The sequence below is a fragment of the Synechococcus sp. CCY 0621 genome (assembly GCF_019038465.1).
GTDB lineage: Bacteria > Cyanobacteriota > Cyanobacteriia > PCC-6307 > Cyanobiaceae > Cyanobium.
Genome location: NZ_JAFKRH010000048.1, coordinates 1 through 53257 on the forward strand (window position 1 = coordinate 1; position 53257 = coordinate 53257).

General features: G+C 68.8%; 59 protein-coding genes and 2 tRNA genes (1 of these 61 cut by a window edge). 30 read left to right on the forward strand and 31 right to left on the reverse strand.

From position 1 onward, the window contains the following. Window positions 1–286 precede the first annotated feature (286 nt). Window positions 287–796, forward strand: coding sequence for a hypothetical protein (locus KUG43_RS15595; RefSeq protein ID WP_216910585.1), 510 nt, complete (start codon window positions 287–289; stop codon window positions 794–796). Window positions 797–828: 32 nt separating this feature from the next. Then, a complete protein-coding gene (locus KUG43_RS15600) occupies window positions 829–1278 on the forward strand; it encodes a hypothetical protein (RefSeq protein WP_216910587.1) in 450 nt (149 codons plus the stop codon). Between the two features lie 111 nt (window positions 1279–1389). Here KUG43_RS15600 and KUG43_RS15605 read toward each other — a convergent pair whose 3' ends face one another. After that, entirely contained in the window at window positions 1390–2049 is a 660-nt protein-coding gene (locus tag KUG43_RS15605) for an alpha/beta family hydrolase (protein WP_216910589.1), read from the reverse strand. Window positions 2050–2060: 11 nt separating this feature from the next. On the opposite strand from KUG43_RS15605, the gene KUG43_RS15610 reads away from it, so the two are divergent. The 5 genes from KUG43_RS15610 (at window position 2061) to KUG43_RS15630 (ending at window position 3843) form a co-directional block, all read left to right on the forward strand. Continuing rightward, window positions 2061–2222: a hypothetical protein gene (locus tag KUG43_RS15610; protein WP_216910591.1), complete on the forward strand. Its 162-nt coding sequence runs from the start codon at window positions 2061–2063 to the stop codon at window positions 2220–2222. A 144-nt stretch (window positions 2223–2366) separates the two neighbouring features. Continuing rightward, a complete protein-coding gene (locus KUG43_RS15615; RefSeq protein WP_216910593.1) occupies window positions 2367–2612 on the forward strand; it encodes a hypothetical protein in 246 nt (81 codons plus the stop codon). A 49-nt stretch (window positions 2613–2661) separates the two neighbouring features. Beyond that, window positions 2662–2922: a hypothetical protein gene (locus tag KUG43_RS15620; protein WP_216910595.1), complete on the forward strand. Its 261-nt coding sequence runs from the start codon at window positions 2662–2664 to the stop codon at window positions 2920–2922. 79 nt (window positions 2923–3001) lie between these two features. Continuing rightward, window positions 3002–3370 carry a UPF0175 family protein gene (locus KUG43_RS15625; protein ID WP_286194875.1) on the forward strand — a complete coding sequence of 123 codons (369 nt, stop codon included), beginning with the start codon at window positions 3002–3004 and terminating at the stop codon, window positions 3368–3370. Beyond that, window positions 3334–3843 (forward strand): PIN domain-containing protein, encoded by a 510-nt coding sequence (locus KUG43_RS15630; protein WP_216910597.1) that lies wholly within the window; start codon window positions 3334–3336, stop codon window positions 3841–3843. The genes KUG43_RS15625 and KUG43_RS15630 overlap by 37 nt, the downstream gene beginning before the upstream one ends. Before the next feature lie 4 nt (window positions 3844–3847). On the opposite strand, the gene KUG43_RS15635 is transcribed toward KUG43_RS15630, so the two are convergent. Both KUG43_RS15635 and KUG43_RS15640 read right to left on the reverse strand, forming a co-directional pair. After that, window positions 3848–4159, reverse strand: coding sequence for a chaperone modulator CbpM (locus KUG43_RS15635; protein ID WP_216910599.1), 312 nt, complete (start codon window positions 4157–4159; stop codon window positions 3848–3850). Continuing rightward, on the reverse strand, window positions 4152–5123 hold the full coding sequence (locus KUG43_RS15640) for a DnaJ C-terminal domain-containing protein (protein WP_216910601.1): 972 nt from the start codon (window positions 5121–5123) through the stop codon (window positions 4152–4154). Before KUG43_RS15640 ends, KUG43_RS15635 begins: the two co-directional genes overlap by 8 nt. Before the next feature lie 92 nt (window positions 5124–5215). Here KUG43_RS15640 and KUG43_RS15645 point away from each other — a divergent pair, with 92 nt between their 5' ends. Further along, window positions 5216–5869, forward strand: a complete 654-nt coding sequence (locus KUG43_RS15645) for a TSUP family transporter (protein WP_353618058.1) — start codon at window positions 5216–5218, stop codon at window positions 5867–5869. Window positions 5870–5913: 44 nt separating this feature from the next. On the opposite strand, the gene arsB is transcribed toward KUG43_RS15645, so the two are convergent. The 4 genes from arsB to KUG43_RS15665 all read right to left on the reverse strand — a co-directional run bounded on the left by arsB (window position 5914) and on the right by KUG43_RS15665 (window position 10085). After that, window positions 5914–6975 carry an ACR3 family arsenite efflux transporter gene (arsB, locus tag KUG43_RS15650; protein WP_286194876.1) on the reverse strand — a complete coding sequence of 354 codons (1062 nt, stop codon included), beginning with the start codon at window positions 6973–6975 and terminating at the stop codon, window positions 5914–5916. A 36-nt stretch (window positions 6976–7011) separates the two neighbouring features. Further along, on the reverse strand, window positions 7012–7806 hold the full coding sequence (locus KUG43_RS15655) for a hypothetical protein (RefSeq protein WP_216910603.1): 795 nt from the start codon (window positions 7804–7806) through the stop codon (window positions 7012–7014). A 48-nt stretch (window positions 7807–7854) separates the two neighbouring features. Continuing rightward, window positions 7855–8889 carry a phosphate ABC transporter substrate-binding protein PstS gene (gene pstS / locus KUG43_RS15660; protein WP_216910605.1) on the reverse strand — a complete coding sequence of 345 codons (1035 nt, stop codon included), beginning with the start codon at window positions 8887–8889 and terminating at the stop codon, window positions 7855–7857. Window positions 8890–8966: 77 nt separating this feature from the next. Beyond that, a complete protein-coding gene (locus KUG43_RS15665) occupies window positions 8967–10085 on the reverse strand; it encodes a DUF389 domain-containing protein (RefSeq protein ID WP_216910607.1) in 1119 nt (372 codons plus the stop codon). A gap of 86 nt (window positions 10086–10171) precedes the next feature. Between KUG43_RS15665 and KUG43_RS15670 the strand changes: the two genes are divergently transcribed. Continuing rightward, window positions 10172–10738, forward strand: coding sequence for a hypothetical protein (locus KUG43_RS15670; RefSeq protein ID WP_216910609.1), 567 nt, complete (start codon window positions 10172–10174; stop codon window positions 10736–10738). Here KUG43_RS15670 and KUG43_RS15675 read toward each other — a convergent pair. Continuing rightward, window positions 10705–11094, reverse strand: coding sequence for a DUF8680 family protein (locus KUG43_RS15675; RefSeq protein WP_216910611.1), 390 nt, complete (start codon window positions 11092–11094; stop codon window positions 10705–10707). The two genes, KUG43_RS15670 and KUG43_RS15675, sit on opposite strands and share 34 nt — an antisense overlap. Before the next feature lie 111 nt (window positions 11095–11205). Between KUG43_RS15675 and rimK the strand changes: the two genes are divergently transcribed. The 6 genes from rimK (at window position 11206) to KUG43_RS15705 (ending at window position 17725) form a co-directional block, all read left to right on the forward strand. After that, complete coding sequence (rimK, locus tag KUG43_RS15680) at window positions 11206–12633, forward strand: 30S ribosomal protein S6--L-glutamate ligase (protein WP_216910613.1); 1428 nt, start codon at window positions 11206–11208, stop codon at window positions 12631–12633. Between the two features lie 499 nt (window positions 12634–13132). Further along, a complete protein-coding gene (locus tag KUG43_RS15685; RefSeq protein WP_286194877.1) occupies window positions 13133–13465 on the forward strand; it encodes a hypothetical protein in 333 nt (110 codons plus the stop codon). Between the two features lie 27 nt (window positions 13466–13492). Further along, on the forward strand, window positions 13493–14287 hold the full coding sequence (locus tag KUG43_RS15690; RefSeq protein ID WP_216910615.1) for an ABC transporter ATP-binding protein: 795 nt from the start codon (window positions 13493–13495) through the stop codon (window positions 14285–14287). Window positions 14288–14323: 36 nt separating this feature from the next. Beyond that, window positions 14324–16507: a mechanosensitive ion channel family protein gene (locus KUG43_RS15695; protein WP_216910617.1), complete on the forward strand. Its 2184-nt coding sequence runs from the start codon at window positions 14324–14326 to the stop codon at window positions 16505–16507. Then, a complete protein-coding gene (locus KUG43_RS15700) occupies window positions 16500–17069 on the forward strand; it encodes a hypothetical protein (protein WP_216910619.1) in 570 nt (189 codons plus the stop codon). The genes KUG43_RS15695 and KUG43_RS15700 overlap by 8 nt, the downstream gene beginning before the upstream one ends. Before the next feature lie 23 nt (window positions 17070–17092). Further along, entirely contained in the window at window positions 17093–17725 is a 633-nt protein-coding gene (locus KUG43_RS15705) for a PCC domain-containing protein (protein WP_216910694.1), read from the forward strand. Window positions 17726–17739: 14 nt separating this feature from the next. On the opposite strand, the gene msrA is transcribed toward KUG43_RS15705, so the two are convergent. Then, the gene (gene msrA, locus KUG43_RS15710) at window positions 17740–18441 is read right to left on the reverse strand and encodes a peptide-methionine (S)-S-oxide reductase MsrA (RefSeq protein WP_216910620.1); all 702 of its coding nucleotides are present in this window, start codon (window positions 18439–18441) and stop codon (window positions 17740–17742) included. Between the two features lie 86 nt (window positions 18442–18527). Here msrA and KUG43_RS15715 point away from each other — a divergent pair, with 86 nt between their 5' ends. Together KUG43_RS15715 and KUG43_RS15720 are read left to right on the forward strand one after the other, a co-directional pair. Further along, window positions 18528–18809 (forward strand): hypothetical protein, encoded by a 282-nt coding sequence (locus KUG43_RS15715; RefSeq protein WP_216910622.1) that lies wholly within the window; start codon window positions 18528–18530, stop codon window positions 18807–18809. A gap of 791 nt (window positions 18810–19600) precedes the next feature. Next, window positions 19601–20536, forward strand: a complete 936-nt coding sequence (locus KUG43_RS15720) for a phycobilisome rod-core linker polypeptide (RefSeq protein WP_216910624.1) — start codon at window positions 19601–19603, stop codon at window positions 20534–20536. A gap of 16 nt (window positions 20537–20552) precedes the next feature. Here KUG43_RS15720 and crtD read toward each other — a convergent pair whose 3' ends face one another. Next, complete coding sequence (crtD, locus tag KUG43_RS15725) at window positions 20553–22115, reverse strand: C-3',4' desaturase CrtD (protein WP_286194878.1); 1563 nt, start codon at window positions 22113–22115, stop codon at window positions 20553–20555. Between the two features lie 1245 nt (window positions 22116–23360). Here crtD and KUG43_RS15730 point away from each other — a divergent pair. Further along, a complete protein-coding gene (locus tag KUG43_RS15730; protein WP_216910626.1) occupies window positions 23361–24302 on the forward strand; it encodes a fructosamine kinase family protein in 942 nt (313 codons plus the stop codon). Between the two features lie 13 nt (window positions 24303–24315). Here the strand turns inward: KUG43_RS15730 and KUG43_RS15735 are convergent, their stop codons facing one another. Continuing rightward, window positions 24316–24687 (reverse strand): CAAD domain-containing protein, encoded by a 372-nt coding sequence (locus KUG43_RS15735; protein WP_216910628.1) that lies wholly within the window; start codon window positions 24685–24687, stop codon window positions 24316–24318. A gap of 43 nt (window positions 24688–24730) precedes the next feature. On the opposite strand from KUG43_RS15735, the gene KUG43_RS15740 reads away from it, so the two are divergent. Genes KUG43_RS15740 through KUG43_RS15750 form a run of 3 tightly spaced genes read left to right on the forward strand, consistent with a single transcriptional unit; the run spans window position 24731 to window position 27162 of the window. Beyond that, a complete protein-coding gene (locus tag KUG43_RS15740) occupies window positions 24731–25177 on the forward strand; it encodes a M67 family metallopeptidase (protein ID WP_216910630.1) in 447 nt (148 codons plus the stop codon). Between the two features lie 22 nt (window positions 25178–25199). Next, window positions 25200–26369, forward strand: a complete 1170-nt coding sequence (moeB, locus tag KUG43_RS15745; RefSeq protein ID WP_216910632.1) for a molybdopterin-synthase adenylyltransferase MoeB — start codon at window positions 25200–25202, stop codon at window positions 26367–26369. Next, the gene (locus KUG43_RS15750; protein WP_216910634.1) at window positions 26326–27162 is read left to right on the forward strand and encodes an ion channel; all 837 of its coding nucleotides are present in this window, start codon (window positions 26326–26328) and stop codon (window positions 27160–27162) included. Before moeB ends, KUG43_RS15750 begins: the two co-directional genes overlap by 44 nt. 9 nt (window positions 27163–27171) lie before the next feature. Here KUG43_RS15750 and KUG43_RS15755 read toward each other — a convergent pair whose 3' ends face one another. After that, on the reverse strand, window positions 27172–28335 hold the full coding sequence (locus tag KUG43_RS15755; protein WP_216910636.1) for a cob(I)yrinic acid a,c-diamide adenosyltransferase: 1164 nt from the start codon (window positions 28333–28335) through the stop codon (window positions 27172–27174). A 51-nt stretch (window positions 28336–28386) separates the two neighbouring features. Between KUG43_RS15755 and larE the strand changes: the two genes are divergently transcribed. Further along, window positions 28387–29259: an ATP-dependent sacrificial sulfur transferase LarE gene (gene larE / locus KUG43_RS15760; protein ID WP_216910638.1), complete on the forward strand. Its 873-nt coding sequence runs from the start codon at window positions 28387–28389 to the stop codon at window positions 29257–29259. A gap of 31 nt (window positions 29260–29290) precedes the next feature. Here larE and speD read toward each other — a convergent pair whose 3' ends face one another. Next, window positions 29291–29785 carry an adenosylmethionine decarboxylase gene (gene speD / locus KUG43_RS15765; RefSeq protein WP_216910640.1) on the reverse strand — a complete coding sequence of 165 codons (495 nt, stop codon included), beginning with the start codon at window positions 29783–29785 and terminating at the stop codon, window positions 29291–29293. Window positions 29786–29874: 89 nt separating this feature from the next. Next, window positions 29875–30966 carry a DNA replication/repair protein RecF gene (gene recF / locus KUG43_RS15770; RefSeq protein ID WP_216910698.1) on the reverse strand — a complete coding sequence of 364 codons (1092 nt, stop codon included), beginning with the start codon at window positions 30964–30966 and terminating at the stop codon, window positions 29875–29877. Window positions 30967–31055: 89 nt separating this feature from the next. Between recF and KUG43_RS15775 the strand changes: the two genes are divergently transcribed. Next, window positions 31056–31129: transfer RNA gene (locus KUG43_RS15775), tRNA-Arg, on the forward strand. Between the two features lie 21 nt (window positions 31130–31150). Here the strand turns inward: KUG43_RS15775 and KUG43_RS15780 are convergent. The 8 genes from KUG43_RS15780 to KUG43_RS15815 all read right to left on the reverse strand — a co-directional run bounded on the left by KUG43_RS15780 (window position 31151) and on the right by KUG43_RS15815 (window position 41775). Continuing rightward, window positions 31151–31621, reverse strand: a complete 471-nt coding sequence (locus KUG43_RS15780) for a GNAT family N-acetyltransferase (protein WP_216910643.1) — start codon at window positions 31619–31621, stop codon at window positions 31151–31153. 16 nt (window positions 31622–31637) lie between these two features. Then, a complete protein-coding gene (gene ppc / locus KUG43_RS15785) occupies window positions 31638–34640 on the reverse strand; it encodes a phosphoenolpyruvate carboxylase (RefSeq protein WP_216910700.1) in 3003 nt (1000 codons plus the stop codon). 26 nt (window positions 34641–34666) lie between these two features. Further along, a complete protein-coding gene (gene gshA, locus KUG43_RS15790; protein ID WP_216910645.1) occupies window positions 34667–35830 on the reverse strand; it encodes a glutamate--cysteine ligase in 1164 nt (387 codons plus the stop codon). Then, window positions 35827–37392 (reverse strand): anthranilate synthase component I family protein, encoded by a 1566-nt coding sequence (locus KUG43_RS15795; protein ID WP_216910647.1) that lies wholly within the window; start codon window positions 37390–37392, stop codon window positions 35827–35829. The genes gshA and KUG43_RS15795 overlap by 4 nt, the downstream gene beginning before the upstream one ends. 68 nt (window positions 37393–37460) lie before the next feature. After that, window positions 37461–37892, reverse strand: a complete 432-nt coding sequence (locus KUG43_RS15800; protein ID WP_216910649.1) for a photosystem I reaction center subunit II PsaD — start codon at window positions 37890–37892, stop codon at window positions 37461–37463. Window positions 37893–38004: 112 nt separating this feature from the next. Next, a complete protein-coding gene (locus tag KUG43_RS15805; protein WP_216910651.1) occupies window positions 38005–39405 on the reverse strand; it encodes a sensor histidine kinase in 1401 nt (466 codons plus the stop codon). After that, on the reverse strand, window positions 39396–40664 hold the full coding sequence (gene rodA, locus KUG43_RS15810) for a rod shape-determining protein RodA (RefSeq protein ID WP_216910653.1): 1269 nt from the start codon (window positions 40662–40664) through the stop codon (window positions 39396–39398). Before rodA ends, KUG43_RS15805 begins: the two co-directional genes overlap by 10 nt. A gap of 4 nt (window positions 40665–40668) precedes the next feature. Further along, entirely contained in the window at window positions 40669–41775 is a 1107-nt protein-coding gene (locus KUG43_RS15815; RefSeq protein ID WP_216910655.1) for an Mrp/NBP35 family ATP-binding protein, read from the reverse strand. A 215-nt stretch (window positions 41776–41990) separates the two neighbouring features. Between KUG43_RS15815 and hemF the strand changes: the two genes are divergently transcribed. Next, the gene (hemF, locus tag KUG43_RS15820; protein WP_216910657.1) at window positions 41991–43016 is read left to right on the forward strand and encodes an oxygen-dependent coproporphyrinogen oxidase; all 1026 of its coding nucleotides are present in this window, start codon (window positions 41991–41993) and stop codon (window positions 43014–43016) included. Here hemF and KUG43_RS15825 read toward each other — a convergent pair. Further along, the gene (locus KUG43_RS15825) at window positions 42943–43827 is read right to left on the reverse strand and encodes a dehydrogenase (RefSeq protein ID WP_216910659.1); all 885 of its coding nucleotides are present in this window, start codon (window positions 43825–43827) and stop codon (window positions 42943–42945) included. The genes hemF and KUG43_RS15825 overlap by 74 nt on opposite strands. A gap of 4 nt (window positions 43828–43831) precedes the next feature. Beyond that, complete coding sequence (locus KUG43_RS15830; protein WP_216910661.1) at window positions 43832–44383, reverse strand: cofactor assembly of complex C subunit B; 552 nt, start codon at window positions 44381–44383, stop codon at window positions 43832–43834. A gap of 92 nt (window positions 44384–44475) precedes the next feature. Here KUG43_RS15830 and KUG43_RS15835 point away from each other — a divergent pair, with 92 nt between their 5' ends. Then, on the forward strand, window positions 44476–45141 hold the full coding sequence (locus tag KUG43_RS15835) for a ribonuclease D (RefSeq protein ID WP_216910663.1): 666 nt from the start codon (window positions 44476–44478) through the stop codon (window positions 45139–45141). A 33-nt stretch (window positions 45142–45174) separates the two neighbouring features. Here KUG43_RS15835 and KUG43_RS15840 read toward each other — a convergent pair whose 3' ends face one another. Then, window positions 45175–45432: a DUF8658 family protein gene (locus KUG43_RS15840; protein WP_216910665.1), complete on the reverse strand. Its 258-nt coding sequence runs from the start codon at window positions 45430–45432 to the stop codon at window positions 45175–45177. Window positions 45433–45472: 40 nt separating this feature from the next. Then, window positions 45473–46723 (reverse strand): lipid-A-disaccharide synthase-related protein, encoded by a 1251-nt coding sequence (locus KUG43_RS15845; protein WP_216910667.1) that lies wholly within the window; start codon window positions 46721–46723, stop codon window positions 45473–45475. Window positions 46724–46767: 44 nt separating this feature from the next. On the opposite strand from KUG43_RS15845, the gene KUG43_RS15850 reads away from it, so the two are divergent. Continuing rightward, window positions 46768–46838 (forward strand) — tRNA-Cys (locus KUG43_RS15850). A 53-nt stretch (window positions 46839–46891) separates the two neighbouring features. Next, complete coding sequence (locus KUG43_RS15855) at window positions 46892–47128, forward strand: hypothetical protein (RefSeq protein WP_216910668.1); 237 nt, start codon at window positions 46892–46894, stop codon at window positions 47126–47128. A 34-nt stretch (window positions 47129–47162) separates the two neighbouring features. Here the strand turns inward: KUG43_RS15855 and KUG43_RS15860 are convergent, their stop codons facing one another. The 3 genes from KUG43_RS15860 to KUG43_RS15870 all read right to left on the reverse strand — a co-directional run bounded on the left by KUG43_RS15860 (window position 47163) and on the right by KUG43_RS15870 (window position 48764). Then, a complete protein-coding gene (locus tag KUG43_RS15860; RefSeq protein ID WP_216910670.1) occupies window positions 47163–47801 on the reverse strand; it encodes a class I SAM-dependent methyltransferase in 639 nt (212 codons plus the stop codon). Window positions 47802–48051: 250 nt separating this feature from the next. Next, a complete protein-coding gene (locus KUG43_RS15865; protein ID WP_216910672.1) occupies window positions 48052–48543 on the reverse strand; it encodes a hypothetical protein in 492 nt (163 codons plus the stop codon). Between the two features lie 35 nt (window positions 48544–48578). Continuing rightward, a complete protein-coding gene (locus KUG43_RS15870) occupies window positions 48579–48764 on the reverse strand; it encodes a DUF8639 family protein (RefSeq protein WP_216910704.1) in 186 nt (61 codons plus the stop codon). A gap of 84 nt (window positions 48765–48848) precedes the next feature. Between KUG43_RS15870 and KUG43_RS15875 the strand changes: the two genes are divergently transcribed. Continuing rightward, entirely contained in the window at window positions 48849–49829 is a 981-nt protein-coding gene (locus tag KUG43_RS15875) for an aldo/keto reductase (RefSeq protein ID WP_353618059.1), read from the forward strand. A gap of 5 nt (window positions 49830–49834) precedes the next feature. On the opposite strand, the gene KUG43_RS15880 is transcribed toward KUG43_RS15875, so the two are convergent. Next, window positions 49835–50497: a DUF8655 family protein gene (locus tag KUG43_RS15880; protein WP_216910676.1), complete on the reverse strand. Its 663-nt coding sequence runs from the start codon at window positions 50495–50497 to the stop codon at window positions 49835–49837. A gap of 107 nt (window positions 50498–50604) precedes the next feature. Further along, entirely contained in the window at window positions 50605–51639 is a 1035-nt protein-coding gene (purM, locus tag KUG43_RS15885; protein WP_216910678.1) for a phosphoribosylformylglycinamidine cyclo-ligase, read from the reverse strand. A gap of 424 nt (window positions 51640–52063) precedes the next feature. Here purM and KUG43_RS15890 point away from each other — a divergent pair, with 424 nt between their 5' ends. Both KUG43_RS15890 and KUG43_RS15895 read left to right on the forward strand, forming a co-directional pair. Continuing rightward, window positions 52064–52558, forward strand: coding sequence for a septal ring lytic transglycosylase RlpA family protein (locus KUG43_RS15890; protein WP_216910680.1), 495 nt, complete (start codon window positions 52064–52066; stop codon window positions 52556–52558). Between the two features lie 79 nt (window positions 52559–52637). Then, window positions 52638–53257, forward strand: the 5' portion of a protein-coding gene (locus KUG43_RS15895; protein ID WP_216910682.1) for a bifunctional pantoate--beta-alanine ligase/(d)CMP kinase. The gene runs 943 nt beyond the window's last position; only the first 620 of its 1563 coding nucleotides appear in the window; the start codon lies at window positions 52638–52640; its stop codon lies off the right edge, out of view.

A 53257-nucleotide genomic window follows, 5' to 3' on the forward strand; every position in this document is an offset into this window, starting at 1 on the left:
AACGATTGGCTACCTCAGCCCGATCGACTACGAGCAGCAGTCCATCAACACCCGTACACTCTCACCCGTGGAGCCCTGACACTTGTCCACCGAATCGGGGTAACCCCAACCTGCGCCAAGGGAAGCTAGTAGGTGCAGCAGGTTATTGCCGTTACTCCCCAGACCAGATCTGGTCAGGAAGGCCGTCTCAGTTAGAGAAATGTGAGTCGAATCATGACCAGCTCATGGTCTGTACTGGCCATTCCCCGTCCTTCGATGCTCAGCTGGAGATCCCGTCTTTGATCCGATGGCCGACAGCGAGCAAGGGGAGTTGAGCCTCCTGGTGCCCGACCCTGAATCGATGCCGGTGGCTCCTGATCCCGCCCAGGCCCCTCTGGAGTGCAAGGGCATCCGCTCCACCAGGGATTTCCCAGCCGATCTCAGCGCCCTGAGCCGGGAGCAGATTGAGCACCACTACCAGGCGATGCGCAACAGCCACGCCTCCCTCACCCGTTCGAGGGCCCAGTTGCAGCGCCGTTCCAGGGAGCTCACGGTGGCTCGCGAGCGATTTCTGGAGACCTTGCGCAGCTACGAGGGCCGGTTGATGGCCCTGGGCCAGGAGAAGGCGGAAGCCCTCCGCATCGCCCAGGACATGCACCGGGAGCTGGAAGCCTTCGAAGACAAACAACAGGCCCTCGATGGGCTGTTGGAAGAGCTTGATGCCGCCAAGGATGAGGCTGGCTACTGGAGCATCTTCAGCATCACACGGCTGATCGAGCGCATGCGCCGCCTGCTTCGCGGAGGAAGAGAGGGCTGATGGGGGAACTGAGCGATCGCTTCGGCGAGCTGATGGCGCGCATGGCCAAGGGCGACGCCGATCTGTTCCGCACCGTGGGCGAACAGAACGCCGCGATCCGTCAGCTGGTGGATGAAGTGGCGCCGGCGGAGGCCATCGGTGCCTTGAGTGAGTCCCCCCAGCCCTTGCTGCCGAAGGACCAATGCCATCCGGCGGCCCTCAAGGCCCGCTTCCGCACGGCCGCAGCCGCCCATGCCCATCTGGAGGCCGCCCTGGGCCCAGCTCCCAACAAGAAGAAAACCTGGGACCATCTGAGCTCCGTGTTTGCGAATGGTGCCTGGCCCGCCCCTGCACGCTCGCTGTCGGTAGCGGGAGCTGGTCGTGGCGGAGTCAGCGAGGAAGCTCTGGCACAAACAGAAGCGCGGCTGTTGCGGCGTATCGATCAGCTGGAAGAACGCGTGATTGGTTTGATCGAAACGCTGCTGTCAGGTAAGTCCGGATAACACCGCAGACAGAGCCCAGTTCTCAACCACGACCACCAAGGCAAGCGATCCGGCAGGTCAGGATCTGCCGGACAAACTGAGACGCGAGGACGTTCTCCCTGGCCGAAAGGCTCACCCCACCACCACCTCCCTCAGAAACCCATCACTCCACGCCACCGCCGTCGCCCAGTTCTCCGCCTCGCTGAGGCCCGAGCCCTTGGTGGGCTTGAAGCTGTGGTCCCCACTGGGGATCCAGCCCAGCTGCACCGCCGGCGAGAGGCTGTAGGTCTCCACCTCCTCCCGCCTCCCGAACGTGTCCCGCTCCCCCTGCAGGATCAGGGTGGGCGCCTGTAGGGCGGCCAGGTGCTCGGTGCGCAGCTGCAGCGGCTTGCCGGGCGGATGGAAGGGATAGCCCAGGCACAGGCAGCCGCGCACCCCATCGCTGGCGGCCAGTTCATCCACCAGCAGGCTGGCCACCCGCCCGCCCATCGACTTGCCGCCGATGAACAGCGGCCGCTGCGGGCGCTCGCCCGTCTCCAGCCGCACCTGCTGGCGGAAGGCCTCCTGCAGCACCGGCATCCGCTCGGGCCCCTGGCGGCGGCTCGTCTCGCGCATCCGGGCCATGTAGCCGAACTCGAAGCGCACCACCCGCCAGCCCGCCGCGGCCAGGCCGCCGGCCATCGCCGCCATGAACGGGCTGTCCATCGGTGCCCCGGCCCCATGGGCCAGCAGCACGGTGGCCGGCGCGTCGTCGGGGCCGTCGATCAGGCGGGGCTCGGAGCTGGTGCCCATACACTCTGACCATGACACGCCTGGTCGGCCACACGCTGCTTCGCGCTGCACGGCTTGGGGCCATGGGGGCCCTCCTGCTGCTGGCGGCCGGATCGGCATGGGCCGATGGTCGCGGATCCAGCCCGGTGCTCCGCCTCGACGGGATCGGTCCGTTGCGTCTCGGCATGACCTGAGCCGAAGCCGTCGCGACCGGCTGGCTCTCCGATCCGGGCACCGGGTGTGAGCTCGGCGGGCCGCCGCTGCCTGTCGTCTACAGGCTCAAAGGGCCCAAGGCGCCGGCGGGAATCGTTGGTACGGCCCAGTTCAAACGGGGCACGTTGCGGGTCTTCGCCTTCTCGGCCGGCGTGCGGACGACGTTCGGCGTCGCCATTCCCGGCGGCACCGTGGGCGATCTGCTCAAGCGCGCCCGCGCCGCCGGCCTCTCCGCCACCTCAGTCTACGACGAGACCTTCGCCGGGCGATTCGTCACGGTGAACCGGGGCGGCAAGCAGGTGCTCGGTGCGTTTGCCAATTCGAGCGCGATCGCCACGCTCGCGGTGCCCTACGTGCCCGTCTGCGAATAGCCGCCCGCAGACCCCCAGGCACCAGAATCCACGGGCCTGCCTTCCAACCATGGGCGCGATCCTGCTCACCGTTCTGACCGTGCTGATGGGCTACGGCCTGGGCAAGGGCGTGCCCCGCCTGGTGCAGGGCTCGGGCCGCCTGGCGCGCCGCTCCCACTTCAGCCAGCTGGCCTTCGGGTGCCTGCTGCTGGTCCCCTGGCTGGTGGGGATCGTTCTGCTGGTTCAGATCCCCCTGAACCCCGGACTGCTGCTGCCGGCGATCGGCTATGCGGCCGGCATGGCCTTGGGGCGCCGCAAGGTGGGGCTGTAGCTGGGCGCAACAATCGTCCCCTGACTCAAGCCCCCGGCTAGAGGCCATAGGATGGTCCTATCTGTTCTTCCCTGCGGCGATGGCCATGCGTGCCGTGAGCGTCAGCGGCCTCAAGAACAATCCGTCTGAGGCCCTGCGCCAGGCAAAGACCGACATGGTCGTGGTGCTCAACCGCGACCATCCCGACGCGCTGCTGATGGGCCTCGACCAGGAAGGTCTCCTGCAGGCGCCGGGAGTCAGGCCAGCCCTTGCCACGGCCCTCTTTCGCGAAGGCGAGCTCTCCCTGGCCAGGGCCGCCCGCGTGGCCGACATGGACACCGCCACCTTCATCGTCCATCTCTCGCGACTCGGCATCGCGGCGATCCGCCTGACGGAAGCCGAAACCCGCGCAGATCTCGACACCCTGGAGCAGTGGCTGCAATCGTCATCAGCGACGCCAGCCCCCTGATCGGCTTGGCCCGAGTCAACGGGATCGGCGGGTTGCGGGAGCTGTTCGGAACCGTGCTCCTTCCCGCCACCGTGGCCGATGAGGTGCTCACCGGCAGGTTCACCGATCAGGAAGCCAGGATCACCGCAGCGATTCAGGCCGGCTGGCTGGAGGTCATAGCGGATCAGCCGCAGGGGCCGGAGTTACCTGACCTCGACGAAGGCGAAGCGGCCAGCATCCGCCTGGCCCTCTCCAGGCCAGGACCGGTGCTGCTGTTGATCGACGAACGGGCCGGCCGGGCGGTGGCCCAGGAACTTGGCCTGAAGGTTGCCGGCACCGCTGCAGTGATTGGCATAGCCCGTCTGCGTGGCCTGATCCCTTCAGCCCGGGCCGTGTTTGGGGAACTGCATCGCAGCGACTTCCGCATCGCTCCAGCCGTGATCACCACCGTTCTGAAGCGCTGTGGCGAGATCGACGACGACTCCGCCAGCTGAAACCTCACCGCGGCAACTGCGATTCCAGCTCCCGCAGCCGCCCTTCGAGGGCCTCAATCCGCTCCAGATACGTGAGGGCCAGGGCCATCCCGGACACGTTGAGGCCGAAGTCGTCGCGCAGGCGGGCGGCGCGGCGGGCCAGGCGCACTGTGCGGACGTGGAAGGTCCACACGGGCGCGTGCTGGGCGCAGCGGAACACCCCGAACTGCACCAGTTCGATCACTTCCTCGTGGCCCAGGCCCGAGGCGGCCAGCAACTCCTCGAGGGCGACGGTGCACCCCTCGTCGTCGTCGGGAATCAGCAGATCGTCAGCCATCGGTGGGTCCTTCGAGGTGGAGGCGGGGGCTAAAGGCGGAGGCTTCGGCGAGTTCGCGGTACAGCGCCTGCTCCCGTTCGCCGATCTTTTCGGGCAGCACGATCTGAATCACACCGTAGAGATCGCCCGCCCCGTCGCGCCGGTGGGGCAGGCCCTTGCCGGCCAGGCGCAGCTTCTGGCCGCTGCGCATCCCCGGCTTGAGGCTCACCGCCACCGGGCCGTCGAGGCTGGGGACTGTGATCTCGGCCCCCAGGGCCGCCTCCCAGGGGGCGATCGGCAGCTCCACATAAAGGTCGTGGCCCACGGCCTTGAAGCGGGGATGGGGCGCCAGCCGCACCTCCAGGTAGAGATCGCCGGGGGCACCGCCGGCGATGCCGTCGCCCCCCTTGCCCGGCACCCGCAGCCGCTCCCCCTCCACCACGCCGCGGGGCACCCGGATCCGGCCGCTGCGGCTCTGCTTCTCCACCCGGCCATCGGCCCCCAGCACCGGAACGCTGAGCGAGAACGCCACCTCCGTCCCGCGGGCGGCCTGCTCCAGGGTCAGCTCGGTGGCCACCTCCACGTCCTGGCCGCGGATCGGGAAGTCCGCCCCCGGCCGCCGGGCGCCGCCGGTGCCGCCACCGAAGCCGCCGAAGCCCCCGCCGCCGAAGCCCATCTGCTCGAACAGGTCGGCCAGGTCGACCTCCTGCGGGCCGCCGCGCGAGAAGCGGCTGTCCCATTCCGGCGAGGGGTTGAAGTCCTCGCCGGGGCGGTGGCGGCCGAGGTCGTCGTAGGCCTGGCGCTTCTCCGGATCGGAGAGGGTCTGGTAGGCCTCGCTGATCTCCTTGAACCGCTCCTCGGCCCCCGCCTCCTTGGCGACATCGGGGTGGTATTTCCGCGCCAGTTTTCGGTAGGCCTTCTTGATCTCCTCAGCGCTGGCGCTGCGCTCCACCTCCAGGGTGGCGTAGTAGTCCTTGAACTTCATCGCAGCATCTCCGCCCGGCCCCTGAGCTCGGCGGCCATCTTCCTATGCCCCTGCTGATCGCCCTGGCGGCGGTGGCCTTTCTCTAGGCCTCGGTGGGCCACGCCGGCGCCTCCGGCTACATCGCCGTCCTGGCCCTGGCGGGTGTGCCGAGGCCCGAGATCCGCGCGATCGCCCCGGTGCTCAACGTGCTCGTGGCCAGCGTCGGCACGCTGCAATTCATCGCCGCCGGCCACTTCCGCCGCGATGTCTTTGTGTCCCTGGCCCTGGCGTCGGTGCCTGCGGCCCTGGTCGGCGGGGCCATCGCCCTGCCGGCCGTTCTGCTGCGCCAACTTATCGGGGCGGTTTTGCTGTTCTCCGCCTGGCGACTGGTCGGCCACCTGCCCGCCGATCCCGGGGCGATGCGGCTGCCTCGCCGCCGGGTCATGGCCCTCACCGGCGCAACCCTGGGCCTGCTGGCGGGCCTCACCGGCACCGGCGGCGGCATCTTCCTGACGCCCTGGATGATCCTGCGCTCCTGGCTGCTGCCGAAGCAGGCGGCGGCCGTGTCGGTGGCCTTCATCCTGGTGAACTCGATCGCCGGCCTGGCCGGTCTGCTGCTGCGCCAGGGCCTTACCGCCCTGCCGGATCCTGGGGCCCTCGCGCCGCTGGCGGGGGTGGTGCTGGTCGGCGGCACGTTGGGGGCCTACGGCGGCAGCCGCCGCTTCCGTCGCCATGGATCCGCCGGCTGCTGGCGGTGGTGCTGGTGATCGCCGCCTGGAAACTGCTGGCCGGCTGAGCCGGAGGCGGCCGTTCAGCCGATCGGGCGGGGCTGGAAACGGCGCCGCAGCCACAGCGACACGTAGACCAGGGCCACCAGCACCGGCACCTCGATCAGGGGCCCGATCACCCCGGCCAGGGCCTGGCGGGAGCTGACCCCCCAGACGCTGATGCTGACGGCGATGGCCAGCTCGAAGTTGTTGCCGGCGGCCGTGAACGCCAGGGTGGCCGTTTTGGGGTAGCTGAACCCGTTGCGGCGGCCCACCGCGAACGCCACGCCCCACATGATCGCGAAGTAGAGCAGCAGGGGCACGGCCACGGCGGCCACCGTGAGCGGATCGGAGGTGATCGCCTGGCCCTGCAGGGCGAACATCACCACGATCGTGAACAGCAGGCCGTAGAGCGCGAACGGGCTGATGAACGGGATGAAGCGCTGCTCGTACCAACGGGGTCCCTTGAGCTGCAGGCCGATGCGGCGGCTGAGGTAACCGGCCAGCAGAGGGAGCCCCAGGAACACCAGCACCGCCGCGGCGATCTCCACCATCGAGAAGGCCACGTCCTGGGTGGCCAGCCCCAGCCACCCGGGCAGGATCTTGAGGTAGAAGCCGCCCAGCAGGGCATAGGCCAGCACCTGGATGATCGCGTTGATCGCCACCAGCAGGGCGGCCGCCTCCCGGTCGCCCCGGGCCAGATCGATCCAGATCAGCACCATGGCGATGCAGGGGGCCAGGCCGATCAGGATCAGGCCGGTGCGGAACTCCGGCTGGCCGGGCAGGAACAGCCAGGCCAGGGCGAACATCAGCGCCGGCCCCAGGCCCCAGACCAGCAGCAACGACAGCCGCAGCAACCGCCGATCCCGCGCCGCCTGGCCCAGATCCTCGTAGTGCACCTTGGCCAGCACCGGGTACATCATCAGCAGCAGCCCCAGGGCGATCGGCAGGGAGGTGTTGCCGATGCGCACGGCATCGAGCCAGCCCTGGATGGCCGGGAAGAAGCGGCCCAGCAGCAGGCCGCCGGCCATGGCCAGCAGGATCCAGAGGGGCAGGTAGCGGTCGAGCAGCGACAACCGGGCCAGCACGGCCCTGTCCTCGTCCATGCACGTGGCCCCGCTGATTCCATCAACACTAGTTGATTAGCTCGTTGAGTCTGGCTCCGCCACCCGCCGCAGCCGCTGCACCGCATCGGCGACGGGCAGCAGCGAGACGTTCTCCACCGACATCGCCTGGGAGGCCCCGAACGGGTTGTCGAGATCGGTGATCAGCAGCAGCAGTTTGATCAGCAGGAAGGAGATCACGCCGATGAAGAACAGGGATTCGGCGAAGGGCTCGATCCGGGAGAGCACCAGCCCGACGGTGAGAACCCCCGTGCCGATGTAGGCCATGCCATAGACGGAAGGGACGAACGTGGTGCTGCGAATCACGTCGATGCGCTGCACGCCCCGCCGGATGTTGGCCAGCTCCAGCAGCAGGCGCGCCTGCAGCGGTGCCGGATACAGGCAGCCCAGCTGCTCGATCGCCAGCTGCAGGTCGTTGAGCTGCTCCAGCAAGGCCAGGGTCGGCCCGGCCTTCTGCATCCATGCCAGGAGCGCTTCGCTGAAGCTCGCCAGCAGCGCCAGGCTCCCCGCCACCTCGGCGCTCGGCTGCAGCAACGGCAGGCCCTGCACCTCCAGAGCGATGCTCTCGAGGGCGCTAGCCAGTTCACCGGGCAGCTTCTCCCCTTCCTTGTAATCGGTCAGAACCCCATTCAGCAGGAAGCCCAGCAGGAACACCTCGGAGGCCACCAAGGCGGAGAAGAGGGGATTCGGAGTGAGCACCTCCCAGTGCTCCCGGTGCACCAGAACCCTGCAGGCTTCGATCCCCAGCAGCAGCAGGCTCACCCGGCCGAAGAACCAGACCCGCCGCAGCTGATCCATGGCACGGGTGTTCATCGTCTCCAGGCGAACCGTTGCCAGTCTCGGCGGCGACAGCGGCCTGGATCAGCCCTTGATCTTGGCCACCTCCTCCCGTGCCCGCTTCAGCACATCGCCGCTGAGGGGAACGAATCCCAGTTCTGCTGCCTGCTTCTGGCGCTCCTCCTCCAGCGCCCAGAGCAGGAACGTGCGCACGGCCTCCGCCTTCGGCTCCCCCTGTCCGCTCTGGTAGGCCAGGATCCAGGTGAAGGCCACGATCGGGTAGCTGTCAGCCCCCTCGGGGTTGCAGTCCTCCCCAGCCAGGCGTTCATCGAGCTTGATGTTGTTGAGGGCCGCCGCTCCGGAGCTGGCATCCGGCAGGACGAACGTGCCGGCCTTGTTCTGCAGCGCCGCCGGCTTCACAGCGCCGCGCAGGAACGCCTGGTTGACATAACCGATCGTTCCGGCGGTGTTCTGGATCACACCGGCCACGCCCTCATTGCCCCTGGCCGCCAGCCCGACGGGCCACTGCACCGCCTTGCCGGCACCCACCTTCTTCTTCCATTCCTCGGAGAAGCAGGCCAGCGCATTGGTGAAGTTGAAGGTGGTGCCGGAGCCATCGGAGCGGTGCACCACCGTCAGGGGCCTGGAGGGACAGCCCAGGGTGCTCCAGTTGGTGATCTTGCCCAGGAAGATGTCGACCAGCTGGGCCTGGGTGAGCTTGAGATCGGGGCAGTCGGGATTGTTGTAGGCCGGGCTGATCGTGCCGCCCAGCATGGGGATCTGCACGGCGCCGCGCTTGCCGGCCGTGCCGGCCTTGAAGTCCTCGTCGCTGAGCGCCTCGTCGGTGGCGCCGAAATCCACCGAGCCGGCCAGGAAGGATCTCACCCCCTGCCCGGAGCCCACCGATTGGTAGTTGACCAGGGACCCTTTGGCGGTCTTGTAGTCGGCGGCCCAGCGCTGGTAGGCCGGCGCCGGGAAGGAGGCCCCGGCCCCGTTCAGCGACGGCAGACCGCCGCCGCCGGAGCCGCAGGCGCTGATGGTGAGCGTCAGGGCGGCCAATCCTCCGGGCAGGCAGGCTCGGCGGAGCTGGGCAAGGGGCCGCTGCTGGGGAGGGGTCATGGCGGGGGAGTGGCGTCAGGCTCTCCCTTACATCTACTGCGACACGTCGCGTGCGATGACGTTGGGCGGTCCTGCGCTCAGGGGGTCGCCTCCAGCCCCTTCTCCTCCAGCTCCTCCGCCTCCGGTGCGCGCGGCAGGGGCGGCAGGGCCGGCGGCGGCAGCACCTCCAGATCGGCAGGATTCGGTGCGGTTTCCGGTCCGATCAGATCCACTGCGGTGCGTTGCATCACCAGCCGAAAACGCAGCGGTGCCTGGCTTTTGTTGATGAACTCCTGCACCGCGGCCACCTGCCCGGCCGTCGGCAGCTCCGGATCGGTGACGCGCACCCGGGCCCGGATCAGTGGCGGGTTCTGTTGCCAGTCGATGCTCAGGCCCACCATGTCGATGGCGGGATCGCCGCCGAGGGTGATCGTGCTGCTGCGCAACCGCTGCTCAATCGTCGCTTCCAGCTGCTGGGCCTTGGTCTCCTGCCTGGATTGGTTCACCAGCCGGAAGAAGCTGCTGCCCAGGGGTATCACCAGCAGAGCAGTGAGGGCCACGCTGGTGAGGCCCAGGCGGCTGTGGAACAGCCGGCGCCGGTACACCTTCTCCAGCGTCCCCAGGGCCGCCATGGCCCCCACCATGATCCCGAGCAGGTTGGTGGCGAACAGCAGCAGCGCCCCGTAGGCCTGCCACCAGAATGACGACGCCAGCAGGATCCCCACCACGCACATCGGCGGCACCAGGGCCACAGCGATGGCCAGGCCGGCCAGGGCCGAGATCGCGTCCTTGCGGAGCTTGGCGAACATCGCCACCGCTCCGGCCACCAGGGCCACCCCCAGATCCAGCAGGTTGGGGCTGGTGCGGTTCATCACCTCGCTGCCGAAGCTGGGGAAGGCCACCAGATGGCCCACCGCCATCGCCAGCAGCACGCAGATCACCACCCCCAGCAGCAGGGTGCGCAGCGCCCGCAGGAACATCGGCAGTCGCCCCCGCAGGATCTCGAAGGCCATCGCCTGCAGCGGCATGATCCAGGGGGCCACCACCATGGCGCCGATCACCACGCCGGGGCTGTTGGCCAGCAGGCCCAGGGTGGCGATCAGGGTGGCGCCCACCGTGAGCACCACGAACACCTGGTTGAAGCTGGCGTCGTGCTCAAACTCCTGCTGCAGCGCAGCCAGCCGACCGTCATCGGCCGGGGCGGTGGGGGCGTTCATGGCCGGGGTACTCGGGCGAATCGCCCCCCATCCTGCTGGTCCGGCCGGGTACCTTCGGAGGACATGAGCAGCCCTTTGCCTGTTCCATGACCCGGCCCCGTCCCGCCCGTAAGGGGCCCCATCCGGCGGTGGTGCTGCCTGCGGTCGTGCTGCTGGCGATCGTGGGGCTGACGGACCCGCTGACGCGGGCCGCCCGCGCGGACAACTGGTCGTACCAGCGGTTGGTGGAGGCCTTCGAGCAGCGCGGCTTCAGCGTGCTCGGCAGCCATCCCCGCTGCGCCGAGCGCGGTCTGTACGGGCTCTACCTGCGCGAGAGCCGGCGGATCGTGGTCTGCCCCCGCGGCCATCTCAACGACACCCTGCTGCACGAGGGCTGGCATGCGGTGCAGTCCCGCTGTCTGCGGGGAAGGCCCCATCTGGGTGAGGAGGAGCTGCGCCGGGGCCTGAGCCGACACGACCAGCGCGACCTGGCCAGGCTCTACGGCGAAGGCCGCTGGCAACGGGAAGCAGAAGCCCGGGTCATGGCCCGCCGGGATCCAGCCGCCTACTTCCGCCTCGTGGACGAGCTCTGCGTTGACCCTGTCCCCCCACCAGCTCCGGCACTGCCGCAGGGCGCGCCTCAGGGCCAGGCGGTGAAGCGCACCGGCTCGTAGCGGGCGATCGACACACGCCAGCCCCGGATCGCCAGGGCACCCAGCTCGGAATGGAAATCGGCCGTGGCGCCGCCGCCGACCCAGCGCGCCTTCAGCCGCGGCAGCTGCTCCTGCAGCGTCTCTAGCGGCAGCTCCACCAGCAGCAGGCTGCCGTCCCCGGCGGCCCGCCGCAGGGCCCCCTCCTCACTGCGCTGCCAGAGGCGCAGCAGCAGCTCCAGCACCAGGGTGCGGCCGTCGTCGCCGGGTTCCGCCGCTTCAGCCGCCGCCACGGTCAACGACTTGCCGTTCAGGGGCAGGGCCCGCTTCCCCTCCTGCTCCAGCAGGGCCAGCGCCACCAGATAGGGAGCTTCCGCCATGGCCATCGCCCGCACACAGCCCCCAGCCTGCTGGATCGGCGTCGACAACGTCAGAAAGCCCGGCGAGCATGGGGGTTCGTGGGCCCGTCCCACGCCACCCGCCCCGGATCCATGGACAGCTTCGACGGCAAGATCATCGTGGGCAGCGAGGAGTGGTGCAGCTTCCCGGACGTCGGGCTGCCGGCGATCAAGGCGCGCGTCGATTCCGGAGCGGCCACCTCCGCCCTCCATGCCACCAACATCGTTCCCTTCGACCGCGATGGCCAGCCCTGGGTGAGCTTCGAGGTGCACCCGCTCCAGGGCGATCGGGTCGTGGTGGTGCGCCACGAGGCTCCCGTGGTGGCCAAGCGCGAGGTGCGCAACACCACCGGCGTCCCGGAGAGCCGCTACGTGATCCGCGAGCGCCTGGTGCTCGGTGAGCAGAGCTGGGACGTGGAGCTGACCCTCGCCAACCGTGATGCCATGGGCTACCGGATGCTGCTCGGACGGCAGGCGATGGTGGGCCGGATCCTGGTGGACCCGGAGGGCAGCCATCACCTGCGCAGCCTCAGCGCCGAGGAGAGCCGGGCCCTCTATTCCCATGTCCGCAAGCGCGACGACGGCCTGCGGATCGTGCTGCTGGCCAGCAACCCCGATCTCTACAGCAACCGCCGCCTGATCGAGGCCGGGGAGGAACGCGGCCATCACATGCAGTTCCTCAACATCCGCCAGTGCTACATCCGCCTGGATCCCCGCAACCCCGAAGTCCACTACCGCGGCGGTGACGTGCTCGGCACGGTGGATGCGGTCATCCCGCGCATCCGCCCCAGCGTCACCTTCTACGGCTGCGCCGTGACACGGCAGTTCGAATCGATGGGGGTGCCGTCCCTCAACAGCGCCCACGCCATCACCGTCTCCCGCGACAAGCTCTTCGCCTCCCAGGAGTTCGTCCGCGCCGGGCTCAACACCCCCGTTACCGGTTTCGCCGATTCCCCCCTCGACACCGTGGACCTGATCCGCATGGTGGGCGGTGCCCCCCTGATCGTGAAGCTGCTGGAGGGTGCCCAGGGCAAGGGCGTCGTGCTCGCCGAGACCCAGAAGGCGGCCGAAAGCGTCATCAATGCGCTCCAGAGCCTCGACGCCAACCTGCTGGTGCAGGAGTTCATCAAGGAGGCCGGAGGCACGGATCTGCGCTGCTTCGTGGTCGGCGGCAAGGTGGTGGCCGCCATCGAACGCCGGGCCGCCGAGGGGGAGTTCCGGGCCAACCTGCACCAGGGGGGATCGGCCCGGACCGTGCAGCTCGACGCCCCTGAAAAGCAGATGGCCATCAAGGCCTGCAAGGCCCTGGGGCTCGATGTGGCTGGCGTCGACATCCTCCGCTCCCACCGTGGGCCCCTGTTGCTGGAGGTGAACTCCAGCCCCGGGCTCGAGGGGATCGAAGCGGCCACCGGCCTGGATCTGGCCGGAAAGATGATCCAGAAGCTGGAACGCAAGCTCGGCTGGGGCCGCCCCGCGGGCCAGGAGGCCGCTGCCGAAGCGTCAGCTCAGCTGCGGCACTGATCGAAGGCCTCTGCCCACGGCCCTGGCCATCGCGTTGCTCCAGGAGGCCCCCTGATCTCTGGCTCCACCACGGACACGGCAACTGGGGCAGGGTCACCAGGCGCTCTCCCGGCGGAAGCAGGCACGAGGAGGAGTTCCGTGCCCTTGGCACCTGGATCTGTCGTCATTCAGGCACATGTCGTGGCGGCGGCGATGCATAGCTCTTAAGTTCAATTCAATAAAGTTCTCCTTGCTGAGATCGGCGCGATCGACGTCTTTCTCGAACTGCTTTTTGCGCCATTAACTCATCCACCAGCTGATCCACTCACGGTTCCACTGTTGGACCATCTGATCGTCGTCCAGGCCATCACCAGTACACTCATCAGGGAGAAGGGAGATGCTGTCCTCCATCCAGGTTGAAGGGGCCGATCGCCTCGTTGATGCTCTCGCCGCCTTGAAGGGCGACCCCAGCGACGCCATTCCCTTTGTGGTGCGATTGCTGGAGAATCCCTCCAGCCCCGTGGCCTTGCCGGGCATGATCGATCTCTATCGCCATGATTGCCTGCACCTGTTGCTGGCAAGAGGCTTCTCGCTTCACGATGAGGCGTTCGTGGTGGGCTTCACGATGGGCAACGACCTGCGAACAAACGCCCTCCATCTGGCCATCTTCAAGTTCTGCTCGATGCTGTTTTATCCCCGGCCCTATCGTTTCGACTGCAGCCATCTGCCTTGTTTTGATGCAGGCGTGGCCCTGGGAAGAAAAGCCAGACTGCGCAACATCAATCAGCTTGACTTCCGCGCCCACGAACACCAGCCCCTGCGCATCCTGCGGGAGTGGATCGGGATCGGCTGAGGCGTCCCCCTCGCGATGATGGCCTCCATGCCCAACGCGACCCCTTACCTGGAGCTCCAGTCTGTCGAGGTCTGGCTGGGACCCCGGCGGGTGTTCGACGACCTCACCCTGCGCCTTCACCCGGGAGAGCACACCGTGGTGCTGGGCCCCAACGGTTCCGGCAAGAGCTCGCTGGTGAAGCTGCTCAGCCGTGAGCTCTATCCCGTGGTCAAGCCCGGCTCCCTGCTGCGGATCTTCGGCAGCGCAACGGTGAATCTCTGGGAGCTGCGCGGCCGCATCGGCCTGGTGTCCCAGGACCTGCAGGCCGCCTACGTCGGCCGGGTGCCTGCCGCCGACGTGGTGCTCTCCGGCTTCTTCGGCTCGGTGGGCATCGGCCGCAGCCAGGTGGCCACCGCCGCCCAGCACCGGCGGGTGGCGGAGCTGATGGAGCAGCTGGGCCTGGCCGATCTGGCGCAGCGTCCCTACGTTCAGCTCTCCGACGGCCAGCGGCGTCGCCTGCTGCTGGCCAGGGCCCTGGTGCACGGGCCCGAGGTGCTGGTGCTGGATGAACCCACCAACGGGCTCGACCTCAAGGCGAAACACCAGCTGCTGGCGATCCTGCGCGATCTGGCCCGTACCGGCACCACCCTGCTGTTGGTGACCCACCAGATCGAGGCGATCCTGCCCGAGATCAGCCGTTGCGTGCTGCTGCGTGAGGGGAAAGTGGTGGGCGACGGCCCCAGCGACGCCCTGCTGCAGGACGCCCCCCTCAGCGCCCTGTTCGCCACCCCCTTGCGGGTGTGCGAGGCGAACGGCTACCGCCAGGTGCTGCCGGCGGCTTGAGCCGCCATCATTCGGGACATGTGCCGTGGCTTCCGGGTGCCCCGTCTGATCCGTCTGCCCCGTCTGCTCCGACCGCTGCTGGCCTTCCTGCTCGCCTGCCTGCTGCCGCTGGCGGGCCTCGCCGGCCAGGTGTCCGACCCCCCCGCCCTGGGTCGGAACACCTACGTGCCCCTGGAGAGCCAACCGTTCCATGGCCAGCTGCTGGATCTGAAGCAGCAATGGACCGATGCGCCCCTCAACCAGGTGGTGGGGGACAGCCCGCGGGCCACCCTGCTCAACTTCTATGTGGTGATGGCACAGGTGAGCCGCGACATCGCCCGGATCGAAGCCAGGGCGGCGGCGACACCCGGGCTGTTCTGGTCGCGTGCGGTGCGGAATGAACTGGAGCTGATCGACAGCTACTTCGCCGAAGCGGTGAAGGCCCTCGATGTGTCAGAGATTCCCCAGAGCATCCGGGCGGATTTCGCCGATGAATATGCCCTCAAGCTCAAGGTGATTCTTGACTACGTCTTCACCCACAGCCGCAAGCCTTTCGAGATTCCTGATGCGGCTGGGATGAAGGCTCTGAACGAGGGACGGGTGAACCCCAGCGCCAGCTGGACCATCCCGGGCACCTCCATCACCCTGACTGATGAGGGGGCCGAAGGGGGCCGTGATCGCGGCTACCGGTTCTCCGCCTTCACTGTGGCCCAGATCCCCAGCCTCTACGAGGAGATCAGGGATCAGCGGGCGCCCTCCGCCGGCGCTTCCAGCCTGCTGACGCCGGCCATCTATGACGCCTTCAGCCTCAGGCCCGGCCATATCCTGCCGCCCAAGTGGTACCTGGGCATTCCAGGGGGCTTCCGCCGCAACGTGCTGGAGGCCCATCTCTGGGACCAGACCCTGTTCCAGGTCCTGCTGGGCCTGGTGTTGTTGGCGGCCTTCGCGTTCGTTCAGTTCCGGCTGGTGCTGACCCTGCTGGGCACCTATCGAATGACCAAACGGGCGGCCAGCCAACCACTCACCCCCATGGTGATCTGGCGCGTCGACAACATCGCCTGGCACCGGGTGCTGCTGGCGGGGGTCGCCCTGCCCATCACCCGGCTGGTGGAACTGCTGCTCGACCACTACGTCAACGTCACCGGCGTGCCCTTGCAGGTGCTGATGTACCTGCTCTACACGCTCTATTTCTGCTGGGCGGGGTTGTTCAGTTTCTTCCTGATGGAGGCCCTCGGCCGCAGCCTGGCCGAGTGGATCACGATTCTGCGCGGACGGCGCAACGCCCTGCAGCTGAGCCGCGTCAGCAATCTGGTGATGCCGGTCTGCCGGGTGCTGGGGGCCATCATCGGCGTCTCCCTGATGTACCGGCTGCTGATCCTGCTGGGCCTGCCGGGCTCCACCGTGCTGGCCTTTTCCGCCGTTCCCGGCCTGGCCATCGGCCTCGGGGCCTCGAAGTTGCTGGGCAACCTGTTTGCCGGTCTGTCGATCCAGACCGACCGTCCCCTGCGGGTGGGGGAGTTCTGCCGCATAGGCAGCAATCTGGGTTACGTCACCAAGATCGGCCTGCGCTCCCTGGAGCTGCAGACCCACGAGAGCCGCATCACCATCCCCAACTCGGTTGTCGACGAGGAGACCATCGTCAACTACTCCCTGCGTTCGGACCAGGCGGAGGATGCGGTGCTGCATGTGTTCGAGTTGCACCTTCCCCTGCCAGCCGATCTCACCCCCGATCAGCTGGACGACCTGGTGCATTACGGCCGCTTGTATCTCACCGAGCTTCCGGGTCTGTGCGCCGCCCAGGTGTTCCTCGACCAGGACGCGGGCGATGGGGAGTTACTGCTGCGCTGCTGCGGAGAGATCCAGGCCCCCAACTGGACCGACTACCTCACCTTGCGGGAAGCGGTCCTGTTGCGTCTGCGGCAGATCATGGATCAGGTGATCCGCTCCCGCATGGTGATCGGCGTGGCCTATGACACCAGCCCCGAACAGCTGCAGCGCATCCCGGAACTGATCGCCTCGCTGTTCGCGCGCGAGCCTCTGGCGGCCTTCCGGGCCTGTCGCCTGATGGCCATCAGCGACTTCAGCTACGACTTCACCTACGACTACCGCTCCGCCCAGCCCACCTACGCGGCGTTCAAAGATGAGGTGGCCCGCCTCAACCGGGCCCTGCTGGCCCTGTTCGCCGCCGAGGGGATCGAGATCCCCTACCCCACCCAGGCGGAGGTCCAGATCGATGCCTGAATGCTTTCTCCACACCCTGGCGGGCTGCGGCCTGGTGATCGGTGCCTATCCCCGCTTCCGCTACGACGCCCGTGGGGGCGGGGGCCCGGGCTGGCTCACCGATGGGGGCAGCACCGGTTCACAGCGGCTGCGTTTCGACCCTGATGCTTTGAACATTCCGCCGCTCCACTGGCGCACCACCCGGTTCCTGGGCCTGCCCTTGCCTCCGGGGCTGGCGATCACGATCCACCCCCAGCAGCTTGACGGCAGCCTCGATGACGCCACCGGCGCGATGGCGCTGCGGTTCTGCGCCCGCTTCCGCTTCGCTATCGGCTCGCTCTATCGGGCACCGGATCTGATCGTTGACACGACGCTTACCACCGGCCCCGTGCAGGGTCGCCGCCACCAGGCCACGGGCCAGCCCCTCGATGGCGATGGCCAGGCGCAGCTGGTGGGCGTGGCCAGCATCGCCCCCAGTGGCGATCCGTTTCTCGACCGGTTCCTGGGCCTGCCCGATGAGGCCCTGGCGCTGCTGCGCTGCCGGTTCGGGCCGCTGCCGCCGGACGGTCGGGACTTACCTTGACCCCCTCGACGCCCGATCCCGCCATGCATCCCCTGCCGTTGCATCTCGGAGCGGGCAGTGATCTGCGCGCCAGCCTCGAGCAGCTGGGCACCCAGGCCGGCGCCTCCGGGTTCGTGCTCGGGGTGGTGGGTGACCTCTCCCAAGCGGCCTTCCAGTGCCCGGGCCAGGCCGAACCCACCGTGCTGCAGGGTCACCTGGAGATCATCACCCTGCAGGGCACCGTGGCGCCCCAGGGGGTGCACCTGCACCTGAGCCTCTCCGATGGCGAGTGCCAGGTGTGGGGCGGCCACCTCGAGCACGGCAGCCTGGTGCTCAGAGGTGCCGACCTGCTGGTGGGCTTCCTGCCCACGGCCGCACCCCAGGGGCCAATGGCGGCAACGGCCCGGCCCTTGGACCCGGTCGCCCCCACCCAGCCGCGGGTGGAGATCGCCGTGCGCAGCGGCTGCCCTTTTTCGGCCCGGGCCCTGCGCATGCTGCGCACCCTCGGCATCCCCCACGTGGTGCAGCTGGCCGACGACGAGGATTTCCGTCAGGAGGTCGCCGCACGCAGCGGCCGCAGCTCCATGCCCCAGATGTTCATTGATGGCGAGCCCATCGGGGGCTACGACGCCCTGGCCGATCTGCACGGCCGCGGCGCCCTCGACCATCTGCGCTGAGGGGATAATCCCCCCTAACGGGACAGTTCAGGAAACTGCATCTTGAACCGGGCCACCTTCGGCTGATCGTGGATCACGACGTAGGGGTGGGCCGGGTTGCGGGCGACGAAGTCCTGGTGGTAGGCCTCGGCGGGGGTGAAGCCCCGCCAGTCCTCCACCGTGGTGGCGATCGGCCGCGGCAGCGCGCCGGAGCGGTTCACCTGGGCGATGTAGGCCGCGGCCACCCGGCGCTGCTCCGGGTCGGTGGGGAAGATCGCCGAGCGGTACTGGGAGCCCACATCCGGACCCTGGCGGTTCAGCTCGGTGGGATCGTGGGCGACGGAGAAGAACACCTTCAGCAGCTGGCCGTAGCTCACCCGGGCCGGGTCGTAGGTGATGCGGATGCCCTCGGCGTGGCCGGTGCCGCCGCCACTGACGCGGTCGTAGGCGGCGGTGGCCGGGCTGCCGCCGGTGTAGCCGGTCACCACCTCGGTGACCCCTTTGACGTGCTCGAACACCGCCTCCATGCCCCAGAAGCAACCGCCTGCCAGTACCGCCGTGGCGCGTGGGCCGGCCGCCAGGGTGAGCCCGCTGGCCGGATCGGGCAGGCTGGCGGCCACGGCGCTGGAGCCTCCCAGGCGGGGCAGAAGGCCCGCCGCGATCAGTGGCAACACCAGCAGGCTCACAGCCAACGCCGAGAGGGCGGCGGCTGTGCTGAGGAGCGGTGACAGTCGCATCGGCGGAAACGCGGGGGATGGTGGAACTACCGGCCAGGCGAGCCGGTGGATTTCCCCGTAAGGTCGATCAGAGCGAAGGAACCTCCATGGCAGCCCGCCTCGCCATCGGACCGGTGGACGTGAGTCCCGAGGTGCGCGAGTGGGTGGACCGAGAAACGCTGCAGCGCCTGGTGGCCCGCCATCGCCGTGGCGACTGGGGCGTGGTGGATGCCCGCGATGCCCGGGACAACACCATTGCCGCCTACCGCCAGCAGGGTTCCCTGCGCAGCGTCTTCGACCTCGGCCAGGGCCTGCAGGTGTGGATCCTCACCCATGACCTCGGCACCGACCGGCTGCACACCCTGGTGCTGCTGCCCAGCGACGAATAGGACTTGTGAGTGCTCTGTTGGGCACTGTTCATTCTGGAGGAGCAGAAGAATGGCAAGACTCTTTCACATTGAAAATCTGAACTTACCAGGCTATTGCTGAGGCCCAGCATGCGCACCTGGCAGCATCTTTATGTTTGCATGACGCGCTTCTTTCTCCTCACCGAAGACGTTCGCTCCCTTTCCCCAGACTTCAGTATGTACAGGATGGCACTGTCTTCATAATTTCTTTCGTCTGATTGTGTTGCCTTCCCTCTGGACGGGGCACGGAGATGTCGTAAAAGGGAGGCGAACGCTGTCGGGGGCCTGAAACATGATTGAGCTTCCCCAGCCCAGGCGTCAGTCTCAGTCCCGGCCCCAAGTGACGTCCCGCCATGGCGCCGAAGCTCGCCTTGCCTCGGTGGGGTGGTCGCAGGCTGACGAGCTCGCTGCCCTTGAGACCGTCTGGGAGAGCCTCTGTCAGGATGCCACCAGTGCCGGAACATCCCTCCCGTCACCCGGGCTCTCCAGTGCCCCCCAGCCGCCTGTCGGTGGTCCGCGCCCCCTGCGCCAGCGGAATCGTCAGGCTGAGGCCTCCAGGCGCCTGGCCTCCTGAGCTTTTCTTGTCCTTTCTCAATCCTTCGTGGTGAAGGATTGTATGGATTGAGCGCTGTAACGATCCGCTTTTCTTCGCTCTGAATCCAGTAAGAATCGCGGCTTGACATCGCTGGCGGGTAAGTCCTCCTGAGGAGCTCTTTTCATTGAGCTCCTGCCCGTGGCGATGCTCTTCTCCCTGCCCTTTGTGTAGTTTTCCCATGGCCCTGGTCCAAGCCCCTTCCCTTGGCATCGAGCGTTTCGCAGATGATCGCAACAAGGAGAACTGGTCGAAGGCATCGCCGCAGGATCGTGATGGCATCATCCGGCTGGTCTATCAGCAGGTGCTGGGTCAGCAGTATGTGATGCAGAACGAGCGTCTTGTCGGTGCTGAATCCCTGTTCCGAAACGGTTACCTCACCGTGCAGGAGTTCGTGCGCACTCTGGCCAGAAGCGGGCTCTATCGCGCCCGTTTCTTTGAATCCTGCAATCCTTACCGCTTCATCGAGCTCAACCACAAGCATCTGCTCGGCCGGGCTCCCCACAACAAGGCCGAGATGCTGCACCACTTCACGATCCTGCAGGAGCACGGCTACGACGCCGAGATCGATTCCTACATCGACAGCCCTGAGTATCAGGAGCGCTTCGGCTCCGATGTGGTGCCCTATCTCCACGGCTGGGACTATTCCGCCGGTCACCAGGGTCAGCAGTTTTCCTGGCTGATGCAGCTGGCCGGTGGCGCCGCCGCTTCGGTGAAGGGTGACAGCGCCGGCACCCGCTTCAAGCTCGGCCGGGCCCTGCACCAGGATCGCGCGGTGACGGTGTCGGTCAACCGGCCCCGCTTCAGTGGCGAATCCTTCTTCCAGGCCAACCTGGGCCAGGGGGGTGCCAGCGTGGATGGTCCGGTGTCCCGCAACGGCCAGCCCACCGATCCCTCCCGCGGTCACCGCGAGGAGGCTCTGGTGGTGTCGGCCGGTGTCCGTGGCACCAGCGGCTCCAGTGGCCGGGTGGCCACCATCACCGCCACCGGGCTGGTGAACAACGCGGTGGTGCGCAGCGGTGCCTACGTGATGCGGGTGCCCTACAGCCGCATGAACGAGGCCCTGCAGCGGGTGCAGCGTCTCGGTGGCCGGGTGGTGCGCGTCAGCGTCAACTGAGACAGCGCCTGGGGGGTCAGGGCCGCAGGTCCACCCCCCTCCGGGCCAGCAACTGGCGGCAGGCCATCAGGGCCGAAAGGCTCACCCCCGCCGTGCCCTCGCCGGGGTGAATGGCATCGCCGCAGAGCCACAGACCCGCCAGGGGGGAGCGGCTGGCCAGGCCGAAGGGCCCGAATCGGCTGGGGTGCTGGCCCAGGCCACCCACATAGCCCATGGGCCGGCCTGTCCAGCCGGCAAAGCCCCGGGGGGTGGACAACTCGCCGTGCAGCCAATCGGCAGGCCCCACCCCCAGCAGCTGTTCCAGGCCCCCCTGAATCGCGGCCATCGCCTGTTGCTTGCGGGCCTGATAGTCGGCCTCCTCCCCGCCGAACCAGGGCCGGGCCGGGGTGAACACGCTGGCAATCACCGTGGCCCGCCCGGCGGGGGCCCGGCCATCCCCCTCCTGGCTGACCGAGACGAACAGGGAACCCGCTTCGGTGGCCGCCAGCTGCAGATGGCTGGGGCACCCCGGCGGCAGCTTGTTGCGCTCGATGGCTCCGTAGAACACCAGGGCCCCGCTGGGTTCATGCAGGTTCTCAAGCCGACGGCGGTAGCCGGCAGGCAGGGCGTCCCCCAGCAGGGCCGGCAGGGCCTGGGGGGGCAGCGTGACGACCACCTCCGTGGCCTCCAGGCCGAAATCTGACTCCGGCGTACGGGAATCGCCGGGGCGTGCCTGCAGTCGCCGGCCCATGATCTGCCAGCGTTCGTTCGGCTGAACGGGCGGCCGCAGCCGTTCGACGCGATGCCGCAGCCGCAGCCGACCGCCCTGCTGTTTCAGCGCCTGCTCGAGGCTGTCGCTGAGGGCCTGCATCGAACCCTCCAGGTGCCAGAGGCCCAGTGGTTCCTGCACCATCGCCAGCACCGTGGCCCCGTAAAGCGCGGCCGTGCGATCGGCTGGCTCCTGGGAGTAGAGCTTCAGCTGCAGATCGAGGAAGCGCCGCAGCCGCCCGTCGCCGGCGCAGCCTGTGATCCGCAGCAGGTCGGCCACCGTGGCGAAGCTGAGCAGGCCGCTAGCCAGCGTGCCTGGCCCCACCGCCCCCAGCAGCTGAGCCAGATCCCACCAGGTGCGGGGCGGCAGGACCGGATCCTGGGAGGCGAAGGTCCAGTTGGCCCGGTGCAAAGCGTCGCAGAGGGCCCAGAAGCGGGCACTGCCGGGGAACTGCCCCAGCCGCTCCTGACGCCAGCGCTCCGGGTCGCGCCAGATCGACACCGGCCCATGGCCATCGCCCAGATCCACCACGCAGCCGGGATCGAGCGGCACGGCCGCCGGAGGCGCCACCCCCAGATGGCGGAACAGTCGCGCGTGGATGCCTGCGGGGTGGCCAGCACCTCCGTGCTCCAGCCCTGCCACCTGGGTGGCCCCCACATCGAACACGTACGGCCCGCGCCGAAAGGTGCCGGCACAGCCGCCGCTTTGGCGATGGGCTTCGAGCAGTTCCACCTGAAGCCCCTGCTTGGCCAGCAGCGCCGCCGCCGTCAGGCCGGCGATGCCGGCACCCACCACCGCCACGTCTGTCCGGTCCTTTTCGCTGGGGGTCAATGCTGCACAACGGCATTACCATCGATGCTGCCAGGCATGCAGGCGCTCCTGTGGCTCAAGGCTGTCGGCCGGAGTGAGTCGAAGCAGTGGTCGGGTCGTGCAAAAGCTCCCTGCTGAAGGTGGGGGTCACGCCCGTGAAGATGCATCTGAGACATGCATGCGCATCAGATGCGTGGCGATCCCGGGGCCGCTTTCTGAATGTCATGCACCTGTTTGCAATTGGTTGAGTATGGCAACACGGCATGGAGCGCTTTTGTGAGCGGGCAAGGAGAGTCAAAACGGCCTCCAGCTCTCTTGAAAGCCTATGCACTGCAGCTGATCTGGCGTTTGCCTCATGTTCTTGGCGCCGAGCCAGCTATGGAGGCTGCTGCAAGATCACGGCGACTCCATTGTTGGTTGTCGAACGCTGTGCCGCCTGAGCTTGGGCGCGATAACGTCCAAGCCGACTATAGAATTTCCGTGCCATTTCTCTGTCACGCCCGCCATCCCAAACACCATGACTTTTGGCTTTCTCGCAATCCGCGGTCTCGTTTCCTCTTCTCGCCGTCATATCCCTTTCAAGTTCTGTCTTGGGGGCGCCTTCGTAGCTTTTGGCCTCTCAGAGCCCGCTCAATCGCAAGACGCTACGACATGTGCGGCGCTAAAGGATCTGACGGTTGGTAATAATCCTCAAAATTACACACCTTACTTGCACTGGCGACGCCAATGGCAGCCCAGCCCTTGCGATCATTTTTCGATGAACTGATCAGCAATGTCGAGTACCACTTGCTTGACAACGCTTCTGGGGGGTATTCGGCTTGCTACGACACCAATAGGTCGTGAGCCATCCTGCAATTTCCTAACTGGTGATGTTGCCAAGCTGGCGATCCTTGATTCTTGGACGGCTTCTTCTGGGAACGTTCAGTTTGTCAAGAATAAGTATATTCTGGGTCCAGGCCGGGGCCCTGAGAGCCAACTGCCAGGGCCTGAGCCAGGCCTGGGCGCTGCGGCTGCTTTCGGCATGAACCGCAAGCTTCGCTCCCGGATCAAGCGCAACTCGTTCTCACTATGAGCGCGGTCCGTCGTCTTGAGCCCACCTTCCGGTGGGCTTTCTTCATGGTGTGCCGCGATGAGGCTGGTTTCAACCAACCTCTCAATCACGCAAGCGCGTGGAGGAAGTGAGTCTCACCATGGATACTCTGGAAGGTTGTTGGATCTAGATCACGGGCCAGAGGATGTCCAGAGTGGCCAGGAGACTCCTCCCCAATGACCCATCCCGACACTCTCTCCCCCTGGCTGACGGAACGCCTCGGCATGGAGCTGGTGCGCTGCACTCCAGTGGGCGGTGGCTGCATCCATTCCGCCTGGTGTTTGGATCTGATGGATGGCAGCCGGCTGTTCGCCAAGACCAACGCGGCCTCCGCGTTGCCGCTCCTGGAAGCTGAGGCGGAGGGGCTGCAAGCCTTGGCGGTGGCGGCGGGGGAGCACGGTCCGCTGGTGCCCGTGCCGCTCGCTTGCGGACTGTCGGGCCCTGTGGCCATCCTCGTGCTCTCTTGGCTCGACCTGGAGGGCGGCGGCTCCGCGGCGCAAGTGCCGCAGTGGCGTCGCCTGGGGGCTGCACTGGCGGGTCTGCATCGCCACAGCCTCACCCTCACATGCGCGGCGGGGGATCGGGGCGGAGCCTCCTTCGGCTGGCACCGCGACAACGTCATTGGTGCCATCCCCCAGCGCAACGGCTGGGACGACGACTGGGGCCGATTCTTCGTGGAGCGGCGCCTGGCCCCCCAGCTGGAGCACCTGGCCAGCAGCGGCACACCCCTGCGGCAGGCCCAGGCGCTACTGGAGCGTGCCGGCCAGTGGCTGGCGGACCATCGGCCCGATGCCTGCCTGGTGCACGGCGACCTCTGGAGCGGTAACGCCGCCATCACCAGCGGCGGCCAGGGGGCGATCTTCGATCCGGCGGTCTACCGGGGCGACCGGGAGGTGGACCTTGCCATGGCAAGGCTGTTCGGCGGCTTTCCCGAGGCGTTCTTCGAGGGCTACACAGAAGCCTGGCCATTACCTGCAGGCCACGAATTCCGCCGAGATCTGTACAACCTTTATCACGTGCTCAACCATGCCAACCTCTTCGGCGGCTCCTACCTGGGCCAAGGCCAAGGAGAGATCAAAAAGCTCCTGAGCCGGGGGGCGGCCCAGGAGAGGGGGTGATGAAAGCCGGGGCTCAGCTCAGGTATTCCTTGCGCAGGGTCTGGAGCTTGGCCATCACGGCTGAGCGCTTTTCACCCGTGGTGAGGTTGTGCCAGCTCCAGTTGCCCACCACCACCAGTCCGAGCAATTCCAGCAGGCCCGGCACGATCGGCAGCAGATTGATGGTGTCGAGCACACCCTTGATCAGGATCTGGGCCACGATCACGGCCAGCAGGACGCCGGAAGCCTTGCCGATGCGGCCCACCTGGCTCCAGTCCACCTTGTCGAGGGTCTCGTTGACCTTGCCGATCACTTCGCTGTAGCGCTCGGTGAAATCCACCTCCGCGGCGCTGCTGGTGGTGTCGTCCTGCATGGTCTCCTTCACCTCGGTCGTGCTGTCGATCATGGAAGGAGAGGTCTCCTGACGGAATGATGCATAACGTACCGGTGTGAACCCACAGACGCCAGCAGAATTGCGGCTTGGTCGGCAGGCGCTGACGCTGCTGGAGGCCGTGCTGGTGGCGGCCGCCCCCGAGGAGGGCTGTGCCCTGCTGATCGGGGGCCGGGATCCCTTGGTCGTCCGGCGCGTCTGGCCCTGCCTCAATGTCTGGGAGCCGGCCGCCGAGCGCCGTCGCCGCTTCGCCCTCGATCCGCGGGAGCAGCTGCTGGCGCAGAAGTGGGCCCGCGCCCGGGGGCTGAGCGTGTTGGGATCGGCCCACAGCCATCCGCTCTCGGAGCCCGTGCCTTCGGCCCTCGACCGGTCCCTGGCCTTCGTCCCCACCCTGATGCTGATCCTGGGGCAGGGCCCCGCCGCAGGGGAGCCCCGTTCCCTGGCCTGCTGGTGGTTGCCGGAGCAGGGCAGCCCCCGGCGGTTGGCGTGGAGAATGGACGGTTAGTGCGTCGTGGATCTCCACCGCCATGCTTCCTCCCGACACCAGTGCCGTCCAGCTCAGCCCCGATGAGGTGGTGCGTTTCTCGCGCCACCTCATCCTGCCGGAGATCGGCATGGAGGGGCAGAAGCGGCTTAAGGCGGCTTCGGTGCTGTGCGTCGGCACCGGCGGCCTCGGCTCGCCCCTGCTCCTGTATCTGGCCGCCGCCGGCGTCGGCCGCCTTGGCATCGTCGACTTCGACGTGGTGGACCACAGCAACCTGCAGCGCCAGGTGATCCATGGCACCAGCTGGGTGGGCAAGCCCAAGATCGAATCGGCCAAGGCCCGGATCCACGAGATCAATCCCCACTGCCAGGTGGATCTCTACGAAACGGCCCTCACCAGCGACAACGCCCTCGAGATCATCGCCGGCTACGACATCGTCTGCGACGGCACCGACAACTTCCCCACCCGCTACCTGGTCAACGACGCCTGCGTGCTGCTGGGCAAGCCGAACGTCTACGGCTCGATCTTCCGCTTCGAGGGCCAGGCCACGGTGTTCAACTTCGAGGGCGGGCCCAACTACCGGGATCTCTTCCCCGAACCGCCACCGCCGGGCATGGTGCCCTCCTGCGCCGAAGGGGGGGTGGTGGGGGTGCTCCCCGGGATCATCGGCATGATCCAGGCCACCGAAGCGGTCAAGTTGATCACCGGCATCGGCACCAGCCTCAGCGGCCGCCTGCTGCTCTTCGATGCCCTCAAGATGAGCTTCCGGGAGCTGAAGCTGCGCCCCAATCCGGAGCGCCCCGTGATCGACAGGCTGATCGATTATCAGGAGTTCTGCGGCGTGGGCGGCTCGGCCCCCGGCCAGGAGGAGGCGGGCAGCGTGCCCACCATCACTGTGGCCGAGCTCAAGACCCTGATCGACGGCCAGATGGAGGATCTGCTCCTCGTCGATGTGCGCAATCCCCAGGAAGCCGAGATCGCGGTGATTCCCGGCGCGGTGCTGGTGCCCCTCGATCGCATCGAGAGCGGCGAGGCGATCGAGGATGTGCGGCGCCTGGCGAACGGCAAACGGCTCTACGTGCACTGCAAGCTGGGCGGCCGTTCCGCCAAGGCTCTGATCGCCCTGGGCCGCCACGGCATCGAGGGGGTGAACGTCCAGGGCGGCATCGATGCCTGGAGCCAGGAGGTGGATCCTGACGTTCCGCGCTACTGATCCCCTCTCTCCCGCCAGACAGCGGTGGCTGGAGCGCCGCCGTGTTGAAGCCCGGCGGCTGATCGCCCTCGAGAAGCGCTTCCTGCCGTTGTTGATCTCGGCCATGCTGCCGGTCCTGGTGATGCCCCTCACGGCCACCCGGGGCTGGGGGGCCAACCTGCTCCTGGCCCTGGTCTTCAACCTGCTGATCCTGCAGTCGATCCTGACCCTGCCGGTGATCGCCGGGATGAGCTACGCCCGCCTGCGCCAGGACATCTTCCGGGGGATCGGGGTTGTGGGAGGCCTGGGGCTCTGGGTGCCGGTGCTCATCGGCACCTGGCCCGGCGGAGTGTTCCGCGCCGTGGAGATGGTGCTGCTGAGCCTGTTTTTTCTCGCCACCTCCCTGCGGCTGGTGCGGCTGCTGGCCCGGGTGCCGCGGGTCAATGGGCTGGTGATGGCCGGCGCCGCCGCGGGCTATCTGCATCTGGGCCTCACCGGCGGCGTGCTGGCCACGGCCACCCAGGTGCTCGTGCCCGGCAGCTTCAGCCTCGGGGCGGCCGCCAGCAACCAGCTGCTGCTCGACCGGCTCACCTACTTCAGCTTCGTGACCATCGCCGGCGTCGGCTATGGCGATGTGCTGCCGGCCAATGCGGTGGGGGAGCGCTTCGTGATCCTCCTCAGCGTCGCCAGCACCCTCTATGTGGCCCTGCTGGTGGGCCTGCTGCTGGGACGCTTCATCGCCTCGGAGGAGGTGGAGATGCTGGAGAACGACGCGCTGGACCTCGAACGGGTCGAAGGGCCCGGCAACCCCTGACCGGCAGGCTCAGTAGTCGACGCCGCGCTTGAGGTCGACGCCCCGCTCGGCGTAGTGCTTGTGGCACACCATTTCGGAGTGGACGCTGGCCAGATCGAAGTAGGCCGGCCGGCTCTTGCAGCGGCCCGTGATGATCACCTCGGTTTCTGTGGGCTTGCGCAGCAGGGTCTGGACGATCGGCTCCACCGGCAGCAGTTCCAGATCCACCGTCGGGTTGAGTTCGTCGAGGATCACGGTCTTGTAGAGGCCGCTGGCGATCGCGGCCCGGGCGATTTCCCAGGCCCGCTCCGCCTCCACGTAGTCGATCGGCTGCTGCTGTCCGCGCCAGACGATCGCGTCGCGCCCCGAGCGCAGGTGATCCACCAGGTGGGGGTAGCTCTCCCGCAGGGCGGCGATCGCCGCGTCCTCGGTGTAGCCCGCCCCGCCCTTGAGCCACTGCAGGATCAGCACCCGGTGGCTCTTGTCCTGGCTGATCCCCCGGCCGATGGCCTGCAGGCCCTTGCCCAGGGCGCTGGTGGATTTCCCCTTGCCTTCGCCGGTGTAGATCTCCAGGCCCTCCAACCCCTGCTGGGGGCCCCTGTGGGCCCGCATCTCCGAGTGCAGGTCGGCCAGCTGCACCAGCTGGCGCGGCGCGCCCCGGCCGGTGCAGATCATCTCCATCCCCGGCGGCTTGGTGGCCAGGGTCCGCACCACCTCTTCGGTGTCGAGCAGGCCCAGGTCGAGCACGGGGTTGAGCTCGTCGAGCACCACCACCGAATAGAGGTTGCTGGCGATCGCCCCCTTGGCGATGTCCCAGCCCCGCTGGGCCTCCTGGTGGTCGAAGCGGGTGGCTTCCGCGGCGCTGAAGTGGTCGCCCCGACCGGTGCGGACCTGGTCGATCAGGTGCGGGAAGCCTTGCTGCAGGGCCTCGATGGCACTGTCCTCGTCGTAGGCGCGGCCGGGGCCCTTGAGGAACCGCAGCAGCAGCACCCGGGTGCGCTTCTGCTCGCAGATGCCCAGCCCGATGGTGCGCAGCACCACCCCCAGGGCCGCCTGGCTTTTGCCCTTGCCTTCCCCGTCGTAGACGTGCAGCTGGCCGTGGGCGCGCTCGTCGCTGCCGGCGGCCGTGCGGATGCCGATGCCCCGCCCGGTGCCGCGCTGGGGGGTCTGGGTGCTGCGGGCGGCGGGGGGCATGGGCGGGGGGATATGACCCGGATGCTACCCAGCCTTGCCAGGATCGACGCCATGCCCACCCCCGGCCGCCTCCACCTGCTCGAAGCCCTGCCCGCCCCCCTGGAGCGGGGCCTGGAGGCCCTCTGCCGGCAGCTGGAGAGCTTCCCCCAGGTGGTGGTGGCCTACTCCGGCGGCGTCGACAGCGCCCTGGTGGCCGCCCTGGCCGGCGACCGGCTGGGGGAGAGGGCCCTGGCGATCACGGGCGTTTCGCCGGCCCTGGCGCCCCATCTGCGCCGGGAGGCCAGCGACCAGGCCCGCTGGCTGGGCCTGCGCCACCGTGAGCTGCCCACCGCAGAGCTGGCCGATCCCACCTACACCAGCAACCCCCAGGACCGCTGCTACGCCTGCAAGCGGGAGCTGCATCGCCTGCTCGCCCCAATCGCCGCCGCCGCCCAGGGGGCCCAGGTGCTGGATGGGGTCAACCTCGATGACCTGGGCGATCACCGGCCCGGCATCCGTGCCGCCCGCGAATTCGGTGTGCGCTCGCCCCTGGCCGAGGCTGGCATCGACAAGGCGGGGGTGCGACAGCTCTCCCGGGCCCTGGGCCTGCCCTGGTGGGACAAGCCAGCCCAGCCCTGCCTGGCCTCCCGTTTTCCCTATGGCGAGCCCATTGATGCCCCCCGGCTGGCTCGCGTGGCCGCCGCCGAGGACTGGTTGCGTCAGCGGGGATTTCCCGAACTGCGGGTCCGCAGCCAGGGGGAGACAGCACGCATTGAAATTCCCGCCGCCGGCTTGCCGGCGGCGCTGGATTCTCTCGCCCATGGGGAGTTTCGCCCCCAGTTGGTGGAGGCCTTCAGGCACCTCGGCTTCACTGCCGTGGCCCTGGATCTGGAGGGGCTGGTGAGCGGCAAGCTGAACCGCTCCCTCGGGGGGCATCGGAACTGACCGATACCCGGGCGTGCCCCTTGCCCCGCACTCAGGCGCTGGCCAGGTGGGGTTCCCTCTGGCTGTCGATCAGGGCCTCGGGCGTCTCGCGGCGGAAGCTGGTGAGCTTGTGCCGGCCGGATCCGAGCTCCTCCCACAGGACCTGACAGGCCTTCTCGGGCATGGTGTGGTCACCGCAGGTGAACACATCCACGGCCGCATAGCCCGATTCGGGCCACGTGTGAATGGAGATGTGGGACTCCGCCAGCAACGCCAGGCCCGTGACGCCCTGGGGTTCGAAGCGATGGGTGATCAGGTTGAGCAGGGTGGCACCAGCGCGTTTGGCTGCTGTCGTGATGGTGTCCCTGAGGAAAGCTTCGTCGTCGAGCCTTGCGCAATCGCAGTCGTAGAGCTCGAGGATGCAGTGTTTCCCAACCGCGTCGGTGATGTCGCCTGGGGCGGAGACGGGCCGTGCAATGGCGTGGGTGGGGGAGGCGGAGGGCTTCCATCCCGGGTTGGGATGCAGGCTGGAAAGGGTTTGGTTCATCGAATCCGGTCAAACAGGTCTCACCATACGCGTCAGGAGCACGGATCAGTGGTTCGCCAGGTTGCCTGCGGCGACAGGGGGATCGGGCCTCAGGCCACCAGGGCGCCGCTGCGCAGTTCCACCACCTGGCTGTGGGCCCGCCAGCCGCTGCTGAAGGCCTCCAGATGGGTGGCACTCACCAGGCACTGGTGGCCGTCCCCCACCGCCTCCAGCAGCAGCTGCTGGCGACCAGGATCGAGTTCGGCCAGCACGTCGTCGAGCAGCAACAGCGGCGGCTGACCCACCACCTGGCCCACCAGGTCCAGCTCCCCCAGCTTTAGGGCCAGCACCAGGGTGCGCTGCTGGCCGGCGGAGCCGTAGCGCCGCGCGGCCTGGCCGCCGATCAGCAGCGCCACCTCGTCCCGGTGCGGCCCCACCTGGCACTGGCCCAGCCGTTCCTCCTCAGGCCGCTGCTGACGCAGTTGTTCCGCCAGGGCCTGGCGCCAGGGTCCCTCCTCGTCGCTGGCCTCCGCCAGCAGGGTGCCGCTGATGTAGTCGAGCTGGAGCGGTTCGGCGGCCCCGCCGATGCGCTGCTGCCAGGCCACCGCCAGCGGCTCCAGGCGCCGCAGGGCCCGCTGGCGCCGGCGGTGCAGGCGGGCGCCGACCAGGGCCATCTGCTGATCGAACGCGTCCAGCAGTTCCTGCCGCTGGCCGGCCGCCAGTCCCCGGCGCAGCAGCTGGCTGCGCTGCCGCAGCAGCCGCCCGTAGCGGCTCAGCAGGGCGCCGTAGACGGGTTCGAGCTGCAGCACCACCCTGTCCAGCCACTGGCGCCGCAGGGCGGGCTCCCCCCGCACCAGGTCGAGGTCGAGGGCGCTGAAGCCGACGCAGCGCAGGGGGCCGATCAGGTCGAGTTGCCGCTCCAGCCGTTTGCCGTTGCGGAACGCCTGGCGGCCGCCACTGCGGCGCAGCTCCAGCTGCAGGCTGTCGGCCTCGTCGGTGAGGGCGCCCAGGCGGCTCCAGGGGTGGCCGTGGCCGATCAGGTCCCGGTCGACGCTGCAGCGGTGCGACCGCAGGCTGGTGAGCAGCTCCACCCCTTCCAGCAGGTTCGACTTTCCCTGGCCATTGCTGCCGATCACGAGCAGGCGGGGCGCCTCCAGCGTCAGCCGCAGGCCGTCGATGTTGCGGAAATGCCGGAGGTCCAGGCGGTGCAGCCGGATGGTTCTGGGGCGGTCAGCCGCTAAGGTACCGCCATCGGAGGGAAAGGTCCTGTGGGACCCCTACCGCCGTGGCAGGGCATGTAGCTCAGTTGGATAGAGCGTCAGATTCCGGTTCTGAATGTCGGGGGTTCGAGTCCCTCCATGCTCGTCAGCCCCGTCCCTTTCTCGGTCACCCGTCTGCCTGGGACCGCAGGTCCAGGCCCATGGCCCGGATGCCACCGGGATCCACCACAAACCCTGCCCGGGCGAGGGCGTTGAGGGCCTCGGGTGGGGCGGACAGGGAAATGCTGCAGCCGCTCAGTTCCCGCCGCAGGCGAGCCAGGGCGGCCTGCACCAGGGCCCCGATCACCTCATCCCGGCAGGGATCGGCCGGATCGGCCACCAGGTCCCAGAGGTTGGCGTTGAGGGCCTGATCGCTGGTGGCCCGCACAAAGCCCACCAGCCGGCCGCCCGGGTCGAGCACCACCAGGTGCCAGGCGCTGCGCGCCAGCACCCGCTCCCAGCGGTCGCTGCTGCGGGGTGAATCGCCGCAAGCCTCCAGCAGGCGATTGAGGTCGGCCGGTTCGGGGTCGTGCTGATGGAGCAGGGCGTAACCCTCCCGCAGGCGTGGGGTCGAAGGCTGGCTGCGGAAGGGGATCAACAGAGAGTTCAGGGAATCAGCCCGTGTTGCGCATGCCTGCGGCGATGCCATTGATGGTAAGCAGGGCACCGCGGAGCAGTTCGCTGCGGCTGTAGGTGCGGCCGTCGCCGCCTCCGGGCCCGTCGCTCGGCCCCTCGCTCATCGGCGGTTGCCGTTTCTGCTCCCGCAGCCGGCGCAGCAGCGCCACCTGCAGATAGCCCAGGGGAATGATCGTGCGGTTGCGCAGGTCGACCGACAACTGCAGGGCCGGGTCGCCGTCGAGGAGCCGGCTGTGGTTGCTGATGCGCAGCACCAGGGAATGGGTGAGGGCGAACTCGCTGGCGATCGACGCGAAGATCTGCTCGAAAACCTGCTTGTTCTGGGGGCGTCCCAGGGAGGTGACGTAATGGCCGGCAAGCTCCAGATCGACCTTGGAGAGGGTCATCTCCACCTTGGAGATGAGCATGCGGAAGAAGGGCCAACGCTGGTAGAGCAGCTGCAGCAGTTCCATCTGCTCACCATCGGCATCGAGCTCGGCTTGCAGGGCCGTGCCCACGCCGTACCAGCTGGGCAGCAGGAAGCGGCTCTGGGTCCAGCCGAACACCCACGGGATCGCCCGCAGGCTGGAGAGATCCTTGGCACCGCTCTTGCGCCGCGCCGGGCGGCTGGAGATCTGCAGCTTGCTGATCTCCTCGATCGGTGTCACCTGCTGGAAGAAGGCCACCAGGTCGGGGTTGTCATGCACCAGGGCCCGGTAGTGGTCGCGGGAGCGGGCGGCGAGCCGCTCCATCAGCACGTTCCAGGTGGGGGTGTCGTCCACTGGGGTGCTCACCATGCTGTTCTGCAACACGGCGGTGGTGACCGTTTCCAGGTTGTAGAGGGCCAGCTCGGGCAGGGAGTACTTGGAGGCCAGCACCTCCCCCTGCTCGGTGATCTTGATGCGCCCTTTGAGGGTGCCGCTGGGCTGGGCCAGGATCGCCTGGTAGGCGGGGCCGCCACCCCGTCCCACCGAGCCGCCACGGCCATGGAAGATGCGCAGGGCGACATCGTGGGCATCGGCGAGCGACTGCAGTGCGATCTGGGCCCGGTGGATCTCCCAGTTGCTGGAAAGGAAGCCGGAATCCTTGTTGCTGTCGGAGTAGCCCAGCATCACCTCCTGCAGGGGCTGCTCGCCGTCGCTGTTGCTGATCAGCAGCTGGCGGTAGAAGGGGTCGGCGAACAGGCGACCCATCACCGCCGGGGCCCCCTGCAGGTCTTCCACTGTTTCGAACAGAGGGATCACCAGCAGGGCCGACTTCTGGGCCATCGGATCCACCAGCCCCGCCTCCTTGGCCAGCAGCACCACCTCCAGCAAGTCGGACACCGTGTGACTCATGGAGATCACGTAGGTGCGGCAGATGCGCCGGCCGAATTCCTGCTGCAGCCGTTGCAGCATCCTGAACACGGCGAAAGTCTCGGCGGTGGGCGCACTCCAGCGGGCCGCCGGTGGCAGCAGCGGACGGCGGGTCTTGAGCTCGTTCAGCAGCCACTCCACCCGCTGCTCCTCGTCCATCTCCCCGTAGGGCACCGGCAGCAGCAGGTAGCGGCTGAGTTCGTCGATGGCGTCGCTGTGGCGGGTGCTCTCCTGGCGGATGTCGAGGCTGGCCAGGGAGAAGGCGAAGATGTGCACCTGGCTGAGCAGGTCCTGCAGGGCTTCGCAGCTCAGGCCGGTGGCATCAAGGCTCTCCTTGACCAGCTCCAGGTCGGTGCGGAACTCCTCCACCGAGGCGTAATGGAGTTCCTGGGGCGGGGCCGGCTCCATCAGGCTGGTGAGGCCGGCTTCGTGGCCGGAGGAGCCATCGCAGGGGGATTCCCAGCCCGCTTCCGCCAGCTGCTGGTTGCGTTGCTGGGTGAGCCGCAGCCGCTCGAGGGTGTAGCTCAGCTTGAGCCGGTAGGGCTCGAGCCGGTAGCGGGCGGCCCGTTCCTCGTAGATCTCCGGGAAGCGCAGCCGGTCCATCTCCAGGGATTCCAGTAGTGCTGCGCTCACCTGGCTCCACTGCATCGAGATGCTGAGCTGGTCACGCAGGATGGACACCGCCTGGATGTAGCGGGCCAGCATCATCTGTCGCTGGAAGCAGGCCGTGCGCCAGGTCACATCCGGCGTCACCGAGGGGTTGCCGTCCCGGTCGGAGCCCACCCAGGAGCCGAAGGTGCAGAAGGCGTCCCGGGGTGGTTGCACGTCGGGGTAGCTGGCCGCTAGGGCGGCGCGGATGCGCTGGCGCAGCTGGGGCAGGGCATCGAAGAGCACCTGCTGGAAGTAGTGCAGGGCGTAATCGACCTCGTCGATCACCGATGGCTTGAACTGGTGCAGCTCATCGGTGCGCCACCACAGCCGGATCTCCTCCTCCAGCTGCTGGCGCAGCCGGTCGTTGTCGTCCGGGTTGCCCTGGCCGTTCACCTGCAGCTTCTGGATCAGGGCCGCCACCCGGCGCTGCTTGTGCCGCACGGTGTGGCGCACGATCTCGGTGGGGTGGGCGGTGAACACCAGCCGGATGTCGAGCTCCCGCAGCAGGTTCTCGAGTTGGCCCGGCGGCACATTCAGGGCCCGCAGGCGCTCGAACAGCTGGCGGAAGGTGGCCGGATCGCTCTGGCTGGCCAGGGCAGGCAGGAAGGGGTCGTTGCTGGCGGGGGCGGGGGCCCGTTTGATGCTTTCGAGGTAGCTGTCTTCCTCGATGTGCTGCTCAAGGATGTTGACCAGCTGGAAATACAGGGAAAAGGCCCGGGCGGCGGCGATGCCCTCGGCCAGATCCATCGCCTTGATCAAGGCCACGATGCCGTCGGTGTCGACGGCGGAGGAGGCCTCCGGATCCAGACCCGGCGCCACCGGACCGCTCAGTTCCTTGAGCCGCAGCAGGCGGTCCACCTGCTCGGGTGGGCACTCGCTGCGCAGCACCGTCTGCCAGAGATCTTCCACGAGCTCCAGCCGTTCGGTGAGCAGGCGGATCACCCCGGGGGAGGCCTCGGCGGGAACGACCGAGGGTTCGGTCAGCTGGAGCCGCATGGGGGCGGTGGGCGCGGGGTTGCTGTTCATGATCCTCCAGGAACCTGGGCTGCTTCTGTCTCCAGCCATGCGTCCAGCGCCTTCTCCCGTGACGCGAGCGCCACGGCCTCGCTGCCGATGATGGCACCGATGCTTTCGCCACGCCCCTGACGGGCGAGCCAACGCATCGCCTGGTTGCCGGTGGCGAGCAGCTCGTGGAGCGGGGCCAGCCAGCGCTCCAGCCCCAGCTCCGCCGCCAGGGGGGCCATGGCCTCCAACTCGGCGGCGATCCAGGCGCGGGCCTCCAGCGTCTGTCCGCTGCGCCAGTGCACCAGCTGGGCCTGGAGGCTGGAGCGGGCCGCCGCCCGGTCGTTGGCATCGGCCAAGGCCTCGAGCTCACCGGCGGCCAGGGGGCTGGCGGCCAAGGGATCCTGGCCCTGGGGATCCCGCAGCAGTTGCTGCAGGCGCAGTTCGGTGAAGGCGGTGACGGCCAGCAGCAGCAGAGGGTCGTCGATCAGGTCGCAGATGCGGATCTCCAGGCGGTTGAGGCCATGGGGGCGGTCGTCGCCATTGGGGCGCACCGAGGTCCACAGGTGACGCACGTTGCGCATCGCCCCGGCGGCCAGCTGCTGCTCCATCCAGAGGATGTAGTGGCCGTGGTTACGGAACAGGGGCACCTGGGGCGGGGTGATCGGAAACTGCAGCCAGCGCTGGGAGTGGGCCCCGGTGGCCACCCCGTCCAGGAAGGGGGAGCTGGCGCTGAGGGCCAGCAGCAGCGACGCCTCGCAGCGCAACAGGCGCAGGCCGGCGAACAGGGCGTTCATGTCCGTCAGCCCCAGGTTGATGTGGACGCTGGCGGTCACGACCCGGGTGCCGTAGGTGGCCTCGATGTAGGCGTGGTACGGGTTCTCGGGGTCAGAGCGCTCGAAGCGTCGGCTGTCCCCCAGGCTCAGGGTGCTGCCCGGCAGCAGGGTCAGCTGGCGGGGCTGGAGCCAGCGGCGCAGCCGACGGCGCGGCTCCAGCAGCAGCTCCAGCTGGGCGGTGTAGGAGGCCTCGGGTGGGGTGACGTACTCCAGGTTGCGCTGGTCCGGTTCGGTCATGAAGCCGGCCAGCGCGGCGGCCGCTTCCGCCGAGCAGCCCACCACCGAGCCATCGGCCCGGCCGGTGTACATCTCCACTTCGAAGCCCTTGAGCAGCAGGGGCGCGCTCATGGGGTGGCGTCCGCCGCAGCGGCCACGGCCGGCTCCAGGCAGGCCAGGGCCTTGAGCATGCCGCGTGCCTTGTTGCGGGTTTCCTGGTACTCCGCCTCCGGCCGGGAATCGGCCACGATCCCTGCCCCGGCCTGGACCTGCACCCGCCAGCCGCCGTCGGGATGGGGCCGAACCACCATGGTGCGGATCGTGATCGCCGTGTTCAGCGCCCCGGCCAGATCCACGGCCCCGTAGACCCCCGAATAGGGCCCGCGGGCATCCGGTTCGAGGGCATGGATCAACTGCATGGCCCGGATCTTGGGGGCCCCGCTCACGGTGCCGGCAGGGAAGGACGCCATCAGCAGATCCCAGATGTCGTGATCCTCGGTCAGCAGCCCTTCCACCTCGCTGACGATGTGCATCACGTGGGAGTACTTCTCGATCACCATCAGCTCGGTGACCTGCACCGTGCCGGCCCGGCAGACCCGGCCCAGGTCGTTGCGGCCCAGGTCGACCAGCATCACGTGCTCCGCCCGCTCCTTGGGATCGGCCAGCAGCTCCTCAGCCAGGGCCGCATCCCTTCGGGCATCCTCGCCGCGGGGGCGGGTGCCGGCGATGGGCCGCAAGGAGGCCTTCACCCCTTCGGCGCAGGGCTCCGCCTTCACCATCACCTCGGGGCTGGAGCCGATCAGATGCCAGTCGCCGAAGTTGAAGAACGCCATGTAGGGCGAAGGATTCACCATCCGCAGGCTGCGGTAAAGCTCGAAGGGATCGTGGCTCACCCGGGTTTCCAGCCGCTGGCTCAGCACCAGCTGGAACACGTCGCCGGCGGCGATGTGCTCGGCCGCCGTGGCAACAGCGGCTTCGAAATCGGCCTGGCTGCGGTTGCTGCTGGTGGCCAGCTCGGCGCCACTCGCCTCGTGCCAGGCCAGCGGTTGCACGTGCGCCGGCAGCGGGGCGTGCATGCGGGCCTCGAGGGCCTCGATGCGCGCCGCCGCCTGGTCGTAGGCCTCGCCGGGATCGGCGCCTGCGGAGAGATCCACGTAGGCCACGGCCGTGATCTGGCGCTTCACCTGGTCGAACACCAGCAGACTGTCGGCCAGCATCCAGCAGCCGTCGGGTGGGGCCCCCTCGGCGGCGTTGTGCACCGGCACGCTGGGCTCGATCCACTGGATCAGCTCATAACCCCAGAAGCCGAACAGTTGGGCCACCTTGGGCAGGCCCTCCACCGGGCCAGGCCGCAACGGCGCCAGGGCGTCCCGCAGCAGGCGGAAGGGATTGCCCTGGAGCTGTTCGCTGCGGCCATCCCGCCAGCACCGCTCGCCCCGGTCGCCGCGGCAGGTGAGGGTCCAGAGCGGGTCGCTGACGACGTAGCTCCAGCGGCCCAGCTGCTCGCCCCCCTCCACGGATTCCAGCAGCACACCATGGCTGCTGCCCGCCCCCACCTTCAGCCAGGTGGTCAGGGGCGTCTCCAGGTCGGCGGGCCAGCATTTCTTGAGGGGCAGAAGATTGACGGCCAAGTCAGCACCTGCTTCCCCACCGGCGATCCGGGCAAGGAAGGCGCTGCGATCAGAACCGGGCATCACGGCGACAGGCAGGCAAAAAAAACGGGGCTCTCGGCCCCGCCGTTATAGGTGCTGGCCGATGCGGATCAGGCTTCGTGGGTTTCCTTGCCGCTGAACTTGAGGCTGGCAGGGTTGGGGTTGGCGCCGATGCTGCGGGGGGTGTGGCCCACCATGGCGCGGCCTTCGTTGACCTTCTCGGGGAAGACGCCGTCCTTGGGATGCAGGAATTCGGTGTCGCCGCCGGGGTAGATCCGGTAGATCTTGTAGTCCTCGATCCGGGGCTTGAACTTGGTGCGCAGCTGGGTGCCGAGGGCCAGGCACTGCTCCTTGCGGGCGAAGTACATGAGGTTGTCGCCTTCGTTCATCTCCGCGGCACCGCCGGTGGGGAGTTCGAACGCCTGGGCCTTGGAGCTGCTCCAGGTGATGGCGTACTTCTCCTCGGTTTCGGCCGAGTTCAGCAAGCCACCGGTGCTGCCGATGGACTTCGGAAGTTGACCGTGGAGGGCCGTATCAGGCATGACTTGCAGACCGTTTCAGGCGGAAACTAGCACCGTGTTTTTCGCCTTTCCGGCGCGCCCGCCGGACTCTTCACACCCGTCAACAAACCCGGCCCACCCGGGGCCCATCCCCTCAGCCGCTGCGCTCGGCGGCCGGGAAGAACACGGTCAGGTTGCTGCCGCCTCGCTCGGTCAGCCGGCCCCCCAGGCGATGGAAGAGCCGCTGGGTGGCCTGGCGGCTGAGCTGCAGGCTGCCGGTTTCGGGGTTCCAGCTCAGCACCGGCCCCACCGGCATCGGCACGGCGGCCGCCAGCCCATCGGCGTCCCGGCTTTCGGGGTCGTCGCTGCTGAGCTGCAGTTTCAACCGCGACCCCGCCGGCAGCAGCCGCAGCCGCACCTCGCTGCCGCTGGGCAGGCTGCGGCTGAACCGGTCGATCAGTCCGCCGAGCATGGTTTCCAGCCGGCTGGGGTCGCTCATCACCGGCGGCAGGTCGGCGGCGATCTCCAGAACCAGCTTGAGATCACGCCGGCCCAGCTGGCGTTGCCACAGCGCCTCCAGCTGAAGCAGCAGTCGGCTCAGGTCCGTCCGGGCCAGTTCACTGGCGCTCAGAGGCTGGCCGCTGCCGGGCTGGCGCTGCAGTTCCGCCGCCAGGAAGATCAGTCCGAAGCGGTCGATCTGTTCGCTGCACTCGCCATCGATCTGCTCCAGCCGCTGGCGCACCACCGCCGGCAGATCGGTGCGGCGCAGCAGGGAGCGGATCAGGGTGCGGATCGTGGCCAGAGGGGTGCGCACCTCGTGGGTGAGGGCTTCGAGCAGGGCCAGCTCGCTGCTGACGGCGTCGTTGCCGTTGCCCTCGCTGCGTTTCTCCCCGTGCACCAGCGGCTGCAGGGTGACGCTGGGGGCCATCGCCGCCAGCCGCTGGGCCAGCAGGGGCCAGAAGCGGGTGCCCAGGTCGGGGGCGTTGCGGAGCGGACCCAGCAGCTGCAGCCGGCGGCGCAGCCCCAGACCCGCCGTCGGATCGTCCTGGGCCAGGCGGCGATCGAGCAGCTCCAGGGCAGCCGACAGGATCGCGGCTTCGAAGCGCACCACCAGCCGGCGCGCCTGCGGCGGGCCATCGAGGGCCAGGGCCACCTGCAGCACCGGCGTGATCAGCACCAGCAGCGGATCGGTGCCGTCCTCTTCGCGCAGGCTGAGGCGCTGAAAGCCCCCGGGCCGGCCGGCCGTGCCCCGGGGGGCGGTCCCCGGGGGGGGCGGCAGACCGGGCAGCAGCGGCAGCCCCGATGGCATCAGGTTGCCCACCTCCACCGGGGTCCAGACCCAGCCGTCCAGCCACTCCAGAAGGGCGGGCTCGTAGAGGGCCGGCAGGGGCGCCGCCAGCCAGACGCCGGGCTGGGGTGGGGCGGTTCCGAGCAGATCTTCCTGCACGGTGGCCAGGGCGGCCCACCACTGGCGCCTGACGCTGTCCTCGTCCCCCCGCCCCGCCGGCACCCCCTCCGCCAGCAATGAACGCAGTTCCCCCAGGCTCACCACCATCGCCGCTGGCTGCGGCTGTGCCTGGCCACGGAGGCGCAGAGCCCGAGGCTGATGCAGTTGACGAGCATGGCCGAACGGCCGTAGCTCAGGAAGGGCAGGGGAATGCCGGTGATGGGTCCGAGACCGATGGTCATGTTGACGTTCACCACCACCTGGAACATCAGCATGGCGCCGATGCCCACCACCACGAGCGATTCGTAGTCGCTGCCGGCCCGGCCGGCGATCTGCAGCAGGCGCCAGATCAGCACCACAAAGCCCACCACCACCAGCATCGAGCCGATGAACCCGGTCTCCTCCCCCAGGGCACTGAAGATGAAATCGGTGTGCTGCTCAGGGATGAAGCGCAGCTTGGTGAGCGATCCGTTCATCAGGCCGGTGCCCCAGAGCTGGCCGGAGCCGATGCCCACGGTGCTCTGCAGCAGGTGGTAACCACCGCCGAGGGGATCCTGGGCCGGATCGAGGAACAGGGTGAGCCGGGCCCGCTGGTGGGGCCGCAGCCCGTGTTCCCACAGCCAGGGGGTCCCCACGGCGAACAGTCCCTGGACGGCCAGCACCAGCGCCAGGCCGATGCCCTTCCAGGGCAGGGAGCGCCAGGCCACCCAGCCCATCAGGGGGATCCAGCCCACCAGCAGCCAGGGCACGGTGCCGGCGATGATCGCCGTGAACAGCGGTGAGAGCAGCAGCAGCAGCCAGGTGGCAGGCATGCCCGACCAGAACAGCATCACCAGCAGCACCGCACCGAAGACCAGTGACGAGCCCAGATCGGGCTGCACGAACACCAGCAGCCAGGGCACGCTAATCATCCCCACCGGCCGCAGCAGATCGATCGGCCGTTCCACCGGGTACTTCGACAGCACGCCCGCCAGCAGCAGGATGGCCGCCACCTTGGCGAACTCCGACGGCTGCACATAGAAGCCGCCGATGTTGATCCAGCTCTGGGCCCCAAGGGCGCTGACCCCGATGATCCGCACCGCGATCAGACTCGCGACCATCAGGATGTAGATCGGCCACTGGAAGCGGGCGATCCGCTGCAGCGGCACGCGGGACAACAACACGGCCACGACCATCCCCACCGCCGCGGTGACCCAGTGCTGGTACCAGTCGGTGGTGGCCTGCTGGCGCTGGGTGCTGGCGATCAGGATTCCCGCCAGCAGGGTGAGGGCGATCGGGATGCCCCAAAGAATCGGATCGAAGCCGAGGCCACGCCGCTTCGCCCCCTTGGCGGCGAACCCACCGCGCCGGGGGCTGAGAACCGCCATCGCTTCAGGCGAGGGCCGGGCTGAGGGCGCAGCTGGCGCTCAGCCGCTCGGCCAGCTCGGTGAAGGCACGGCCGCTGGCGGAGCTGGGTGCCGAGAGCACCACCGGCCGGCCGCTCTCTCCGCCCTCGAGAACGGGCATCTCCATCGGCAGCTGGGCCAGCAGCGGGACATCCGCCTCATCGGCCAGCAACCGGCCGCCACCGCTGCCGAACAGGGCGTAGCGGCGATCAGGCAGATCGGGGGGGATGAAGGCGGTCATGTTCTCCACGACCCCCAGCACCGGCACCCCCATCTGCAGGAACATCGCCAGGCCGCGGCGGGCATCCTGCAGCGACACCTGCTGGGGGGTGGTGACGATCACCACCCCGGCCATGGGCACGGCCTGGGCCAGGGTGAGCTGGGCGTCACCGGTGCCGGGCGGCAGATCCACCACCAGCACGTCGCGCTCGCCCCAGTTCACCTGATAAAGAAACTGGCGGATGATGCCGTTGAGCATCGGGCCGCGCCAGACCACCGGCTGGTTCTCCTGGATCAGCAGGCCCATGGACACCATCACGATGCCGCAGCTCTCGATCGGCTCCAGCACCTGGTCGTTGCCGCTGCCCGTCACCTGGGGACTGCGGTCGGCCACGCCGAGCATGGTGGGGGCATTGGGCCCGTAGATGTCGGCATCGAGCAGGCCCACCCGCAGGCCCGAGGCCGCCAGGGCACAGGCCAGGTTGACCGCCACGGTGCTCTTGCCGACGCCACCTTTGCCGCTGCTGACGGCGATCACCTGGCGCACGCCTGGGATGCCCTGCCGTTCCGGCAGCTGCCCCCCCCCCGGGCCATGGCCGGCGGCGCCAATCGGCCCCGAGGAGGGGGCGGCGGCGGGCTGGGCCAGTTCGATCTGGACGTCGTTGATGCCCTCCACGGCCAGCAGGGCGCTGCGGGCCTCAGCGGCGATGCGCTCACGCTGGCTCGCGGCGAAGCCGGGCAGGGCGAGGCGAAACACCGCCCGGCTGCCCTGGTGACGCAGGTCGCTGATCCAGCCGAGCTCCACCAGGCTGCGGCCGCTGCCGGCATCGCGGAGCGGCTGCAGCGCCTTCAATAGGGTGTCGGCGCTGGCCATTCGTCGACGTCTCGGGTGTTCTGAGACGGGATCCTAGGGGCCGTGCCCCGGGGCGGTCGGGCCGGCAGGGGCCCCCCGGAGGCCCCTCGGAGGCCCCCCGGTGGCGGCCGCCCGGAACTTCCTCAGCCCGTGACAGAGACTCTCGACCCCTTGTGGGACCCCCCGACGGGCTGAAAAGGTGTGCGGATGTTCCGCGCCCGCCGCGCTGCCGTTCCATGGAGATGCCACCTGCCGATTCCCGCAGCCGCGCCAAGGCCCTGCTGATGGGCCTGCAGGATTCGATCTGTGCCGGCCTGGCGAGCCTCGATGGCGGGGCCGACTTCGAGGAGCAGAGCTGGGAGCGGCCGGAGGGCGGCGGTGGCCGCTCCCGGGTGATGAAGGACGGCCGGGTGTTCGAGCAGGGCGGCGTCAACTTCTCCGAAGTGGAGGGGGAGCGCCTGCCCCCCTCGATCCTGTCCCAGCGCCCCGAAGCGGAGGGCCACCGCTGGTTCGCCACCGGCACCTCGATGGTGCTGCACCCCCGCAGTCCCTACGTGCCCACGGTGCACCTCAACTACCGCTACTTCGAGGCCGGACCGGTGTGGTGGTTCGGCGGCGGCGCTGACCTCACCCCCTACTACCCCTTCCTGGAGGATGCCCGCCACTTCCATCGCACCCTCAAGGGGGCCTGTGATCGGGTGGATCCCGCCTACTACCAGGTGTTCAAGCCCTGGTGCGATGAATACTTCTTCCTGAAGCACCGCGGCGAGACCCGCGGGGTGGGCGGCATCTTCTACGACTACCAGGACCCCGGCGGGGTGCTCTACAAAGGTGGCGACCCCGAGGGGCCGGCGGCGGCGGCCAGCACGGCCGTCGGCCCCCTGCACCAGGACTGGGAGCAGTTGTTTGCCCTGGCCTCGGCCTGCGGCAACGCCTTCCTGCCGAGCTACGTGCCGATCGTGGAGCGCCGCCATGGGCTGCCCTGGGGAGAGGTGGAGCGCCAGTTCCAGCTCTACCGCCGCGGCCGCTACGTGGAGTTCAACCTGGTGTTCGACCGCGGCACGATTTTCGGCCTGCAGACCAACGGCCGCACCGAATCGATCCTGATGTCGCTGCCGCCCCTGGTGCGCTGGGAGTACGGCTACACGGCCGCTGAAGGCAGCCGGGAGGCCCTGCTGACCGACCTGTTCACTCGCCCCCAGAACTGGCTTGAAGACCCTTCCCTGGAGGAGCGCTGCCGACCCCACCAGGCTGTGGGCTGAGCGGCTGGGGGGTGGTGGTGGGGCTGCGGCCCAGGCCGACTTCGAGGGCCGTGACGATCCTGCTGGCGATGGCCATCACCGTCTCGGGGCGGGTGGCGGGGTTGCGCAGGGAGCGCTCCAGCCGGCCTTCCAGCTTGCCCACCTCCAGCAGGGCGATGCCGCGCCTGGGTCCCCCCAGGCCGCCACGGAAGGCCATGGGGAAGCCACCGAAGGCCTCAGCCAGGCTTTCGTCGAGACGGCCGAAAGGCCGATGCAGCGGCGGGATCAGCCCTGATCCGACGCCGTCGGGTCCCCAGGCATCGAAGTGGATCTCCAGGGCATAGCCGCCGCTGGCGGCGTGCTGACGGCCCACGCTCCAGTTGGTGCTGGGGTGGTCGCCGTCGCTGATCGTGCGGAAGGGGGGGCGGTAGGTGCTGATGCGCAGCCCCCGCTGCTGCCCCAGGGCCACCACCGCCTCGGCGACGACCATGTTCCAGTAGAGCTCGTCGCTGATGCCTGGGACCATCGGCGGAGCCCCGGCGGCCACCGCGGCGCCGCTGGTGCCGGACCCCGCGATCCCCTGGGAATCGGCATGCCCGGCGAGCACCAGGATGGGGGTGTCCGCTTCGACGGGGCGGAGGCCGATCCAGTCCCGGTTCAGGTGGCTGCGGGGGCCGGTGATCGGATCGGTGCCGGCCAGCGACGGGGCTGATGTCCCGAGCTGGCCGCCCAAGGCTGAGGCCTCGGCGCCGCGGGCGGGCGCCGGCATGTCGGCAAGGCTGCTGAACAGAAGGGCTGGAGCCACCAACCAGGCGGCAGAACGGCAACGCATCGGCTCAGATCGGGGAGGAGAGCAGGGAGCCGTCGCTGGCCAGCTGGAGGTCGGCGCCGAGCTCCAGCTCGATGGCGATCAGTTCGTCGCGGTGGGCGCGCAGGCGCAGGGTGCTGCCGCCGCTGCTGTCCCCGTCCATCAGGCGCAGCTCCAGGCTCTCGGGCCTGGCCGCCCGCCGGCTGTAGACGACACCCGCCATCGGACCGGCCAGGGCCAGCAGCAGGGGCCACCAGCCGAGGGAGGGAAGCACCTGGCGCAGCACCAGGCCCAGGCAGGCGGCCCCCACGCTGCCCAGCAGCGAGAGCAGCAGCGCGAGGGGCAGGCTGGAGCGCACCTGGCCGCGGAAGCGCAGCAGTTGTCGCTCGGGGTCGCCGGTTTCGGTCTGCCAGCCCCGGGCCGTGAGCCAGTTGGAGAGGCCCTCGAGCACCTGCACCGGCGGCTGGGGGGAGTGGACGTCCACCACCGTGGTGCGGTCCTTGCTGGCGGCCCTCAGGAAGAAGACCAGGCCGATGGCCATCAGCAGGGTGAGCAGGAGGGTGGAACCCAGGGTGGGCATGGGGGCAGAGCCTTGGCGGCCCCCATTCTGGCCCGACTGGCCTGGCCGGCGTCCGTGCTGGGCCACGATGGCCGCAAAACCCCTGCCCCACGATGGCCCAGACCCCTGCCAGCGTCAGCGCCAGCCCCGGACCGGCGGCCCGTTTCGCCGTCTTCGACCACGACCTCGACGCCACCTGGCAGGAGCTCTACGGAGAAGCCCGGGCTCTGGCGATCGACACCGAGGCCATGGGACTGATCCATGGGCGCGACCGCCTCTGCCTGGTGCAGATCTGCGATGACGCCGACAACGTCTGCTGCATCCGGCTGGCGCGGGGGCAGACGCAGGCGCCGCGGCTGAAGGCCCTCTGCGAGAACCCGGCGATCGAGAAGGTGTTCCACTTCGCCCGCTTCGATGTGGCGGCGCTGGCGGAGAACCTCGGCATCGCCGTGGACCCCATCTTCTGCACCAAGGTCGCCAGCCGCCTGGCCCGCACCTACGCCCCGCGCCACGGCCTCAAGGACGTGGTCAACGAGCTGGTGGGGGTGGAGCTCGACAAGCAGGCCCAGAGTTCCGACTGGGGCCGGGTGGAGGAGCTCAGCGACACCCAGCTGGCCTACGCCGCCGGAGACGTGCGCTGGCTGCTGGCCGCCCGCGACCGGCTGGAGGTGATGCTGCGCCGGGAGGAGCGCTGGGAGCTGGCCCGCCGCTGTTTCGCCTGCGTGCCGGTGTTCGCCGCCCTCGACCGGCAGCGGTTCCACCAGGTCTTCGAGCACTGAGTCGGGGAGCGCTGGTGCGGCAAGCCGGGCTGCTCAGTCCTCGATCATGAACAGGTCGTCCTCGCCCACCGAGCGCAGCTGGCCGTCGAACAACTGGCCCCGGTCGAGGCCGCTGGCTCTGGTTTCCTCCAGCAGGCGTTCCGCCAGGGCCAGCTTGGCGGCCGTGTCCCGCAGGCCCTCCTTGGCCGCCAGGATCTCCACCCGCCGGCGGGCCGCCGCCAGGCTGATGCCCAGCTGGGTGGCCAGATGACCGCAGGCGGCGTTGAAGCTGCGGTCGGGGATGCCGGGCATCGGTGCGGGGGAGGAGGGGGCGGTCGAGCCCATCATCCCCCTACCCCGGCAGCAGGCGCTCGAGGATCAGGGCTGCCAGCCGCGCGCTGCCACCGGCCGGTCCCATGCGCCGCCGGCCGATGCGGCCCAGCCGGACCCGCTCCCCGTCGTCGTTGAGCAGGGCGATCAACCGCCGCTGCAGCTCGCCGCTGTCCCGGCACGGCTGCACCGCTCCCCCCAGGAGCCGGCTCTGGCGGCGGGCGAAGCCGGCCTTGAACTGGGGGCCGGGACCTGGCAGCGACAGGGCCGGCACCCCCAGACCCACCAACTGCTCGGTGGCCGTGCCGGCGGTGGCCAACCCCAGCTCCGCCAGCGGCGCCCAGGCCGCGAACCGGCCCGGACCCACCAGCAACTCCAGTGGGCCGCGCCGCCAGAGGGCCGAGGCACCGGAGCCCGGCGGTGCTGCCGCCGGGGTGAATCCAGCCGCAGCCAGCGGGGCGGCCAGCTCGGCATCACTGGGGCGGGAGCTGCAGGCCAGCAGCACACTGATCGGCTGGGTCGCGCTGGCGGACGGCAGGGCGGCGAGCAGGCCGCGCAGGTTGCCCAGGGCCTCGGGCAGGCGGCTGCCCGGCAGCAGCAGCAGACGGCGCCGCCCCTGCAGCCAGGCCGGCAGGGGCCCAGGGGCGGTGAAGCCATCCATCATCGGGTTGCCCGGGGCGAGGGCCTGGACCCCATGGCGGCGCAGTCCCCAGGCGGTGAGGCGATCGCGCACCGCCACCAGTTGGCAGCGGCGGTGGCCCATCAGGGCCCACTCCCAGGGATCCCATTCGCTGCCCTTGGCCCGGTGGTACCCATCGGCCAGGGGGGAGCGGCCCCATCCCGGCGGAGGCGGCGTGGCCCAGGTGTGGTCGCTCTTCGGGGTGCCCAGAAAGCCGTACGGACCGCCACCCGCCCAGGCCAGCAGCAGGGGCAGCAGGTCGCCCACGGCCAGGATCGGCAGACCCTGCCTTCCCCAGCGCCGCACGATCCGCCACTGACGCCAGCTCAGCAGCGGCAGCCCGGCGGCCAGATCGTTCAGCAGTCCCCGCAGGCTCTGGTTGCTGAAGCCGCCGCTGGGCAGCGGCTGTCGCGGCCCGACCCGCTGCAGCTCCCCGGCCGCTTCGGCGCCGGCATAGGCCTGGCCCATCCCCACCAGGGGCAACACCCGCACCTCCAGGTCGGGGGCCTGGTGCCGCAGGGCCTCGATCAGCCGCAGGGCGATCAGGTCCTCCCCGTGGCCGTTGCTCAGAACCAGCAGACGGGGGGTGCACATGCCATGGCTGATACGATCCGCTGCGGGGAGTTTGCTCCCCGGCAGGCGGCATGGCCAAGTGGTAAGGCAGAGGATTGCAAATCCTTTATCCCCAGTTCGAATCTGGGTGCCGCCTCTGCAACAACAGGCGCGCTCCTGCTCGCCATTCCGCGCAGGAGTCACGGCCCAATGGCCGCCCATCGGTGGCAGACTGAAATGGACTTGCCAATGAGGACTGAGGTGGGAGCCAACTCCACGGAAGAGCCGGATCCGTTCGTGGCGCTGCTCAGCGAAGACTGCCTGGAGATGATTGAAAAGATCCAGGCCTATCGCGAAAGAATTCAGCTACCTTCCACACCCACGGCGATTCTCGAAGACGCCATCATCGAGTACTACACCGCCCTCAAGAGGGTCGGCAACTGGTGATACTGCCGCTGCTGGGTGAAGGCTTGGCCTGGATTCAACCCTGCTGCATTCCAGGCTTTAGCTGAGGCTGACGTGCTCCTGCTCCCAGGATCAGTTCAGCCCGTTTCCTGTGCAGGCTCATCGAGGTTTCGGTGAGCACCACCCACTGGGCCAGGGTGGAGCAGTGCTCCTCAAAGGGGGGCAGGTCCAGACGCAGCGGCCGCCAGGCGCCCGCCTCGATGTCCTGGTTGAGTTCCGAGTGGGGCAGATCGTCGTTGGTGATGATCAGCCAGCGGTAGTGGGCCTTGAAATGGTCGAGATACTCCCGCACCAAATGGTTGGGAAGGTGTTGCAGCACATCCTTCACCAGAATCAGATCAGCGGGCGGCAGGCTGGCCAGGTCCTCAAACAGCTGGAAGCGAATCGAGTCGCTGGCGTGGAGGTCACTGTTGGCGGCCACCACGGAGTCGACGATGTCAATCCCGGTGTAGGTGATGTCACCCCAGTGGATCAGCCGGGAGAACTGCCAGTCGCCACAGCCGAAATCGACGACGCTGCGGATGTGATTGAGCCGCAGAAAGCGCTGCAGGGTGGCGATGTACTCGCCGTTGAACTCAGGTCTGGACCCCTGGCCGGAGCCTCCTCCCCAGGTGTCGTGTTGGTAGATGCGCGTGAAGGCGTCCTTGGTCGACATGCCGGATAGTGGGTGGCGGCACCCTAGCGGCGACGTCCTTCCGTCCACTCGCGTCGGCTCAGGGAAGGACGCCCAGGAGCAAGGAGATCAGGGCGAAGCCCACGACGCCCACGAGGGCCAGCAGCGATGTGGACTGGGGCATGACCGTCACCCGAACGAACGAATAATAAAGAGAACCTGAAGAGGTTCAGGGTTGTCTGTGGCGTTCGTTGCCGATCGTCATTTCCCTTGCGCCCGGTTCGAAGGCCGCTCAGGGAGAGGCTTCCGCCTGCCATCGCTGGCCGTCTGGGCCGACGGCCTCGCAGCGGAAGGCGCGTCCATCCAGATGGCAGTGGCCGCTGGCGAGCTGGGCCCTGGTCAGCCCCAGGCTCGTCGTGGCCTCGCCGAAGCCCGCCTGGCCCACGGCGCTCACCCGCAGTCGCAGGGGCCAGCGCGGCTCGCAGCGGCTTGCCTGGCATTGCATGCCCCTGGAGCCTTCCGCCAGCACCCCGGCGAAGACCAACTGGCGATCAATAAAGGCGCCGTTGCCGCCCGGCTGCAGAAACCGGACGGTGAGCAGTCCCTCCATCTGCTGATCCAGCCGCAGCAATCTGCAGCTGATGGGCTGCTGAGGCGAGGCCTGGCTGGAGCTGCTGACGATGCGGCAGCGCCGCAGGCCCCCTTCCCAGCGGCCGAAATCCTCGCCCGGCAGCTCCTGGCCCTCCAGGGGCGCCCACGGGCCAGTGAGGGCCAGCAGCAGCACCAGGCCCGACGGCCATCCGCGGCAACGCCGCCGCTTCAATAGCCCGAGTCGGCGACGCAGATCCCCTGGCAGCTGATCCCGTTGCTGGCCGTGCGGCCGCAATGGCCGCAGAGCACCGGCTCGGGGCTGGGCGCAGCTGGCGCGCTGCCGGTGGCCAGCTGGATGCTGGCGCCCGCGCCGGCGGTGGGCCGTGGCGGCCGGACGCCCGGTTGGGTGGTCATTGCATGCCCCCTGGGGACGGTTCGGTCCGATCATGGCAACAGCGTGAGAGTGCCGCGATCGTCTGGGCCGACCCTGCCACCCCCGTGTCCGCGCCCGGGCCGTCAGCTGCCCCCGGGATCGGGGTGGGCACCTGGGCCTGGGGCAACCAGTTTCTCTGGGGCTACGACCCGGCCCAGGACGCGGAGCTGGCCGCCTGTTTTCGCCGGGCGGTGGATCTGGGGCTGACCCTGTTCGACACGGCCGATTCCTACGGCACCGGCCGCTTCGGGGGGCGCAGCGAGTCGCTGCTGGGCGACTTCGTCGCCGACCTGCCGCCGGCCCGGCGCCAGGGCCTCACCGTGGCCACCAAGCTGGCCCCTTTCCCCTGGCGACTGGGCTGCCGTGGATTCGAGCGGGCCTTCGAAGCCTCCCGGCGGCGGTTGAGGGGCCATCTGGACAGGGTCCAGCTGCACTGGAGCACGGCCCGCTACGCCCCCTGGCAGGAGGGGCCCCTGCTGGAGGGGCTGGCGGATCTGCTCGAGCAGGGCCGGGTGGGCAGCCTGGGGGTGTCCAACCTGGGCCCACGCCGGTTGCGCCTGGTGCATGGGCAGCTGGCCCGGCGGGGATTGCGGCTGTCCAGCCTGCAGGTGCAGCTCTCGCTGCTGGCGCCCGAGGCCCTTGCGGCCGATGGGGTGGCATCGGTCTGCCGGGAGCTGGGCATTGACTTGCTGGCCTACAGCCCCCTGGCCCTCGGTCTGCTGGGCCGGCCACCAGGGGAGGGCCAGGGACTGCCGGCGGGACCGCGGGGCCTGCTGTTCCGCCGGCTGCAGCCCCGCATCCAGCCCCTGCTGCAGACCATGGAGCGGATCGCCCATGCCCACGGGGCCCCCATGGCGGCGGTGGCCATCAACTGGTGCCGGGCCCACGGCGCCATTCCCCTGGTGGGGTTGCGCCGTGCTGATCAGGCCGACGCGGCGGCCGCGGCCGCCAGCTGGTGCCTGGACGACGGGGAACGACGGGATCTGGACCGGGTGGCGCAGCGGTGCGAGGGGCGCATGCCGGCCAACCCGTTCCAGAGCGGCTGAGGGCCTCAGGCGCTGAGGGCGTCGGCCGGATCGGGACTCAGCACCACCGGCAGGGCCGCTGGCCGTGGCTGGGGGGCCTCGGCCCGCTGCAGCAGCCTCACCACCTGGGGGTCGGCCGTTTCGCCGGCGAGGGCGCCGTCTTCTCCCGGGCCGCAGGCACTGAGGGCCTCCTGCAGCAGGGAATCGAAGGTGGAGCCAGGCAGCCGGTGACGAGCCAGTTCCAGGAAGGCGCGGGAGAGGGATTCGCCCGCGGCCGCCCGCAGCGCCGGGTTGGAGCGCCGCAGTTCCTGCTCCTGGGCGATCGAGTTGAGGAACCGCTGGGTGATGTCCCGTTTGGTGGTGGCCCGGATGCGGGTGTCCTGGTCGGCCTCGCTCAGGAAGGTCTGGGCCTCCAGCTCCTGCAGGCGGCGGTTGAGGCTGTCGAGGACGTCCTGGGCTTCCTTATTAATATGGGTGAGCTGGCCATCGGACAGGCGGGGCAGGTCGGCCACATAGACCTTGCCGTGGTCCCGCAGGGTCAGAAAGGTGGGGCGCTGGCCGCCCGTGCCTTCCCGCTGCACTGGGGCCCCACCGTCCCGCAGACGGGGACGAGGCTGCTGGGGCCGCTGGGGAGGAATCGGGCCGGCGGAACTACGGCGGCGGGTGATGCGTCTGGACGTATCGAACATCGGGCAGCGAAATCTTTTGAACGTGTTGGGAGCGCGTGGGGGACTGGTTGTGGCGGTAATGACGCCCACGACCTTAGGGAAAGCGGTGGATGGGGGCCGCTGGCGCCTCAGTGCGGCAATCCGGCCAGGGGGTGCTCCCCCGGCTCGCCCGCCGCGATGCTGCCGAGCTCCCAGGCCTGATGGCCCGAGGAACGGCAGAGATCGATGATGCCAGGGGAGGCTTCTGCTGGAACCACCAGGCAGAAACCGACCCCCAGGTTGAAGGTGTTCCAGAGATCAACCTCCGGCACCTGGCCCCGCTCCTGCAGCCAGCGGAACAGGGGCGGACGCTCCCAGCTGTCGGGGTCCACCACCGCATGGACCCCCGCGGGCAGGCAGCGGGGCAGGTTCTCCGGCAAGCCGCCGCCGGTGATGTGGGCCATGGCATGGAGCGGCAGCCCCGATCGGCGCAGGTCCTTCACCAGCGAGGCATACAGCAGTGTCGGGGTCAGCAGGGCTTCGATCAGTCCTTGCCCGGTTGCCGGCAACAGGGTGGCGGTGTCGACCGCTTCGGCCTCCAGGATGCGCCGCACCAGGCTGAAACCATTGCTGTGGACGCCGCTGCTGGCCACCGCCACGATCCGGTCACCCAGGTTTACGCGGGCGCCGTCGATCCGTTCCTCCTCCTCCACCACCGCCACACAGAACCCGGCCAGGTCGTAGCGGCCGGCGCCGTAGAAGCCCGGCATCTCGGCGGTTTCGCCCCCCAGCAGGGCGCAGCCGCTCTGGCGGCAACCATCGGCGATGCCTTCCACCACCTCGGCCATGGCCTCGGGGCCGAGCTTGCCGGTGGCGATGTAATCCAGGAAGAAGAGTGGTTCCGCGCCGCTGGTGATCACGTCGTTGACGCACATGGCCACCAGGTCGATGCCCACGCCGTGGTGGCCGCCATGGGCCTGGGCGAGGTCGAGCTTGGTGCCCACCCCATCGGTGCCGGCCACCAGCAGGGGGCGTTTCATCCCGGCCGGCAGGCGGCAGAGCCCGCCGAAGCCTCCCAGTCCCCCGACCACCTCCGGCCGCCGGGTCGTCTCGACACTGGTTCGGATGCGTTCCACGAAGGCGCGGCCGGCGGCGACGTCCACGCCGGCAGAGCGGTAGTCCATGGGGCAAGGGTCAGCGCTGCACCGATCCTGCATCGGCATGGGGCCGCGGGAGGCGCCTGGAGAACCCTGGGCATGGACGATTGACCGATTGGCCCACGCTCCCATCGCCTGGACTTATGCCATTGATCAAATCCACTGATGTTTCGCTAGCGCCGGTGGGCCAGTCAGGCCAGTGGACGCCTGGAGGGGTGGCAAAGATGAAGAAAACTGATCGGTCCTGAGGCCTGTCTGCAGCGCATTTGAGCCCTGTGCAGTTCGGATAGTTTTCCGGGGTCGTCATTTTCTCTTAGGAATTCGCCAGGCCATTTCGGCCGCGTTCGACTCAGTCACCACCGCTTCAGGTCTGGTTGTCGTCAACGCCCGAATGCAGTCATCAGGAACGTCGTTCCTCGATGTCTTGCTCAGCCAGTGTCTTCCGCTTGTCATGCGAGTCACTCAACTCCTGGGCGCCGCCGCCCTCCTCTTCACCAGCAGCATCGCTCCGGCCCAGGCCGGCTCCCTTACTGCCCAGCAGGCCCCTGGGAGTTCCGTTGCCATCCGCCCCGCCGACTTTCCCTCCACCTGGGATCGGTTCGTCGAAGAGATCCGCACCGTGCCCACGGCGAGCAACCTGATCGCCTCCGCCGGTCGTGTCACCACCGGTCAGGCCAGCTGGTACGGCCCCGGTTTCTTTGGCAACCGCACCGCCAGCGGAGAGGTCTTCCGTCCCGGCACCCTCACCGCCGCCCACCGCACCCTGCCTTTCGGCACCAAGGTGCGCGTCACCAACCTCTGGAACGGACGTTCCGCCGTGGTGCGCATCAATGACCGTGGTCCGTTCCACGGCAGCCGCGTCATCGACCTGGCCCACGGAGCTGCCCAGGAACTGGGCCTCACCGCCAGCGGCGTTGCCCAGGTGAAGCTCGAAGTGCTCCCCTGACACATTCAGGCGGTTCGGTCCGCCCTGTGTCCCTCCAGCCCATCCGCCAATCTGGCGGCTGGGCTTTCTTTTTGTGCCGGTGCAACTGCTTCAGACCCTGGCCGAGCTGAACGACTGGCGCCGCGAGCAGGTCGGTCGGCCGCTCCACTTCGTTCCCACCATGGGCAGCCTGCATCAAGGCCACCAGCAGCTGCTGCAGCGGGCCTGCGCAGCCGTGCCTGCCGGCCGCCCAGCGGTGCTGCTCAGCGTCTTCGTCAATCCACTTCAGTTCGGGCCGGCTGAAGATTTTGACCGTTACCCCAGGGATCTGGCCGCCGATGCCGCCCTGGGGGAGGCGGCCGGTGCCGAGGCCCTGTTTGCCCCATCGGTGCAGGAGCTGTACCCCGGTGGTGAGGCCCAGCTCACCGGCGTGGTTCCCCCGGCCGCCCTGCGCCATTCCCTGTGCGGCCCCGGTCGGCCTGGCCATTTCGAGGGTGTGGCCACGGTGGTCTGTCGGCTGCTGGCGCTGGTGCGCCCCGATCGCCTCCTGCTCGGGGAGAAGGACTGGCAGCAGCTGACGATTCTTCGCCGTGTGGTGGCCGACCTGGCCCTGCCGCTGACGGTGCAGGGCTGCGCCACGGTGCGGGAGGCCGATGGGCTCGCCTGCAGCTCGCGCCATCGTTACCTCAGCGCCAGCGAGCGCGATCAGGCGGCGGCCCT

Excerpts from the sequence above, each read along its gene's own strand:
- KUG43_RS15805 (WP_216910651.1), bottom strand. The coding sequence starts at position 39,405 with ATGGTGGTGAGCCTGGGGGAACTGCGTTCATTGCTGGCGGAGGGGGTG.
- KUG43_RS15700 (WP_216910619.1), top strand. The coding sequence starts at position 16,500 with ATGCCTGAATGCTTTCTCCACACCCTGGCGGGCTGCGGCCTGGTGATC.
- speD (WP_216910640.1), bottom strand. The coding sequence starts at position 29,785 with ATGAACCAAACCCTTTCCAGCCTGCATCCCAACCCGGGATGGAAGCCC.
- rodA (WP_216910653.1), bottom strand. The coding sequence starts at position 40,664 with ATGGCGGTTCTCAGCCCCCGGCGCGGTGGGTTCGCCGCCAAGGGGGCG.
- KUG43_RS15835 (WP_216910663.1), top strand. The coding sequence starts at position 44,476 with ATGGCCCAGACCCCTGCCAGCGTCAGCGCCAGCCCCGGACCGGCGGCC.
- moeB (WP_216910632.1), top strand. The coding sequence starts at position 25,200 with ATGCTTCCTCCCGACACCAGTGCCGTCCAGCTCAGCCCCGATGAGGTG.
- KUG43_RS15830 (WP_216910661.1), bottom strand. The coding sequence starts at position 44,383 with ATGCCCACCCTGGGTTCCACCCTCCTGCTCACCCTGCTGATGGCCATC.
- KUG43_RS15880 (WP_216910676.1), bottom strand. The coding sequence starts at position 50,497 with ATGTTCGATACGTCCAGACGCATCACCCGCCGCCGTAGTTCCGCCGGC.
- KUG43_RS15655 (WP_216910603.1), bottom strand. The coding sequence starts at position 7,806 with ATGAACACCCGTGCCATGGATCAGCTGCGGCGGGTCTGGTTCTTCGGC.
- KUG43_RS15845 (WP_216910667.1), bottom strand. The coding sequence starts at position 46,723 with ATGTGCACCCCCCGTCTGCTGGTTCTGAGCAACGGCCACGGGGAGGAC.
- KUG43_RS15620 (WP_216910595.1), top strand. The coding sequence starts at position 2,662 with ATGGGCGCGATCCTGCTCACCGTTCTGACCGTGCTGATGGGCTACGGC.
- KUG43_RS15600 (WP_216910587.1), top strand. The coding sequence starts at position 829 with ATGGCGCGCATGGCCAAGGGCGACGCCGATCTGTTCCGCACCGTGGGC.
- ppc (WP_216910700.1), bottom strand. The coding sequence starts at position 34,640 with ATGCGGCTCCAGCTGACCGAACCCTCGGTCGTTCCCGCCGAGGCCTCC.
- KUG43_RS15665 (WP_216910607.1), bottom strand. The coding sequence starts at position 10,085 with ATGAACGCCCCCACCGCCCCGGCCGATGACGGTCGGCTGGCTGCGCTG.
- KUG43_RS15730 (WP_216910626.1), top strand. The coding sequence starts at position 23,361 with ATGACCCATCCCGACACTCTCTCCCCCTGGCTGACGGAACGCCTCGGC.
- KUG43_RS15735 (WP_216910628.1), bottom strand. The coding sequence starts at position 24,687 with ATGATCGACAGCACGACCGAGGTGAAGGAGACCATGCAGGACGACACC.
- KUG43_RS15855 (WP_216910668.1), top strand. The coding sequence starts at position 46,892 with ATGGCCGCCCATCGGTGGCAGACTGAAATGGACTTGCCAATGAGGACT.
- KUG43_RS15605 (WP_216910589.1), bottom strand. The coding sequence starts at position 2,049 with ATGGGCACCAGCTCCGAGCCCCGCCTGATCGACGGCCCCGACGACGCG.
- pstS (WP_216910605.1), bottom strand. The coding sequence starts at position 8,889 with ATGACCCCTCCCCAGCAGCGGCCCCTTGCCCAGCTCCGCCGAGCCTGC.
- hemF (WP_216910657.1), top strand. The coding sequence starts at position 41,991 with ATGGAGATGCCACCTGCCGATTCCCGCAGCCGCGCCAAGGCCCTGCTG.
- KUG43_RS15870 (WP_216910704.1), bottom strand. The coding sequence starts at position 48,764 with ATGACCACCCAACCGGGCGTCCGGCCGCCACGGCCCACCGCCGGCGCG.
- msrA (WP_216910620.1), bottom strand. The coding sequence starts at position 18,441 with ATGCGACTGTCACCGCTCCTCAGCACAGCCGCCGCCCTCTCGGCGTTG.
- KUG43_RS15690 (WP_216910615.1), top strand. The coding sequence starts at position 13,493 with ATGCCCAACGCGACCCCTTACCTGGAGCTCCAGTCTGTCGAGGTCTGG.
- KUG43_RS15635 (WP_216910599.1), bottom strand. The coding sequence starts at position 4,159 with ATGGCTGACGATCTGCTGATTCCCGACGACGACGAGGGGTGCACCGTC.
- KUG43_RS15625 (WP_286194875.1), top strand. The coding sequence starts at position 3,002 with ATGGCCATGCGTGCCGTGAGCGTCAGCGGCCTCAAGAACAATCCGTCT.
- KUG43_RS15815 (WP_216910655.1), bottom strand. The coding sequence starts at position 41,775 with ATGGCCAGCGCCGACACCCTATTGAAGGCGCTGCAGCCGCTCCGCGAT.
- KUG43_RS15670 (WP_216910609.1), top strand. The coding sequence starts at position 10,172 with ATGACCCGGCCCCGTCCCGCCCGTAAGGGGCCCCATCCGGCGGTGGTG.
- KUG43_RS15595 (WP_216910585.1), top strand. The coding sequence starts at position 287 with ATGGCCGACAGCGAGCAAGGGGAGTTGAGCCTCCTGGTGCCCGACCCT.
- rimK (WP_216910613.1), top strand. The coding sequence starts at position 11,206 with ATGGACAGCTTCGACGGCAAGATCATCGTGGGCAGCGAGGAGTGGTGC.
- KUG43_RS15800 (WP_216910649.1), bottom strand. The coding sequence starts at position 37,892 with ATGCCTGATACGGCCCTCCACGGTCAACTTCCGAAGTCCATCGGCAGC.
- KUG43_RS15750 (WP_216910634.1), top strand. The coding sequence starts at position 26,326 with ATGCCTGGAGCCAGGAGGTGGATCCTGACGTTCCGCGCTACTGATCCC.
- KUG43_RS15720 (WP_216910624.1), top strand. The coding sequence starts at position 19,601 with ATGGCCCTGGTCCAAGCCCCTTCCCTTGGCATCGAGCGTTTCGCAGAT.
- KUG43_RS15825 (WP_216910659.1), bottom strand. The coding sequence starts at position 43,827 with ATGCGTTGCCGTTCTGCCGCCTGGTTGGTGGCTCCAGCCCTTCTGTTC.
- KUG43_RS15640 (WP_216910601.1), bottom strand. The coding sequence starts at position 5,123 with ATGAAGTTCAAGGACTACTACGCCACCCTGGAGGTGGAGCGCAGCGCC.
- KUG43_RS15890 (WP_216910680.1), top strand. The coding sequence starts at position 52,064 with ATGCGAGTCACTCAACTCCTGGGCGCCGCCGCCCTCCTCTTCACCAGC.
- KUG43_RS15705 (WP_216910694.1), top strand. The coding sequence starts at position 17,093 with ATGCATCCCCTGCCGTTGCATCTCGGAGCGGGCAGTGATCTGCGCGCC.
- KUG43_RS15860 (WP_216910670.1), bottom strand. The coding sequence starts at position 47,801 with ATGTCGACCAAGGACGCCTTCACGCGCATCTACCAACACGACACCTGG.
- arsB (WP_286194876.1), bottom strand. The coding sequence starts at position 6,975 with ATGGACGAGGACAGGGCCGTGCTGGCCCGGTTGTCGCTGCTCGACCGC.
- purM (WP_216910678.1), bottom strand. The coding sequence starts at position 51,639 with ATGGACTACCGCTCTGCCGGCGTGGACGTCGCCGCCGGCCGCGCCTTC.
- KUG43_RS15840 (WP_216910665.1), bottom strand. The coding sequence starts at position 45,432 with ATGCCCGGCATCCCCGACCGCAGCTTCAACGCCGCCTGCGGTCATCTG.
- KUG43_RS15715 (WP_216910622.1), top strand. The coding sequence starts at position 18,528 with ATGGCAGCCCGCCTCGCCATCGGACCGGTGGACGTGAGTCCCGAGGTG.
- KUG43_RS15795 (WP_216910647.1), bottom strand. The coding sequence starts at position 37,392 with ATGCCCGGTTCTGATCGCAGCGCCTTCCTTGCCCGGATCGCCGGTGGG.
- KUG43_RS15675 (WP_216910611.1), bottom strand. The coding sequence starts at position 11,094 with ATGGCGGAAGCTCCCTATCTGGTGGCGCTGGCCCTGCTGGAGCAGGAG.
- KUG43_RS15610 (WP_216910591.1), top strand. The coding sequence starts at position 2,061 with ATGACACGCCTGGTCGGCCACACGCTGCTTCGCGCTGCACGGCTTGGG.
- larE (WP_216910638.1), top strand. The coding sequence starts at position 28,387 with ATGCCCACCCCCGGCCGCCTCCACCTGCTCGAAGCCCTGCCCGCCCCC.
- gshA (WP_216910645.1), bottom strand. The coding sequence starts at position 35,830 with ATGAGCGCGCCCCTGCTGCTCAAGGGCTTCGAAGTGGAGATGTACACC.
- KUG43_RS15755 (WP_216910636.1), bottom strand. The coding sequence starts at position 28,335 with ATGCCCCCCGCCGCCCGCAGCACCCAGACCCCCCAGCGCGGCACCGGG.